The 57,671-nt window shown below is 51.3% G+C and carries 52 protein-coding genes and 1 tRNA gene (1 of these 53 running past the window's edge); 22 read left to right on the top strand and 31 right to left on the bottom strand.

What is annotated here, in order from left to right; translation table 11 throughout:
- Window positions 1-404, top strand: the 3' portion of a protein-coding gene (locus PsB1_RS04300; RefSeq protein WP_284359317.1) for an EF-hand domain-containing protein. The gene continues 91 nt to the left of window position 1, outside the view; 404 of the gene's 495 nt are visible here — the last part of the coding sequence; its start codon lies off the left edge, out of view; the stop codon is at window positions 402-404.
- Between the two features lie 356 nt (window positions 405-760).
- On the opposite strand, the gene secB is transcribed toward PsB1_RS04300, so the two are convergent.
- Window positions 761-1,261 carry a protein-export chaperone SecB gene (gene secB, locus PsB1_RS04295; protein WP_284359316.1) on the bottom strand — a complete coding sequence of 167 codons (501 nt, stop codon included), beginning with the start codon at window positions 1,259-1,261 and terminating at the stop codon, window positions 761-763.
- Between the two features lie 134 nt (window positions 1,262-1,395).
- Here secB and PsB1_RS04290 point away from each other — a divergent pair, with 134 nt between their 5' ends.
- From PsB1_RS04290 to PsB1_RS04275, 4 genes are read left to right on the top strand one after another with little or no spacing between them, the layout of a single operon-like run.
- A complete protein-coding gene (locus PsB1_RS04290) occupies window positions 1,396-2,016 on the top strand; it encodes a Tim44/TimA family putative adaptor protein (protein ID WP_284359315.1) in 621 nt (206 codons plus the stop codon).
- Between the two features lies 1 nt (window position 2,017).
- Window positions 2,018-3,358: a murein transglycosylase A gene (gene mltA / locus PsB1_RS04285; protein WP_284359313.1), complete on the top strand. Its 1,341-nt coding sequence runs from the start codon at window positions 2,018-2,020 to the stop codon at window positions 3,356-3,358.
- Window positions 3,355-3,963 carry a Smr/MutS family protein gene (locus PsB1_RS04280; protein ID WP_284359312.1) on the top strand — a complete coding sequence of 203 codons (609 nt, stop codon included), beginning with the start codon at window positions 3,355-3,357 and terminating at the stop codon, window positions 3,961-3,963. The genes mltA and PsB1_RS04280 overlap by 4 nt, the downstream gene beginning before the upstream one ends.
- Window positions 3,964-5,595, top strand: coding sequence for an alpha-amylase family glycosyl hydrolase (locus PsB1_RS04275; RefSeq protein ID WP_284359311.1), 1,632 nt, complete (start codon window positions 3,964-3,966; stop codon window positions 5,593-5,595).
- A gap of 208 nt (window positions 5,596-5,803) precedes the next feature.
- Here the strand turns inward: PsB1_RS04275 and hemA are convergent, their stop codons facing one another.
- The 8 genes from hemA to PsB1_RS04235 form a co-directional block, all read right to left on the bottom strand.
- Window positions 5,804-7,024 (bottom strand): 5-aminolevulinate synthase, encoded by a 1,221-nt coding sequence (gene hemA, locus PsB1_RS04270; RefSeq protein WP_284359308.1) that lies wholly within the window; start codon window positions 7,022-7,024, stop codon window positions 5,804-5,806.
- A 74-nt stretch (window positions 7,025-7,098) separates the two neighbouring features.
- Window positions 7,099-8,163: a magnesium-protoporphyrin IX monomethyl ester (oxidative) cyclase gene (gene acsF, locus PsB1_RS04265; protein ID WP_284359306.1), complete on the bottom strand. Its 1,065-nt coding sequence runs from the start codon at window positions 8,161-8,163 to the stop codon at window positions 7,099-7,101.
- A complete protein-coding gene (locus tag PsB1_RS04260; protein WP_284359305.1) occupies window positions 8,160-8,510 on the bottom strand; it encodes an O2-dependent cyclase accessory protein in 351 nt (116 codons plus the stop codon). The genes acsF and PsB1_RS04260 overlap by 4 nt, the downstream gene beginning before the upstream one ends.
- The gene (bchM, locus tag PsB1_RS04255) at window positions 8,507-9,208 is read right to left on the bottom strand and encodes a magnesium protoporphyrin IX methyltransferase (RefSeq protein WP_284359304.1); all 702 of its coding nucleotides are present in this window, start codon (window positions 9,206-9,208) and stop codon (window positions 8,507-8,509) included. The genes PsB1_RS04260 and bchM overlap by 4 nt, the downstream gene beginning before the upstream one ends.
- Window positions 9,209-9,221: 13 nt before the next feature.
- Window positions 9,222-10,154, bottom strand: a complete 933-nt coding sequence (gene bchL, locus PsB1_RS04250) for a ferredoxin:protochlorophyllide reductase (ATP-dependent) iron-sulfur ATP-binding protein (RefSeq protein ID WP_284359300.1) — start codon at window positions 10,152-10,154, stop codon at window positions 9,222-9,224.
- 16 nt (window positions 10,155-10,170) lie between these two features.
- Window positions 10,171-13,956 carry a magnesium chelatase subunit H gene (locus PsB1_RS04245; RefSeq protein WP_284359299.1) on the bottom strand — a complete coding sequence of 1,262 codons (3,786 nt, stop codon included), beginning with the start codon at window positions 13,954-13,956 and terminating at the stop codon, window positions 10,171-10,173.
- The gene (gene bchB, locus PsB1_RS04240) at window positions 13,928-15,514 is read right to left on the bottom strand and encodes a ferredoxin:protochlorophyllide reductase (ATP-dependent) subunit B (protein WP_284359298.1); all 1,587 of its coding nucleotides are present in this window, start codon (window positions 15,512-15,514) and stop codon (window positions 13,928-13,930) included. Before bchB ends, PsB1_RS04245 begins: the two co-directional genes overlap by 29 nt.
- 4 nt (window positions 15,515-15,518) lie before the next feature.
- Window positions 15,519-16,799, bottom strand: coding sequence for a ferredoxin:protochlorophyllide reductase (ATP-dependent) subunit N (locus PsB1_RS04235; protein ID WP_284359296.1), 1,281 nt, complete (start codon window positions 16,797-16,799; stop codon window positions 15,519-15,521).
- A 480-nt stretch (window positions 16,800-17,279) separates the two neighbouring features.
- Here PsB1_RS04235 and PsB1_RS04230 point away from each other — a divergent pair, with 480 nt between their 5' ends.
- From PsB1_RS04230 to PsB1_RS04220, 3 genes are read left to right on the top strand one after another with little or no spacing between them, the layout of a single operon-like run.
- Entirely contained in the window at window positions 17,280-18,554 is a 1,275-nt protein-coding gene (locus PsB1_RS04230) for a Coenzyme F420 hydrogenase/dehydrogenase, beta subunit C-terminal domain (RefSeq protein ID WP_284359295.1), read from the top strand.
- Between the two features lie 27 nt (window positions 18,555-18,581).
- Window positions 18,582-19,610 (top strand): magnesium chelatase ATPase subunit I, encoded by a 1,029-nt coding sequence (gene bchI / locus PsB1_RS04225; RefSeq protein ID WP_284359293.1) that lies wholly within the window; start codon window positions 18,582-18,584, stop codon window positions 19,608-19,610.
- The gene (locus tag PsB1_RS04220) at window positions 19,607-21,427 is read left to right on the top strand and encodes a magnesium chelatase subunit D (protein ID WP_284359292.1); all 1,821 of its coding nucleotides are present in this window, start codon (window positions 19,607-19,609) and stop codon (window positions 21,425-21,427) included. The genes bchI and PsB1_RS04220 overlap by 4 nt, the downstream gene beginning before the upstream one ends.
- Window positions 21,428-21,748: 321 nt before the next feature.
- Here the strand turns inward: PsB1_RS04220 and trpS are convergent, their stop codons facing one another.
- Both trpS and murJ read right to left on the bottom strand, forming a co-directional pair.
- Window positions 21,749-22,762, bottom strand: coding sequence for a tryptophan--tRNA ligase (gene trpS, locus PsB1_RS04215; protein WP_284359291.1), 1,014 nt, complete (start codon window positions 22,760-22,762; stop codon window positions 21,749-21,751).
- Window positions 22,763-22,775: 13 nt separating this feature from the next.
- Window positions 22,776-24,380, bottom strand: a complete 1,605-nt coding sequence (gene murJ / locus PsB1_RS04210) for a murein biosynthesis integral membrane protein MurJ (RefSeq protein WP_284359289.1) — start codon at window positions 24,378-24,380, stop codon at window positions 22,776-22,778.
- 139 nt (window positions 24,381-24,519) lie between these two features.
- Here murJ and PsB1_RS04205 point away from each other — a divergent pair, with 139 nt between their 5' ends.
- Together PsB1_RS04205 and PsB1_RS04200 are read left to right on the top strand one after the other, a co-directional pair.
- Window positions 24,520-25,311, top strand: coding sequence for a chorismate mutase (locus PsB1_RS04205; protein WP_284359286.1), 792 nt, complete (start codon window positions 24,520-24,522; stop codon window positions 25,309-25,311).
- A gap of 8 nt (window positions 25,312-25,319) precedes the next feature.
- Complete coding sequence (locus PsB1_RS04200; RefSeq protein ID WP_284359284.1) at window positions 25,320-25,565, top strand: hypothetical protein; 246 nt, start codon at window positions 25,320-25,322, stop codon at window positions 25,563-25,565.
- An 8-nt stretch (window positions 25,566-25,573) separates the two neighbouring features.
- Here PsB1_RS04200 and truA read toward each other — a convergent pair whose 3' ends face one another.
- Complete coding sequence (gene truA, locus PsB1_RS04195) at window positions 25,574-26,326, bottom strand: tRNA pseudouridine(38-40) synthase TruA (protein ID WP_284359283.1); 753 nt, start codon at window positions 26,324-26,326, stop codon at window positions 25,574-25,576.
- Between the two features lie 120 nt (window positions 26,327-26,446).
- Between truA and PsB1_RS04190 the strand changes: the two genes are divergently transcribed.
- Window positions 26,447-27,496, top strand: coding sequence for an HpcH/HpaI aldolase/citrate lyase family protein (locus PsB1_RS04190; protein ID WP_284359282.1), 1,050 nt, complete (start codon window positions 26,447-26,449; stop codon window positions 27,494-27,496).
- 111 nt (window positions 27,497-27,607) lie between these two features.
- Window positions 27,608-30,289, top strand: a complete 2,682-nt coding sequence (gene ppc / locus PsB1_RS04185; protein WP_284359281.1) for a phosphoenolpyruvate carboxylase — start codon at window positions 27,608-27,610, stop codon at window positions 30,287-30,289.
- A gap of 7 nt (window positions 30,290-30,296) precedes the next feature.
- Here the strand turns inward: ppc and PsB1_RS04180 are convergent, their stop codons facing one another.
- Window positions 30,297-31,799, bottom strand: a complete 1,503-nt coding sequence (locus tag PsB1_RS04180) for an ATP-dependent DNA helicase (protein WP_284359280.1) — start codon at window positions 31,797-31,799, stop codon at window positions 30,297-30,299.
- Window positions 31,800-31,952: 153 nt separating this feature from the next.
- Here PsB1_RS04180 and cysK point away from each other — a divergent pair, with 153 nt between their 5' ends.
- Window positions 31,953-32,942 carry a cysteine synthase A gene (gene cysK, locus PsB1_RS04175; RefSeq protein WP_284359279.1) on the top strand — a complete coding sequence of 330 codons (990 nt, stop codon included), beginning with the start codon at window positions 31,953-31,955 and terminating at the stop codon, window positions 32,940-32,942.
- Window positions 32,943-33,225: 283 nt separating this feature from the next.
- Window positions 33,226-34,677, top strand: a complete 1,452-nt coding sequence (locus PsB1_RS04170) for an AMP nucleosidase (RefSeq protein ID WP_284359278.1) — start codon at window positions 33,226-33,228, stop codon at window positions 34,675-34,677.
- 32 nt (window positions 34,678-34,709) lie between these two features.
- Here the strand turns inward: PsB1_RS04170 and PsB1_RS04165 are convergent, their stop codons facing one another.
- Window positions 34,710-35,549, bottom strand: a complete 840-nt coding sequence (locus PsB1_RS04165; RefSeq protein ID WP_284359277.1) for an FkbM family methyltransferase — start codon at window positions 35,547-35,549, stop codon at window positions 34,710-34,712.
- A 144-nt stretch (window positions 35,550-35,693) separates the two neighbouring features.
- On the opposite strand from PsB1_RS04165, the gene PsB1_RS04160 reads away from it, so the two are divergent.
- The 4 genes from PsB1_RS04160 (at window position 35,694) to PsB1_RS04145 (ending at window position 37,754) form a co-directional block, all read left to right on the top strand.
- Window positions 35,694-35,990: an SCP2 sterol-binding domain-containing protein gene (locus PsB1_RS04160; RefSeq protein WP_284359276.1), complete on the top strand. Its 297-nt coding sequence runs from the start codon at window positions 35,694-35,696 to the stop codon at window positions 35,988-35,990.
- Between the two features lie 17 nt (window positions 35,991-36,007).
- Window positions 36,008-36,937 (top strand): alpha/beta fold hydrolase, encoded by a 930-nt coding sequence (locus PsB1_RS04155; protein ID WP_284359275.1) that lies wholly within the window; start codon window positions 36,008-36,010, stop codon window positions 36,935-36,937.
- A gap of 107 nt (window positions 36,938-37,044) precedes the next feature.
- Window positions 37,045-37,134, top strand: a tRNA-Ser gene (locus tag PsB1_RS04150).
- A 152-nt stretch (window positions 37,135-37,286) separates the two neighbouring features.
- Entirely contained in the window at window positions 37,287-37,754 is a 468-nt protein-coding gene (locus tag PsB1_RS04145) for a Dps family protein (RefSeq protein ID WP_284359274.1), read from the top strand.
- Between the two features lie 171 nt (window positions 37,755-37,925).
- On the opposite strand, the gene PsB1_RS04140 is transcribed toward PsB1_RS04145, so the two are convergent.
- The 4 genes from PsB1_RS04140 to PsB1_RS04125 all read right to left on the bottom strand — a co-directional run bounded on the left by PsB1_RS04140 (window position 37,926) and on the right by PsB1_RS04125 (window position 42,637).
- Complete coding sequence (locus PsB1_RS04140; protein ID WP_284359272.1) at window positions 37,926-39,461, bottom strand: cryptochrome/photolyase family protein; 1,536 nt, start codon at window positions 39,459-39,461, stop codon at window positions 37,926-37,928.
- Window positions 39,462-39,579: 118 nt separating this feature from the next.
- The gene (cobA, locus tag PsB1_RS04135) at window positions 39,580-40,338 is read right to left on the bottom strand and encodes a uroporphyrinogen-III C-methyltransferase (RefSeq protein ID WP_284359271.1); all 759 of its coding nucleotides are present in this window, start codon (window positions 40,336-40,338) and stop codon (window positions 39,580-39,582) included.
- Window positions 40,335-40,961, bottom strand: a complete 627-nt coding sequence (locus PsB1_RS04130) for a DUF934 domain-containing protein (RefSeq protein WP_284359270.1) — start codon at window positions 40,959-40,961, stop codon at window positions 40,335-40,337. Before PsB1_RS04130 ends, cobA begins: the two co-directional genes overlap by 4 nt.
- 2 nt (window positions 40,962-40,963) lie before the next feature.
- Window positions 40,964-42,637, bottom strand: a complete 1,674-nt coding sequence (locus tag PsB1_RS04125) for a nitrite/sulfite reductase (RefSeq protein WP_284359269.1) — start codon at window positions 42,635-42,637, stop codon at window positions 40,964-40,966.
- A 263-nt stretch (window positions 42,638-42,900) separates the two neighbouring features.
- Between PsB1_RS04125 and PsB1_RS04120 the strand changes: the two genes are divergently transcribed.
- The 3 genes from PsB1_RS04120 to cysN are packed head-to-tail and all read left to right on the top strand — an operon-like array spanning window position 42,901 to window position 45,847.
- On the top strand, window positions 42,901-43,671 hold the full coding sequence (locus PsB1_RS04120) for a phosphoadenylyl-sulfate reductase (protein WP_284359268.1): 771 nt from the start codon (window positions 42,901-42,903) through the stop codon (window positions 43,669-43,671).
- Window positions 43,671-44,579, top strand: a complete 909-nt coding sequence (cysD, locus tag PsB1_RS04115; RefSeq protein WP_284359267.1) for a sulfate adenylyltransferase subunit CysD — start codon at window positions 43,671-43,673, stop codon at window positions 44,577-44,579. Before PsB1_RS04120 ends, cysD begins: the two co-directional genes overlap by 1 nt.
- A complete protein-coding gene (gene cysN, locus PsB1_RS04110) occupies window positions 44,579-45,847 on the top strand; it encodes a sulfate adenylyltransferase subunit CysN (RefSeq protein ID WP_284359266.1) in 1,269 nt (422 codons plus the stop codon). Before cysD ends, cysN begins: the two co-directional genes overlap by 1 nt.
- Window positions 45,848-45,952: 105 nt before the next feature.
- On the opposite strand, the gene PsB1_RS04105 is transcribed toward cysN, so the two are convergent.
- The 5 genes from PsB1_RS04105 to kefF form a co-directional block, all read right to left on the bottom strand.
- The gene (locus PsB1_RS04105; RefSeq protein WP_284359265.1) at window positions 45,953-46,525 is read right to left on the bottom strand and encodes a hypothetical protein; all 573 of its coding nucleotides are present in this window, start codon (window positions 46,523-46,525) and stop codon (window positions 45,953-45,955) included.
- Window positions 46,526-46,574: 49 nt separating this feature from the next.
- Window positions 46,575-47,243 (bottom strand): glutathione S-transferase, encoded by a 669-nt coding sequence (locus PsB1_RS04100; RefSeq protein ID WP_284359264.1) that lies wholly within the window; start codon window positions 47,241-47,243, stop codon window positions 46,575-46,577.
- A gap of 37 nt (window positions 47,244-47,280) precedes the next feature.
- Window positions 47,281-48,489: a threonine ammonia-lyase gene (locus PsB1_RS04095; protein ID WP_284359262.1), complete on the bottom strand. Its 1,209-nt coding sequence runs from the start codon at window positions 48,487-48,489 to the stop codon at window positions 47,281-47,283.
- Between the two features lie 73 nt (window positions 48,490-48,562).
- A complete protein-coding gene (locus tag PsB1_RS04090; RefSeq protein ID WP_284359261.1) occupies window positions 48,563-50,467 on the bottom strand; it encodes a monovalent cation:proton antiporter-2 (CPA2) family protein in 1,905 nt (634 codons plus the stop codon).
- Window positions 50,460-50,996 (bottom strand): glutathione-regulated potassium-efflux system oxidoreductase KefF, encoded by a 537-nt coding sequence (kefF, locus tag PsB1_RS04085; RefSeq protein WP_284359260.1) that lies wholly within the window; start codon window positions 50,994-50,996, stop codon window positions 50,460-50,462. The genes PsB1_RS04090 and kefF overlap by 8 nt, the downstream gene beginning before the upstream one ends.
- A gap of 258 nt (window positions 50,997-51,254) precedes the next feature.
- Here kefF and PsB1_RS04080 point away from each other — a divergent pair, with 258 nt between their 5' ends.
- Complete coding sequence (locus PsB1_RS04080; RefSeq protein WP_284359259.1) at window positions 51,255-51,812, top strand: DUF2939 domain-containing protein; 558 nt, start codon at window positions 51,255-51,257, stop codon at window positions 51,810-51,812.
- A gap of 190 nt (window positions 51,813-52,002) precedes the next feature.
- On the opposite strand, the gene PsB1_RS04075 is transcribed toward PsB1_RS04080, so the two are convergent.
- From PsB1_RS04075 to PsB1_RS04040, 8 genes are all read right to left on the bottom strand, one after another.
- On the bottom strand, window positions 52,003-52,473 hold the full coding sequence (locus PsB1_RS04075; RefSeq protein WP_284359257.1) for an SRPBCC domain-containing protein: 471 nt from the start codon (window positions 52,471-52,473) through the stop codon (window positions 52,003-52,005).
- Between the two features lie 64 nt (window positions 52,474-52,537).
- On the bottom strand, window positions 52,538-53,065 hold the full coding sequence (gene ahpD / locus PsB1_RS04070; RefSeq protein WP_284359256.1) for an alkylhydroperoxidase, AhpD family: 528 nt from the start codon (window positions 53,063-53,065) through the stop codon (window positions 52,538-52,540).
- A 119-nt stretch (window positions 53,066-53,184) separates the two neighbouring features.
- Window positions 53,185-53,733: a peroxiredoxin gene (locus tag PsB1_RS04065; RefSeq protein ID WP_284359255.1), complete on the bottom strand. Its 549-nt coding sequence runs from the start codon at window positions 53,731-53,733 to the stop codon at window positions 53,185-53,187.
- Window positions 53,734-53,999: 266 nt separating this feature from the next.
- Window positions 54,000-54,734 (bottom strand): DNA polymerase III subunit epsilon, encoded by a 735-nt coding sequence (dnaQ, locus tag PsB1_RS04060; RefSeq protein WP_320412716.1) that lies wholly within the window; start codon window positions 54,732-54,734, stop codon window positions 54,000-54,002.
- On the bottom strand, window positions 54,727-55,347 hold the full coding sequence (coaE, locus tag PsB1_RS04055; RefSeq protein ID WP_284359254.1) for a dephospho-CoA kinase: 621 nt from the start codon (window positions 55,345-55,347) through the stop codon (window positions 54,727-54,729). Before coaE ends, dnaQ begins: the two co-directional genes overlap by 8 nt.
- Complete coding sequence (aroE, locus tag PsB1_RS04050; RefSeq protein ID WP_284359253.1) at window positions 55,344-56,189, bottom strand: shikimate dehydrogenase; 846 nt, start codon at window positions 56,187-56,189, stop codon at window positions 55,344-55,346. The genes coaE and aroE overlap by 4 nt, the downstream gene beginning before the upstream one ends.
- Window positions 56,186-56,773 (bottom strand): Maf family protein, encoded by a 588-nt coding sequence (locus PsB1_RS04045; RefSeq protein WP_284359252.1) that lies wholly within the window; start codon window positions 56,771-56,773, stop codon window positions 56,186-56,188. The genes aroE and PsB1_RS04045 overlap by 4 nt, the downstream gene beginning before the upstream one ends.
- A gap of 2 nt (window positions 56,774-56,775) precedes the next feature.
- Entirely contained in the window at window positions 56,776-57,597 is an 822-nt protein-coding gene (locus tag PsB1_RS04040; protein WP_284359251.1) for a pyruvate, water dikinase regulatory protein, read from the bottom strand.
- Between the last annotated feature and the right edge of the window lie 74 nt (window positions 57,598-57,671).

The raw sequence follows: 57,671 nt of genomic DNA, 5'->3' as shown, positions 1-57,671 counted from the left end.
ATGGCGATGGCCAGTTGTCGTTAAGCGAATTTAAAGCAGCAATAGCGCTTAATGATAGCGCTAAAGCTATCAATGCAGATGCGATTGGTGGCTCAGAAGGGGTAAAAAAAGCTCCCCCAGCGCACGGAAAAATAGATATGACTGTAGAAGATCTGTTTTCATCGATGGATACGGATGGAGATGGTCAGGTCTCCAGCAAAGAACACGAAGCTTTTGAACCCAAAATGGGCCAAGACACCATGAACGCCTTACTTTCTCTTCAAGGCTTCAATCAAAATGTGCAACCGACGCTTGATTCGTCAACAGATGCCGCGATGACTGACATAATCAAGCAGCTCCAGTCCATTTTAGACAAATTCAAAGAACATGAAAAACAAAGCACTCAACATTCGGTGAGGGTTTAATCAACGCAGCACCGCGTTCCTTTTAGGGGCGCGGTGCTAGTTGATGAGGACCTATTGATCGCGCTAAAGAGCAATGAAATCGTCACGAAGTCATGACAGTTTTTGACCTGTTTAAGACCAAACCACTTAACATACATGGCCCCCCATTAACCCATGTCCTGAATTCAGGTTTGGAAGCATGCAGCACGGGCATTATGCCTACAGAGTGGGCATTAAAATGCCAAATCAACTTAACTCTCCCTATTTGGGCAGAGGCTGTGCCAAAGCTTCTTTATGGTATGATCACTGATGCACAGTCTCAGAGACAATCATGTCCAACATCCTTAGACCTTTGAATGAAATGCAAATGCCCCTGATCAGGCAGGCTGGGCGTTTGCGCTCTCTAGTTTTTGACTGGCATAGAGAGCCCCAAAGTCCATTGGGTCCAGCATTAAAGGCGGATAGCCACCCGCTTGGCTGGTGTTGGCGATCAAATGACGCGCAAAGGGGAATAACAGCTTAGGGCACTCGGCCAACAGGAGGGGTTCGAATGCATCAGCTGGAATATTGGCGAATTGGAACAAGCCACTATAGACCAATTCAATGATAAACTGAGATTGGCCGTCGCGTTCACTACGGGCATTAATCTTCAAATCAACTTCAAATACACCAGCCTCTTCCATAGCACGTGCGCTCACATCTAATTGAAGATCAATTTTAGGCTGGCTCCCTTCGCGCAATGAATTTGGCGCGTGGGGATTTTCAAACGAAAAATCCTTTACATATTGAGCTAATACCCGAATGGCTGGGGATGTTGCGTCGGAACCATTAGTTAAAGCACCGTTTTCAACTGGCATTTGTGCCGTTTCATCTGTCATTTTTTGTCTCCACAAGCTGAGGGGCTAGCACCAACAGCCCTTTTCGGCAACCAAGTGGCTGACTTACACCTCATTGCGCTCTATATAGGGACGAAACGTCATACCAAACCCATACGGGACTGGATTGTAACATCATGGAAATACTCTTTTTTGCCGTTGTAGCCGCTCTCATTTTAGGCCGACTATATCAGGTACTTGGACAAAATCGTGGTGCAGAGCCACCACCAATGCGCCAGCCACCTCCTTTTGGCTTGTCAAAATCCGCTACCCAAAGCGTCGATGAAAGTTCGATAGGCGATGAAGAAGCCAAAGTTACTGACTTTCCTGTTCGGGACTATGACGGCCCTACTGAGGCAGGTCTCAAAGCGATACAGTCTGCTGTCCGTGGGTTTGATGTTTCAAGCTTCTTGGCGGGTGCCCGAAATGCTTATGAAATCATTGTTACAGCTTATGGATCAGGGGATGAGGAAACTTTGCGTGATTTGCTCAGTCAGGAGGTTTTTTCAGCTTATCAAGTTGCAATGGATGAACGACGCGCCGCAAACGCCCCTAAGATCGAGGTGATCCGCTTAGGTGACTCCAAAATCCTTGATGCTGAGCTCGACGGGAAAATCGCCCGCATTGATGTCGCATTTTCATCCGATCTTGCCGATGGTGGTGACGGTCTACGCGCAGCAGATGAAATCTGGACGTTTGAAAAATCGGTAGACGCGCGTGATCCCAATTGGCTACTGAGTGCCGTTCGGACTGCATAAAATGCCAAAAGCGGCTTATGCCCTACTTGCTATGCTCGCGGTGAGTGCTTGTGCGACCGTGGCGACGCCATCAAACTCGATTGATTCATCTAAGGCTCAGTCAGGTCCGCCACAAATTCTGCCTGAGAAGCAAGCGACGCCCGTTGAAGTCAAACCGCCAATCAGACCAAGACTTCCTGCACCAATTTCCGCCTTGCCCGTTGGGCCTGTCCCTGGTGCTGCTGATCTGGACCCGCTGACCTTTTCCGCCGCAAGTTTTGAAACTCTTCCCGACTGGTCAACCACGGATGTGGCGGCAGCACGTCGTGCTTTTTTGCGCTCGTGCACCATCATGCAGCAAAGACCCATACAAGACATGTTGTCGAGCGCTGTGGCCTATAGTGGCCGGGTTGGTGATTGGCTGCAAGCTTGCAGCTTAGCCCAAGATTCAAGCATAGATGATCGCACATTCTGGGAAAACAGCTTTCAAGCCTGGCGTGTGGAAACCAAAAGCACCCAAATTGGCCGACTTACGGGCTATTATGAGCCGATCATGACGGTCTCTTGGGCTAAAACACCAGTTTATTCAGAGCCCATTCAAGCCAGGCCCAGTGACTTAATCGAGATTGATTTAGGCAAGTTTGATCCCTCTCTGCGCAACAGAACTATCGTGGCAAGACTCGATAAAGGCATGGTGGTACCTTATTATTCCCGTGCACAGATCACGGAGGCGACTGCGCCTGTTTTAGCATGGGGAGAACCTGCGGAGGTTTTATCGCTCCAAGTTCAAGGCTCCGGCCGATTGCAATTTCAGGATGGGTTACAAATGCGCGCGGCTTTTGCGGCCCATAATGGCCATCGCTTTGGCTCTAATGCACAAGAATTGATAAGGCGTGGGATACTTGCCCCTGGTGGCGCCTCGATGGATGCGATCAAAACTTGGTTTAAATCCGCAGATCCAAAGGTCGCTCGTGAAGTATTAAATGCAAACCCCCGCACTGTTTTCTTTAAGCTGGAGCCGATCCGTGACCCTAGTGACGGACCTAAAGGCGCACAACAAGTGCCCCTAGAACCTGGTGGCTCAGTCGCAATTGACCCCACTTATCATGCCTATGGAGTGCCCATTTTTCTTGCCGCCGACGCGCCAAGGGTAACTTTATCTGCTGATGCAACCCTCCGACGGCTTGTGATTGCTCAAGATACAGGGGGTGCGATCAAGGGTCCTATACGCGGAGATCTTTATTGGGGAACCGGGCCAGAGGCGGGATTAAGTGCAGGCCGGATCAATCATGACGTTCGGTTTTGGGTTTTACTGCCGCGTGGACTAACTCCAAGCCCCCTAACAGTGGCACCCCCATCATGAGCCATCGACGCGACCTTAAGCCTGAAGAGGCGATACTTTGGAACAAGGTGGCACGCACAACCCGCGCTTATCGGGCATTGGCCGAAATGGTTATCCTGCCAAGCAACCCCCAGCCGATTGTAGGGTCTCACCCCAGGACCATGATTCACCAAAAGGAACCCACAACGCCCCGCTTGGTTCGTAAGCATACACCTGCCCAACAGGTCCCAGCTCGTGCGCCTGCTTCGCCTCAAAGGCTGGTGGATCATAACATTGCCGATGCAACTGGGCACCGCAAAATCCGCCGTGGCCAGCTCCATATTGATGGTAGAATCGATTTGCATGGCTTTCGCCAAGCTGAGGCCCAAATCGAATTGACGAACTTTCTGGTGCGTATGCGTCAAGATGGGGCAAGGTGCGTTTTGGTGATAACGGGAAAAGGCAAGATCGCGCAGCAAGGCGATAATGACCTGATGCCTAAGCTAGGGGTTATTCGGCGGCGCTTGCCTGAATGGCTGGCAGGTCCCATGATACGCCAGCATGTCTCTGGCTTTGCCTCCGCACATCCCAAGCATGGCGGTAGTGGGGCTTATTATGTGCTTTTAAAGGCATATAGCGGGGATTAAATGGACGCTAAAGCCACACCTATTGACCGTGATTGGTGGAAGCGCCGCCCCGTCTATCAAATCTATCCTCGATCCTTTCTCGATACCAATGGGGATGGTGTTGGTGATTTAGTGGGCATCACTCAAGGCCTCACCGCGCTTAAAGCGTTAGGCGCGGGAATTGTCTGGTTATCTCCTATTTTCTTCTCCCCCATGGCCGATAATGGTTATGATATGGCCGATTATTGCCGGATTGATCCCCGCTTTGGCACAATGGCAGATTTTGAGGCCCTCTTGGCGCAGGCCGCTCTGCTCGATTTGAAGATAGTTTTAGACATTGCGCTCAACCATACCTCCATAGAGCATCCTTGGTTTGTGGCTGCCGCCCGCGACCCCACGAGCCCCTATCGCGATTTTTACCATTGGCGCGAAAAGCCCAACAATTGGCACTCGATTTTTGGTGGCCCTGCTTGGTCCCAGGTTCCAGACGGCGCCTATTATCTGCATTTGTTTGACAAAACTCAAGCTGATCTTAATTGGGATAATCCAACCGTACGTCAGCACATTTATGAAGCGATGAGGTTTTGGCTCACCAAAGGTGTTTCAGGTTTTCGCTTGGATGTTGTGACCGTTATTTCAAAGCCCGCTGGCTTGCCTGATGTCGCTGACCCAAGTCCGGGGCCACTCTATAAGGCTTTGGCAATTGGACCGAACCTGCATCCGTGGCTACGCGAGATGCGCAGGGAAGTTTTTGATCATTACGATTGTGTCGCGATTGGTGAAGGGCCCGGACTTAATCCGGTGCGTGCTGCCCAATTGGTTGATCCTGCAGATCCAATGCTCGATATGATCTACCACTTTGATTTTGTTGATCCACCTCAGCGCGCCAATCAACCATGGGACCGAGTTTGGTTTAAATCTGTGTTTTCGCGTTGGGATCAAGCTATAGGACCCCGTGGCTGGAACACTTGTGTGCTGGGTAATCATGATCTTCGCAGACTAATTTCCCGTTTTGGTGATCAAAACGTAAATGATGGTCAAGTGGCGAAAGCTCTGGCGGCGGCCTATCTTTTGCAGCGCGCTACCCCTTTTATTTACCAGGGCGATGAGCTTGGGCTGGGCGATACTATCATCACCAGCTTTGAAGATCTAAACGATGTGTGGGCGAAAACCACTTATCGATTGGAGCTTGAGGTGGGTGGCACTGAAGCCCAAGCCCTAGCCAAAGCCGCCGCAATGACGCGTGACCATGCGCGAACACCTTATCCCTGGACGCCACTTGGTGGCTTTACGACTGGCACACCATGGCTTAAACCAACCCTAAACAAAGGTGGGGTCGACCTTGCGACCCAAATGGCTGACCCCAATTCTGTCTGGTCGTTTTATCGGTTCGCGCTAAAGCTGCGCGAAGCTGACCCCGCTACCTGGATTTTTGGGGCGTATGAAGATATCGCTCCTGAACATCCCGATGTGTTCGTGTTTAAGCGCGGCGAGTATGGCCTTGTAAGCATTAATTTTGGCTCACAGCCATATCATTTGTGTGACCTTGATCACAATCTTCTAGAAGGCAGACGCTTACTCGCTGCTTTTGGCGATGTCGAAGGCGATCAATTGGGTCCATGGGCGTGCTGCATATTTGGGCGGGGGAATTAGGTTAGGACGCCAGAGTTAAGGCATTTACCTATCTGGCTTTTTACATGCCGATGACGCACCACATTTCCTTCGATTAAGCCCCAAGAGGGCCAGTTTGGCTCATCGAGTACCAATTTGAAACACGCCAATCATCCTTAAGGATTTTTTCAAACTGTTGAAGCCTCTTCTATAAGAAGGGTCTCAAATGATTTGGTTTTGTCGATTTACCCTAGGCTGCGGCTGAAATCCGGGCCAAAGCGCATTGTTGCCAAAGATCTGACAATGCGGTGACCAAGTGTTCAATATCGGCATTGGTGTGCAAGGGCGATGGCGTAATACGCAATCTCTCTGTACCTCGTGGAACAGTTGGGTAATTGATCGGCTGAATGTAAATGCCCGATCGCTCAAGCAGCCAATCACTGATCATTTTGCATTTAACCGGATCTCCAACCATCACGGGGATGATGTGGCTATCGTTTGCCATACAAGGAATACCGGCGGCCTCTAGGCGGCGGCGCGTCTGGGCCACGCGGTCTTGATGACGTTCCCGCTCTTGAGAGCTTGCCTTCAAATGCCGAATGCTGGCGCAAGCACCCGCCGCAACCGCGGGGGGTAAGGCGGTGGTAAAAATAAAGCCCGAAGCAAAGCTGCGGATAAAGTCACATAAAGCGGTTGAAGCCGCAACATAGCCTCCAAAAACACCAAAAGCCTTACCCAATGTGCCTTCAATGACGGTTAAGCGATGCATCAGGCCTTCGCGCTCTGCCACACCGCCGCCACGCGGGCCATAAAGGCCAACGCCGTGTACTTCATCAAGATAAGTCATCGCGCCATATCTGTCGGCAATATCACAAATGGCCGCGATCGGAGCGATGTCGCCATCCATCGAATAGACAGATTCAAATGCCACCAATTTAGGCTGATCCAAGGGCAGCTCTGACAAAATTCGCTCAAGATCAACGGGATCATTGTGTTTGAAAATGCGGACCTCGGCACGGCTATGGCGGATACCTTCAATCATTGAAGCATGATTGCCTTCATCAGAGACAACAATACAATTTGGGATTTTGCTGGCTAAAGTACTCAGCGCCGCCCAATTGGAGACATATCCTGACGTAAACAACAAAGCGGCTTCTTTAGCATGTAGATCAGCAAGCTCTTGCTCAAGCAAGACATGATAATGATTGGTACCTGATATATTACGTGTTCCACCAGCACCAGCACCGCAACGGTTGATTGCTTCGTGCATCGCTGCCAAAACCTTTGGATTTTGACCCATACCCAAATAATCATTAGAACACCAAACCGTCACTTCTTGAACGCCACCATCATTATGGCGAGAGGCACGGGGGAAGTGCCCGGCATGGCGCTCTAAATCAGCAAACACCCGGTACCGGCCTTCTTGTTTAAGGGCGTCTAGCTGGCTTTTAAAATAGGCTTGGTAGTCCATGGTATTGTCCTTTTCTCCAGCCTTTTGGCCCTGAGTAGCCCAATTGACCGTTTGATATCCTAATAACAAGCTACTTACCAAATTGGTTGCAGCCGCACTGTGCTGGGCAAAGTATTCGACTGGGTTGGTAGCAGATAAAGACTAAGAAAAGTTGCCCCAATCTGCAGCCCTAAACTTATTCTTCTGAACTTATTTATCCACCCACCTGCAGCCTTTGCATCGTCCATTGCGTTGGAGAGCATGCGAAGCCGTTCAAACCCTGCGCGCAACTTGGGATTATCGGTGTCGAGTGTGACTGGAAATACTTGTTTTGAGATTTCAGTCGTGAGCGCAAAAACCTGATAATCATAATCGGTAGGGTTCACACCTAGGGCCTTGTGAAAAGCTGGGCGGGCATGATCGCGCACATACATTGTGGCATATACCGATAGGATGAAGAAGCGGATCCACCATTTATTAGCCCCTTCCAGCAAGTGCGGGTTGGAGCGCAAAATCAAGGCAAATGCCTCTCCATGGCTAAACTCATCATTGCACCATTCCTTGAACCAATTGAATATTGGGTGAAATTTATGCTCAGGATGACGCTCCAGCTGCCGAAAGATCGTAATGTAACGGGCATAGCCAATTTTTTCTGATAGATAGACTGCATAGAAGATAAATTTCGGCTTAAAGAATGTATATTTTTTGGTCTTAGTTAAAAATCCAAGATCAACCCCAATACCGAAATCTTTAAGTGTTTCATTGATAAAGCCGGCATGGCGAGATTCATCGCGCGCCATATACTTAAACAAGGCCTTGATGTCGGGATTGGTGACTCGCTTAACTATCTCCGCATAAAGCACACAACCTGAAAATTCTGACGTGATCGAGCTGACCAAAAAATCGACAAATTCGCGTCGTAATTCTGGGTCCAGATCTTCTAAACGATTATCGAACGAACCATCGCGCTTAAAATGGCCACGGCGGGGATCGGCTGCCATCGCACTGAGCATCTGGTCCCATTCAGCGCGCACAGAACTAATATCAATTTTGTCCATCTCAGCATAATCTGTCGTATAGAAACGCGGGCTCAACAATGTGTCAGTGTTGGCGAGACTGGTGGTGTCAAGATAGTCGGTGGTGAAGGTTGTAGCGTTCATGGCAGTCTCCCTGAGGTGAAGCTGACGTCATAAAGTTCACTGAGTTCAAAGTATGAGGTCAATTGGATCCAAAGTCGTTCTAGCGGGAAAGCACGCTCGATTGATACGGGCCTTGAAATGGTGCATTTTTCGCCAAAACTAAGACGAATGGGCGGACCTTGTACCAACATTTTGTCGCCTGGGCCCAGAATAGATCCATCATCAAGACTAACATGGGCATGCAAGCTATCTTCACTATGCTCAATGTCGATAGTGCAAGTTGTCACATGGCACCGGCGCTTCAACAATTCAGGCCATGCGGGCATCCAAAAATCGGGATGCAAATGATGCAGGTGCATGTCCGTCATTGGGCAACAAGCTCCATGGCTTGGGAGGTATAAAATCCGCTAACCACACGCGCACTTCGGCCAATCTTCCAGCCAGCTAGACGCGGATCCGATCCCAGCGCGCGGCGCAAAAATGTTTCACTGACAGGCTCAATCGCGGGCGCGCGATCCGAGCGGGGAAACAAAAGCCCAATTGTGTGCATCAAGGTTAGGAGCGGTGTTTTAGGTGCAAAAGTGAAGACGATGGATTGCTTAGTCCGCCTGGCCAAGGCCGCAAGCGCTGTGACAATCTCCGCGCGGGGATAATGGATCAGGGAATCCATACAAACCACATGGTCAAACTGGCCATACTCATTGGCAAGCATATCGCCGACCCGAAAATCAATAGTGCCAGGCGCAGGGTCAACAGGTGCCCGCTCACCTGCGACGCCAACAAGGCTAGCGGCCACATCAACCGCCACAACTTCAGCACCCCGGTGCGCGGCAAGAACGGCTAAAGCACCCGTTCCACAACCGGCGTCCATGACGCGTTTGGCTTGCAGATTTTGCGGCAACCAAGACACTAAAATCTCACGCATTTGGTCGCGCCCTGCGCGAACCGTGGCCCGAATGCGACTAACCGGCGCGGTTGAAGTCAGTTGCGCCCAGGTATCAGAAGCGGTTTTGTCAAAATAAGTCTCAAGACGCTGACGTCTCTCAACATAGGTGGTGGAAAACATACGCTCACCCTCCTTAATCAAAGCCAAGAAAATCAAAAATGTCCCGATCTTTCATCGGCTCGGCTTCAAGCTCCTTGGTGCCAACCCACAGCGAAGCCGCCAAGCGCATATATTCTTGCTGAACGGCCTCCAGTTCCGGTGAAGGCTCCATTTCAAACAAGGTCGATTTTTTTAGACGCGAGCGACGAATGACATCGAGATCTGGGAAATGGGCTACCCGCTCAAGCCCGCATGCCGCGTTGAACCGATCGATTTCATCCGTATTTTTGCTGCGGTTGGCGATCACGCCGCCTAAGCGCACGTCGTAATTCTTAGACTTGGCCTTGATCGCGGCCAGAATGCGATTCATCGCAAAGATCGAGTCAAAGTCATTGGCCGTGACGATCAAGGCGCGTTCGGCATGTTGCAAGGGCGCGGCAAAGCCCCCACAGACGACATCGCCCAGTACATCAAAAATCACCACATCGGTATCTTCCAGCAAATGATGTTCTTTGAGGAGCTTGACCGTTTGGCCGACCACATAGCCGCCACAGCCGGTGCCTGCGGGCGGACCACCAGCCTCCACGCACATCACCCCATTATAACCTTCATAGACATAATCTTCTGGGCGCAATTCTTCACTATGGAAATCCACGCTCTCCAACACGTCAATCACGGTGGGGACCAAGCGCTTGGTTAAGGTAAAAGTGCTGTCATGCTTGGGGTCGCAGCCAATTTGCAACACACGCTTGCCCAATTTCGAAAAAGCAGCTGAAAGATTGGACGAAGTGGTGCTTTTACCGATGCCGCCCTTACCGTAAATGGCGAACACCTTTGCTTTGCCGATCTGCACATTAGGATCAAGTTCCACCTGAACACTGCCTTCCCCATCACCCCGCAGGGAGGGCGCGCGCGTTATCGGTGTTGCTCTTGGTTTCAGGCCGCGTGGTAATTCCAACAGGGTCATGGGACGTTCTCCTAGGTCAGGCAGCGGCGGCTGCGATGCCTTCCAAATTGTCTTCTAATTCATCACTGGCATGGCGTAGCGCTTCTAGTGTTGCGCTATCGGGCTGCCAATAATTGCGAGCGTGCGCTTCTAACAGGCGGTTGGCCATACGGGCCGACGCCTTGGGATTAAGGCTTGCCATGCGGGTGCGCATCGCATGGTCCAGCACATAGGTTTCGCTGATTTTTTGATAGACCCAAGGCTGAACCTGGCCAGTTGTGGCCGACCAGCCCATTGTATTGGTTACTTGTGCTTCGATCTGACGCACGCCTTCATAACCGTGGGACAACAGCCCCTCATACCAACGTGGATTGAGCATGCGGGTGTGGGTTTCAAATGTCACTTGTTCAGCCAAGGTGCGGATTTTGCCTTCGCCTTGGGTCTGGTCAGAAATATAAACCGGGACATCCATTCCACGGGCGCGTTTGACTGCCTTGGTAATGCCACCCAATGTATCGACATAATGGTCAATCGTGGTGACGCCCAATTCCACCGAATCCAAGCCTTGATAAGTCAGTTCAACCGTCTTTAAAATACCGCTTAGAACCGCCGATTGGCGCATGGGTGGCCCTTTACGGCCATAAGCAAAGCATTTGCGCGATTGGTAGGCTTCGGCCAATTCATTCTCATCCGACCAACAACTTGCATCGATCATTTGATTGACATTGGCCCCATAAGCACCATCGGCATTGGTAAAGACGCGCAAAGCAGCCGTTTCTAAGTCACATCCCGACCGAGCCTGTTCAGCCAAAGCGTGCTTGCGAATAAAGTTCATGTCTTCGGGCTCGTCCGCGCTGGCACCAAGCCATGCGGCTTCGGCCAACATGCGGGTTTGTAAGGCCAAAAGATCCCGGAAAATGCCCGATAAGGTCATCACTACATCAATGCGTGGTCGACCCAACTCCTCCAGAGGGATCAATTCAGCACCACATAGGCGGCCATAGCTATCAAATCTGGGTCGTGTGCCCATCAGGTGCAACGCTTGGGAAATCGTGCAACCTTCGCTTTTAAGGTTGTCTGAACCCCACAGCACCATGGCGATCGATTCTGGATAAGCACCGGTTTCGTCCATGTGGCGGTCTAGGAGGCGGCGCGCCTGGCGGGCACCGTCATGGGTCGCAAAGGCGCTGGGCAAGCGAAACGGGTCAAAGCCATGCATATTGCGCCCAGTAGGCAAAACAGCAGGCGTACGAACTAAGTCACCCCCGGGAGCTGGATGGATATAACCACCATCCAAAGCATGAACCAAGGCTTTGAGTTCATGATCTTGGGCTAACATCTCATTGCTTTTCACCAGCGCTTCTAAGCGCTCAACTAAGTCGCTGTTTGGCTTTAATGAACAAGCGGCCAGCGCTTCTATGGGGGTGGCACCTTGCACCAAAGCTTCAATCAGCGGGCGCGAAAATCCATTATCTGCATACCCATTGGCCATGGCCATCAATAGGTCGACGCGTTCGGCGGCACTAGGTGCTTGGCCGATAATGTGCAAGCCATCGGGGATCAAAGCGTCGCTCAACTCATCCATGCGCGCTTTTAAGGTTGCGATTTCATCATCGCAGGGCCCAACCCAAGAAGGAGACTGAGGGGCCAAATCCATTGCAGCGGCTTGAGCTTGGATCAGAGCTGCTATGCTATCGCGTTCTGCCGCTTCGCCCGCTTCATATGCCTGCCAGCGGGCTACACTTTCGCGGAGGTCTTGGAGGTCTTTGTAAAGGCCTGCTTGCACGATTGGCGGGGTCAGATAGCTGATCAAGGTTGCCCCACCACGCCGTTTCGCTAAAGCCCCTTCTGAAGGATTATTGGCAGCATAGAGATAAAAATTCGGCGTCACACCAATCAAACGCTCTGGCCAGCAATCCCCGGTCAAGCCCACTTGCTTTCCTGGCATAAACTCCAACGCACCATGGGTGCCAAAATGAACAATAGCAGAGGCACCAAAATCTTCGCGCACATAGCGGTAAAAGGCAGAAAAGGCATGCGTGGGCGCAAAGCCAGCTTCAAATAGCAGGCGCATCGGATCGCCTTCAAAGCCAAAGCCCGGTTGCAATCCAACAAATACGCTGCCAAACTGTGCACCCAAAACAAAGATGGAGCGCCCATCACTCAATTGCCGCCCAGGAGCTGGACCCCATTGCGTTTCAATCGCTCCTAAATGGCGTTCGCGGCGAATGTGATCATCAACGCTGACCACAGCATGAACATTGGCATCGGTGCCATAGCGCGCCGAATTGCCTATCAAAAGCTGATCGCGCAGTGCATCCACATCTGCAGGAACAGTGACATCATATCCTTGGGCTTTTAGAGTTGTTAAGGTGTTGAATAAGGATGCAAAAACCGATAAATATGCCGCCGAACCTACAGAACCAGAATTGGGCGGGAAATTGAAAAGAACCAGTGCAAGCTTACGCTTATTGCGTTGTGTGCGGCGCAGATAAACCAGCTTTGCCACCCGATCGGCCAATGTAGCGGCGCGTTCGGGACATGCGCGCATTCGGGGCGGCCCAACTTCTTCGCCGAACGTGCATCCTCGGCTACACCCGTGACAGGCCTGACCCGAACCGTCTGAGCGACCGCCATAGACAATTGGGCCTGTCGCACCGTCTAATTCAGGAATCGCCACCATAATCGTCGATTCAATCGGATTGAGGCCCATGTGCGATCCACCCCAGCCTTGCAAGGTCTGAAACTCTAGGGGTTGGGCTGAAACATAAGGGACATCCAAGGTACTTAGAATAGTTTCGGCGGCTTCTGCATCATTGTAAGCGGGCCCACCCACTAAGGAAAAGCCTGTCAAAGACACCACCGCATCCACCGTGACAAGACCATCTTCCATAAAGTATTTCTCGATGGCAGGTCGCGAGTCTAAACCACTTGCAAAAGCAGGAATAGCTTGTAGGCCACTTTGCTCCAAAGCTTCAATCACGCCAGCATAATGGCCCGCATCATCTGACAAGATGTAAGAGCGCAACAGCAAAACACCGACACGGCCTTTAATGTCACCAGCGAGCTTGGGCAGCGCGTCTAATGCTTCAAAAATCGGTGTTCTTGCGCGGGGGTGAAACAGACCCACTTCTGGATAATCAACCGGTGGTGGTGCCGCCATCTTCCCACCAAGTGACTTGCGCGCACCATTGGCATATCGATCAATCAGATTACGCACCATAGCGACGATATTCTCTTGCGAGCCCGACATCCAATATTGCATGGTCAAAAAATAATGCCGCAAATCTTGAGCAGGACCTGGAATATATTTCAATAGTTTTGGTAGACGGCGCAACATCGCCATTTGGCCCGCACCTGAACTACCTGATTTGGCCTTGGTGCCACGCATCCGCTTGAGCATGGCCAATGGACCCTTATCTGAACCATCCATGGCAAAAGCACCAAGTTTGGTAAGCTTCACGATTTCACTGGCTGCCATGATGCCAATCATGGCGTCACAATGATCGCGGCGTGCCGCCAAGGCTGGTAAAACTGCCTGAATATGCTCGTCCAAAAACATCATGGTGACGAGGATAATATCGCCAGTCGCGATGTCGGCGAGGCATGATTCTAGTGATCCCGGCCGATCAGCCCAGTCGGTTGCGGCATGCAAAACAATGCTGATGCCTGGATTTTCTTTCGCCAATTCGTGGGAAGCTTTTTGCGCCAAAGTCCGCAAATGGCTATCAAGCGTGATGATGACCACGCGCACCGAAGCACTTGGCGAGACGGCAGCCATATGGAGGCTTTCCTTATCGTGCGAAGTGGCTTTTGGCATCATAAAGAGCCTCGATACTAATGATTTCTAGTCCCTGCTCCGATGCGTAACGTTCGGTATTGCGCTTAGCTTTACCGCGCACAAAAAAGGGTATTTTGGACAATTCCTTGCTGGCCTCAGGCGACCAGATCAAACCGCTTAGGGTGTCGCTTGGCTCTTGGGCGGCCATAGCTGGTGCAACGCTGATCAGAGTTTCGGACTCGCTCTGACGGGTTTGGGCCGATGGGGCGTGGCCTTTGCTGCCCAAATGGGACGGACCCGCCGCATCATTGAATTCAAAATCATCGCGGAACATCGTCAACAGATGCTCCTCCAAACCCATTACCAGGGGGTGGACCCAGGTATCAAACAACACATTGGCCCCTTCAAAGCCCATGACAGGGGCATAGCGCGCTGGAAAATCTTGAACATGGACGGGGGCAGAGATCACAGCACATGGCACGCCAAGGCGTTTAGCGATATGGCGTTCCATTTGGGTTCCCAAAACAAGTTCGGGCTGCAGCGTCGCTATGGTTTGTTCTACCATAAGATAATCATCCGTGATTAAGGCTTCGAGCCCATAATTGGCAGCTGCTGCGCGCATTTCACGGGCGAATTCGCGGTTGTAACAGCCAAGGCCCACAACCTCAAAGCCCATCTCTTCCTTGGCAACTCGCGCTGCGGCGATTGCATGGGAGGCATCACCAAACACAAAAACCCGCTTTCCGGTCAGATAATTAGAATCAACCGAGCGCGCCCACCAAGGCATGCGCGAGCCATGTTGGGTTAAAACAGACGTGGGGTCCACGCCAGCTAATGCGGCCACTTCTTCGATAAAATCGCACGTGGCTTGAAAACCCATAGGAATGGTGTGCACAGCTTTTTGGCCATATTGCTTTTCAAGCCAACGCGCCGCGCTATCGGCAATCTCAGGGTATAAGACCACATTAAAATCAGCCTCAGGCAGGCGGCGGATATCCTCTACCGTGGCACCCATGGGGGCCGCGACATTCACATCAATTCCCAATTGGTCGAGAAGCTTTGTGATTTCAATCACATCATCGCGGTGCCGGAACCCCAAAGCCGTAGCCCCTAAAATATTGCAGCTTGGGCTGGCGGCTTTGGCCTTTGGCTGTGCTGGCGCTGTCGCCAGCGTACGCACCAATTGATAGAAGGTTTCTGAAGCACCCCAGTTTTCCTTCTTCTGATAAGAAGGCAATTCCAGCGCAATGATCGGGACCGGCAGATTAAGCGCGCGCGCCAAACCGCCTGGATCATCTTGGATCAGCTCAGCCGTGCAAGAGGCCCCAACCAACATCACTTCAGGGGCAAAGCGTGCAAAAGCGTCAGAGGCAGCGGTCTTGAAGATCTCTGCCGTATCTGTGCCCAAATCCCGGGCTTGGAATGTCGTAAAAGTGACGGGCGGACGTTCGCCGCGCCGCTCAATCATCGTGAATAACAGGTCGGCATAAGTATCGCCTTGAGGGGCGTGCAATACAAAGTGAACGCCCTTCATCGCAGTAGCAATCCGCATGGCCCCGACATGGGGTGGTCCTTCATAAGTCCAGACAGTCAATTGCATCGCACTAAACCTTTAGAACTGAACGACGAAATAAGGGCCGGGCGAAGAGATTGGCTAAATCGCCAGCACAATCAAATCCGTGGACGGGGGAAAAAACGAGCTCAATCGACCATTTTGTCGAAAGTCCTTCCATTTCCAAAGGATTGGCTAAACCCAGACCACAGACCACCAAATCAGGGCGCGCGGCGCGGCAACGGTCCAATTGACGATCAACATCTTGTCCTTCGCTCAGCGTCACATCCTTGGGCAAATGCTCCAATTCAGCACTTAATAGCTGGCGGTTGAGATAAGGCGTTCCTACCTCTACCAATTTCATATCAAGCTCTTCTGCCAAAAAGCGCGCTAAGCTTGGCTCCAACTGAGAATCCGGAAAGAAAAAGATACTTTTGCCAGCCAAATGAACTTTCTGTGCTTCCAATGCTCGTTTAGCGCGTTCACGCCCCGGTGCGATCACAGCGCGAAACTGCATTTCTGGTATCTTCCAAGCATCTGCTGCGGCTTTCAGCCAATGGGTCGTACCCTCCGCGCCAAAGGGGAAAAGGGCAGGCAAATGATGTGCGCCCCGTTCGATCAAGCTGCGTGCGGTCTCACCCAAAAAAGGCTGCGCCAACAAAAATTTGGTATTGGGCCCAATGCTAGGCATTTTGGAGGACTGGCGTGGTGGGAAAAACTGTACGGGGCAAATGCCAAGCGCCTCAAATAGGCGGTTGAACTGGTCTTCGACAATATCTGGCAGCGTGCCGACCACCAAAAGTGAGGCTTCCCCATCCGGTGCTGACGGTGGCGCTTCAGGCAACATGGCCACCAAGCACGCATCTTCGCCTTGGGTAAAAGTGGCTTCAATACCACTACCCGAATAATTGAGGATACGAACCTTTGGACTGTGCTTGACAGAAAGGCGCTGTGCCGCGCGCGATAAATCGAGCTTGATCACTTCAGAAGGGCATGACCCCACCAAAAACAACAATTTAATGTCGGGTCGGCGGTCTAACAGCCGGTCTACAACGCGGTCCAATTCTTCATTGGCATCTGCTAAGCCGGCCAAATCACGCTCTTCCATAATGGCGGTAGCAAAGCGGGGTTCAGCAAACACCATAACCCCAGCAGCCGACTGAATCAGGTGTGCACAAGTTCTTGAACCGACGACTAGAAAAAATGCATCTTGAATTTTTCTGTGCAACCAAACGATTCCGGTTAGCCCACAAAAGACTTCTCTTTGACCCCGCTCCCGTAGAACTGGCCTTAGCTCGTCTTGCGGCGCGCTTAACATGGCCAACTCACTCATTTTTACAATGCCTCACCTAAATCGCGGCCAGAACGCGTCGCGCTTGGATAGGTGTGCCTATGATGGCTTACCGAGCTGCATCCACTATGAGCTGGCCATGGGCATGCAAATTGCAAAGCACTGTCTATCCAATTTAGTAAATTGAATCTTTTTACTTTTTTGGTCGATTGACTATGACCAACAGAGCGGTCAGAGAGGTCAGAGAGGTCCCAGTCGTAAGAGTTTGAGGGCTGCATCAACATCGGAATTCTCCAGCATAAGCCGAACCCATTATCAGGTCGAATGCCAAGGTATGCCTCTCAATACTCTCTTGTCAATAGAAATAGACGTCCAAATATTTTGACAGTCAGATGGGCAATTGCTCTTGCAATTTAAAACCAGAGTGGGACAGTCATGCTAATGGATAAATTCTTAAGCGATACGCGAGATTCGCATATATCCGGACATATGAGGTCCAAGGTTGGTAGGTCGCAAGACCAAATGCAGATCCAAGAGATGCTGGCAAAAGCCTGCGCCCAGCCTGCGGCCCCGCGTTCCTTATGTACCGACTGCGGCATTTCGCGGACTGAGGACTCCAAGCGATGTGGACGAGCTTGTCAGTTCATCGCCCCCAATTACGGGTCCTTAGAAACCCAAACCCACGGCCGCACGCGCAATCTCGCCAAAGGAGACGAGCTTTTTTTTGGCCCAATCCAGGACATGTATCAGGCCAAACTTAAAACAGGTCTTGAAGGTGCCCAATGGACTGGTCTCACAACCCGCTTGGCAGAGCGCTTACTTGAAACCGGGCGTGTCGATGCGGTTTTGACCATGAAGCCAGACCCATTTGATCGTTGGCGCCCGGTCCCAACCTTGGTGACACAAGCTGCCGATATGGCGCATTGCCGAGGGATGCGCATGGGCTATGCGCCCCTTTTAGCCCTATTAGAACCGGCGCGCGCTCTAGGATATCGACGCCTCGCGATCATTGGCATTCCCTGCCAAGTCTATGCGCTGCGGGCTTTAGAGCAAGAATTAGGATTTGATACGCTTTATGTAATCGGGACGCCCTGTTCTGATAATACGACGACAGAAAAATTCCATCAGTTTCTGAGCCTGCTCTCAGACGAACCCAATACCATCAAATACCTAGAGTTTCGCGCCGATTATCACGTCGAGTTGCGCTTTGATGATGGGCGCAGCAAGCTTATCCCCTTCCTGCAATTGCCGATCTCAAAATTACCGGGGGACTTTTTTCCGCTCACGTGTCGAACCTGTGTCGATTATACCAATGCCTTGGCCGATATTACGATTGGCTATATGGGTGGGCAGGGCGAGCAATGGATGATCGTACGTAATGATCGCGGACGCGACTTATTGTCGCTTTTGGGCGAGGAAGTGGTGCTCAAAGAACCTTTCAGTAAAGGCAAGCGCGCCGGTGCAGTGCAAGGATTTAAGACCAATGTTGAACGCGCTGCAGGCGGCCTTCCAGTGCGCGCTATGCCCAATTGGGTGCGGCCCTTAGTGGGCTGGTTGATGCCCAAGATTGGACCGCGTGGCTTAGAATTTGCGCGCACCCGGGTTGAAATGAAAGCGATAGAGACGATTGTGCATTTAAGACGCGAACAACCCCAGCGCATGAAGTCGATGATTCCAAACTATATCTGGGCACTGGTCGCACCTTTGGGTTTATCACCGGACGTTAATGAGCGCATAAGCGCGCTGCCCGCTTCCTTGCCGACAGCGGATGTGGCAAGCAGGCCTAACCAGCTTTGAGTTCAAATCCCCCCTGGAGCCCCCTATATGCGCATTGCCTTTCCATTTTCTGCCATCGTTGGTCAAGACGACATGAAGTTGGCGATGCTGATCGCTGCAATAGATCCAGGCATTAGCGGGGTTATGGTTTTTGGGGATCGCGGCACAGGGAAATCCACAGCTGTACGTGGTCTCGCCGCACTCTTGCCACCTTTGGAAGCGGTCAAGTCCTGCCTTTATCATTGCGATCCCCTGGCCGACAAAAGCGCCTGCGCGACAGATTGTACGCATCGAGGCGCAGGTAAAGTCACCCAAGTTGAAACCATTGCCACACCCGTTGTGGATTTCCCGCTGGGTGCGACAGAGGACAGGGTGGTTGGCGCACTCGATCTCGAACGCGCGTTAACTCAAGGCGAAAAGCATTTTGAGCCAGGTCTTCTCGCGCGCGCCCACCGTGGCTTCCTCTATATCGATGAGATCAATCTACTGGAAGATCATCTGGTTGATTTATTGCTGGATGTGGCAGCATCAGGTGAAAATGTGGTGGAGCGTGAGGGCTTAAGCGTACGCCATCCGGCGCGCTTTGTTCTGATCGGTAGCGGCAACCCCGAAGAAGGTGAACTTCGACCCCAATTACTCGATCGGTTTGGACTCTCCGTTGATGTTAAAACCCCCGATACCTTGGCGCTTCGGGTCGAAGTGGTACGCCGCCGCGATGCTTTTGACCGCGATGCTGCTGGCTTTGCAAAACGTCAGGCCAGGGAGGAAGCGAAGGTGCGCGACCAAATCATTGCAGCCCGGGCTAGATTGATGGATATTGAAACCCCAGATACGGCTTTAGAATGGGCGTCTAAACTATGCATGGCTGTGGGTGTTGATGGTTTGCGCGGTGAATTGACCTTAATCCGCGCCGCGCGCGCCGTTGCTGCCCTTAAAGGGGGCACAAAGGTCGAAGAACGTCATTTAAGGGGCGTTGCGGTTATGGCGCTGCGCCATCGCTTACGGCGCAATCCCCTTGATGAGACAGGCTCATCAACAAGGATTGAGCGGGCGATTGCGGATTTGTTTGGTGCATGAGGCAAGTTGCAACACCTAAAGGTAAACCCTGCGCAACTTGGCCCGATGCACTCCTTATTGCTGCCATTTTTGCTATCGATCCCCACATTTTTGGCGGCGTAGTCCTGCGCGGTCGCCACGGCCCGTTGAGTGACGCTTGGCTTGAAATCCTAACAGATCTTTTGCCGGAAGCGACACCGATACGCCGGTGCCCCTTGCATATTGGCGATGATCGCCTGCTAGGCGGGCTTGATTTGGCAACCAGTCTGGCACTGGGTCGCCCTGTGGTTCAGCGTGGCTTATTGAGTGAGGCCGATGGCGGTGTGCTGGTTTTGCCGATGGCTGAACGCATGCAAGCTTCAACGGCTTCGCGCATTACGAGCGCCTTAGATAGCGGGCAATTTCAGCTTGAACGCGACGGTCTCACCTCGGTTTTGCCAGCACGGTTTGGCGTCCTCCTCTTCGATGAAAGCTTTGGGCCAGAAGAGGCCCCGCCTGCTGCCCTGTTAGAGCGATGCAGCTTATGCATAGATACCGACGTCTTGAAGTTTAGCGACTTATCTGACGACGGGCCAAGTTTGGAACTTATCTTAAAGGCGCGTGTGCAGTGTAACCAGATCACCTTATCGGACCCCGCTTTAATAGATGCTATCTGTGATGCTGTGACTGCATTTGGTTTAGAATCTGCGCGTCCCGCATTGGCCTGTTTGAACGTGGCACGCGCGGTAACAGCATTGGACGGGCGCTCAATGGCTGGGTTGGCGGATATCACATTGGCGGCACGTCTTGTCCTTGCTCCCCAAGCCTTACAACTGCCCCAAGATACGCATGAGGTCCAGCCCCAAGCTGAACCAGAAATACAAAGCGAGCAAGAAAATCCGCCTGCAGAACCCACGAACCCAGATCAAGCCGAAGCAAGCGACCCGCAAACCGATACGACACCCCCTCCAGAGGGCCAAGATTTGAGTGAGCAATTGATCGAGGCGGTTAAATCGGCGCTGCCCAGCGAAGTGATTGCCGCCCTTTCTACCAAAGCCAAGTGCCCCACGCCGAGAGGGGCCATAGGTGCGGGTTCAGGTCAGCATACTAAGTCACCCTTACGCGGGCGCCCGATCCGATCGCGTGCTGGCACTCTAAAGCCTGGTGAGCGCCTTAACCTGATTGATACCCTGCGCGCGGCCGCTCCGTGGCAAAAAATCCGCAAAAGTACGATGAAAGCCTCCAGATCAGTAGCTGGTCCCAAACGGATTGAGGTTCGCAAAAGCGACTTTCGCATCCGCTGCTTTGCCCAGCCCAGAGAAGCGACCACCATTTTGGTCGTTGATGCATCGGGTTCATCGGCGTTTCAACGCCTTGCTGAGGCCAAAGGGGCGGTGGAGCTTTTGTTGGCGCAAGCCTATGTCGATCGTAACAGGGTGGCGATGGTCTCCTTTCGCAATGAGGGTGCCCAAATCTTGCTGCCGCCAACAAGGTCGCTCGCCCGTGCACGGCGGCAATTGGCCGATTTAGCAGGCGGCGGGGGTACACCCTTGGCCGCTGGCATGGATACTGCCTTGACCTTGGCTTTAAGTGAAAAAGCCAAAGGGCGCACTCCACGATTGCTCTTCCTAACCGATGGGCGCGCTAATATTGACCGCGATGGGAAGGCGGGGCGCAAGACTGCGATGGCCCATGCGTTTTCAGCTGCCCGCGCCATAGCGCATTCAGGGATTGCCACGATCCATCTTGATACCTCTCCCATTCCGAGGCCAGAAGCCAAAGATCTGGCCAAAGCCATGGGTGCAACCTATGCGCCTTTACCCTATCTCAATGCACAAGCGATCAGCGCTATGGGGTAGCGTGTTGCGGCCGTGGGCCAATTATCTTTCCAGATCGGGTGAGTGAGCTAGCTAACTTTCGTCTGGGACGGCTTTGGTGCAGGCCCTGCCTGCCCCAAAGGCCTAAATTCATTGTTCTTGGGCGATTTTGACGGGTCAAGTCCGCTTCGCGCCGCAACGCGGCAGATTTCTGCAAGAAATCTGGATTTGACGCGACAAAACGCCCGTTCATGCTTGAAACGCGGTTTTGTGACCAGAAAGGGCAGCAAAACCGCATCCCAGACCCTTAATCTTTTGCCTACGCCGGGGGCAAAGCTGAGGTGTTCTGGCGAAATAGAAAAACTACCCCCAAAAGCCAACCGCTTCTTTAGTCTGAGCCAAGATCGGCTGCGCAATGGCGTGCGCACGGACGGCACCATCACGTAAGATAGCATCAATCTGCGCCGGATCATTCATATAGCGCATCATCTTGTCCATCACTGGGCCCAGCGTTTCAACTGCAAGCTCTGCAAGACGCGGCTTAAATAAGCCAAATCCTGCTCCACTAAACTCAGTCACCACTTGCTCTTTAGTTTGGCCGGCTAGTGCCGCATAAATGCCGATGAGATTATCAACCTCCGGCCGCGACTTTAACTCATCAATGTGGCTGGGCATCGCCAGAGTGTCGGTTTTGGCTTTTTTGATTTTTCTAACCAGATCATCCTTAGAATCGGTCAAATTGATCCTTGAATTGTCTGCAGGCTCTGATTTTGACATTTTCTTTGAGCCATCTTGCAAATTCATCACCCGCGCGGCTGGGCCGCCAATGATAGGCTCTGGCAGCGGGAAAAAACCTTCAACTTTGAAATCGGCGTTGAAACGCGTGGCAATATCGCGCGAAAGCTCTAAATGCTGCTTTTGATCCTCACCTACAGGTACATGGGTGGCTCTATAGGCGAGAATGTCAGCGGCCATGAGAACTGGATAATTAAACAAGCCGACTGAGCTGCGCTCCGCATTTTTGCCGGCCTTATCCTTAAACTGGGTCATGCGTTCCAGCCACCCCATGCGGGCAACGCAATTTAAAATCCACGCCAGTTCAGCATGGGCTGAAACACACGATTGCACAAACATGATGGAGCGCGCGGGATCAACACCAGCGGCCAGATAGGCAGCAGCCACTTCGCGGGTTTGCGCGGCCAGCATTTTGGGGTCCTGAGGCACGGTGATGGCGTGCAGATCGACGACACAATAAATGCATTCTCCACTATTTTGCAATTCGACGAAACGCTTAATCGCGCCCAGATAATTGCCCAAATGAAGGTTCGCGGTTGGCTGAACACCAGAGAAAACGCGCATAGGTGGTTTGGTCGTCATCGATTGATCTGCCTTAGAGCGTATCATCCGGGCCAATAGGCCCAGCGTTAGTTGGCCTTTGCATGGCCAGCTTGATGTCTGAAACCGTTACCGCTTTGACCAGAAATGCCGTGGCTGCATAGACGATAGCACCGACAAAGCAAACCAATAATGTTGCTAGCTCCTTGCCGAAAAAAAAACGTGCTTCAAATGCTGCTTCAATTGGTACCCGGTTTAACCCGGCAAAACCCAACACAAGCGCCATAGTCCCGGTTGCCACCATGATGCGCGCCAATTTACCCAGAACGAGAGGCTTAGGATGCCAGATTTTCTCGCGTAACAATGTTGTGGCCAACAATAAAGCATTCACCCATCCCGCAACACTGGCGGCAATAGCCAACCCGACATAGCCTTGGTTACCCAAAGCCCTTAGCCCAAAAAACAGTCCGGCACCTAGGGCCACATTAACCATAACCCCCGTAATCGCAAAATTCATCGGCCGCTTGGAATCGCCCCTTGCGAAAAATGGCGGGGCAAGGATGCGGATCAAGACAAAGGCCGGTACGCCCCAGCCATAATGAAACAAAGCATCTGCTGTTGCACGGGCATCGCTTGACCTAAAGTCTCCACCCGTCCAAAAGCCTTGCATTAAAAAAAATGGTACAACCACCAAAGCGGCAGCAGCAGGTAAACAAAAAGCCATGGAAAGCACAAAAGCTTCATCCAATGCCTTAGTCGCACCCCCTTTTTCAGGTTCTGCAACCGCCCGCGCCAGTCGGGGCAACAGGGCAACCCCAATAGCAACACCAATTAAGCCCAAAGGCAATTGAAACAGTCGATCCGCTGCATAAAGCCAGGATTTCGCACCAATCTCATAACTCGATAGGGCTTGGCTAACCACAACATTAATATGTGTCGCGCTGCCCGCAATCACCGATGGCCCCATCACCGCCATGATTGCTTTGACTTCAGGTGTGAGGCGCGGCAGGCGAAACCCGATGCGCACGCCAAGCCGCCGACAGCCGATATAAAGCGCGCCAGCCTGCAACATGCCTGCGACCGTAATCGCCACCGCCGCGTTCACAGCGACTTGGGTTGGCTCGCGTTCCCAAATGATAAAGGCCAAAATCGTAACATTCAAAAGCGTGGGAGCCGCCGCCGACAGGGCAAATTTCCCAGCCGTATTTAAAACACCAGAGAACAGAGAACTCATAGCCATGCCCACCAAATAGGGCATGGTGATTTGGGTTAATACAATAGCAAAGTGAAATGCTTTGGGTATATCCGCATAGCCACCGTGTAGGACCAACATGATCCATGGCATGGCAAGTTGTGCCAAAATCGTCACGGTGGCCGCCGCCAAAGTCAAAACTGAAAAGGCCTGACTGGCGATTTCAGCTGCTTGATCGTTGCCAGATTCAGCTTGGGTTTTAGCATAAAATGGGACAAAGGCCTGGCTGAATGCACCTTCAGCCAGAATGCGGCGAAACAGGTTAGGAAAACTCTGCGCTGTCGCAAATGCATCGCCAACCCAACCAGCCCCAAGAAGATTTGAGATCGCCCTATCGCGCGCATAGCCAAAAAGTCGGCTCAGTAGGGTAAAGCCAGCCTGTACCAAAGTGTTACGCGCCAGTGACATCAAATGATTTGCTCCTGCTGGACGCACTTCTAGCTCGCGCCGCGCCTTTCGGGGAGTGTTGGCGCTGATATTATCGAGATCGTGCTAAGCTCTGGCAAATATCTTGCACAATTAAGGTTTTTTCCTCATGGTCTAAGCCATGAATAACCCCAATGCTGATAAAAGCCCTGCTAGCTTGATCACCATGTCTCAACACTCAGTAGATAGTGGTGCCGATACAGTAGCCGCATTGCGCGGGGAAATTGATGCCATCGATGGTGAACTTGCTCGTTTGATTGCCAAGCGTTCTAGCCTTGCACACACGATGTCTATGGCCAAACATATGGCTGGCGATACAGGGTTTGGCTGGCACCCCGCACGCGAAGTTGAGATCCTTCGATCTATCCTAGCGCGTGAACCTGATTTGGACCCCTATCTTGTAACAACCATTTGGCGGGCCTTGATCGCCGCGAATTTAGCCGCCCAAGGTGGACTTGAGATTATCACCACATTGGAAGCGGCTCCTTGGGCGCGGCTGGCCTTTTCCATCTCCGACGAGACCCATCAATTGATCAAAACCGATCACGCGCTTTTAGAAGCATTAACCCAAGGTGAACGCAGGATCGGCTGTTTGCCTTGGCCAGATGGTGCGCACAATTGGTGGCACGATATGATGCACGCCGCTTTCGCGGATCTTTTTGTGTGTGCGGCAAGCCCACCTGTTCAAAAACGAGGCGCGCCAGAGGCTTTATTGGTGGCGCGCCATCTGCCTGAATCTTCGGGCGATGACTTCACCCTTTTGGCCGGTTCGGTGCATGACTTACAAGCTTTTGACGGCCAAATCGTCGCCACAATGGATGGGATATGCCTTACTCAGGTGCCCCGCTTTATCGGCGAGGAAATTGTGCTGCCAAGCGGGGTTCGGCGGATTGGCTGTTTTGCCTTGGCTTAGGGCCAAGCATGCTTGAGCTTTCTTCTGTCTGGGGCGGCTTTGGTGCAGGCAGTGCCTCCACCAAAGTCCTAACTTTATTGTTCGTGGGCGATTTTGACGAGTCAAGTCCGCCTTGCGCCGCACCGCGGCAGATTTCTTTAAGAAATCTGGACTTGACGCGACAAAACGCCCGGTCATCATCGAAAAGCGGTTTTGTGCCAGAATGGGCACCAAAAGCGCGTCCCAGACCTTTTGAGTTCAAAAAGCGCCAATAAACCCACCCTCAATAATAGACGTCGGTCAAATACAAGCCGTCGCTGGGCGCGACTGGGCCGCATTTTGTTCTGTCGCGCGCTTCAAGTGCAGCCTTCACATCGGCGGGTTGCCAACGACCACGCCCAACCTCGGACAATGTACCCATCATAGAGCGCACCTGACGATGTAGGAAGGATTTGGCCTGCACAAAGGCTTGAATCTCATCGCCAAAAACACCCTGTACTCGGGTCAAGCTTAACTGACTGAGTGTCTTGATCGGACTTTTGGCTTGGCAATCGGAGTGACGAAACGTGGTGAAATCATGCGTCCCAATCAAGAAGTGGGCGGCTTCTTGCATGGCCCCCACATCATGGTGATGGGGCACACGCCACACACGACCAAGATTTAGGGTTAGGGGTGTCCGCCGTTCAACCATGCGGTACACATAACAACGCGCCTGTGCTGAAAATCGAGCATGAAACGTATCGGGCACTGGTTCTGCGAGCACAATCGCAACGGGGCCAGAAAATCGCAACCAAGCATTGAGGGCTTCGCACAATCGAAACCCATCCCAACTTTTTTCCAAATCAACATGAATGACCTGCCCAGTCGCGTGGACACCGCGGTCTGTACGTCCAGCAGCATGGGTCCGTCGCGCTTGCCCTTCAATTGCGGCGATTGCGCGCTCCACGACATCTTGAATACCCTTTCCGTCAGCCTGACTTTGCCAACCCGAAAAGTTTGTGCCGTCATATTCAAGGGTTAGTTTCCAGCGTTGCATGCAACGCGTTTAGCGCAGCATTTAACCCAGTGCCTACCCCATTGCTGCGTTGACCCTGCAACAGGGGCCGCTTATAGCGCGACCGGTTCACCATTATGATGAGACCTAAAGGGATTGGTCATGAAAACCCCGCGCTCTTTCTTCAAACCACTCGCCCTTGGTGCTCCTGCCCCATTCCGGGAATTGCCGGTGAATGTCGAGCGCATGATCCATTTTGTGCCACCACATCTCGAAAAAGTACGCGCTAAAGTTCAAGAAATGGCTGCAGGAATAGATGTGATTTTGGGCAATCTGGAAGACGCGATCCCATCAGATGCCAAATTAGCAGCCCGTCACGGCTTTATTGATATGGCCAAAGCCACTGATTTTAAAAGTCTTGGTACCGGTCTTTGGGTGAGGATCAATGGATTAAATAGCCCATGGATGTTGGACGATGTGGTCGAGATCGTCACCGCGGTGGGAGACAAGCTGGATGTCATCATGGTTCCCAAGGTCGAAGGCGTGTGGGACATTCATTATCTTGATCAATTACTGGCCCAACTGGAAGCCAAAGCGGGGGTGATCCGGCCGATTCAGCTTCACGCGATTTTGGAAACCGCAGAAGGTGTCGCTCATGTTGATGCGATTGCTTTGGCCAGCCCAAGGATGCAAGGGATCAGCTTAGGCCCTGCCGATTTAGCAGCCAGCCGCGCGATGAAGACTACCCGCGTCGGTGGTGGGCATCCAGGCTATCGTGTGTTAGAAGACGCCCACTCAGACGGACGCGCCCGCGCCAGCGTTCAGCAAGATTTATGGCATTATACGTTCGCAAAGATGGTTGACGCTTGCCAAGCTGCCGGGATCAAGCCATTTTACGGCCCATTCGGCGATATCAAAGACCTTGAGGGGTGTGAGCAGCAGTTTCGCAACGCTTTTATCATGGGCTGTGCGGGCGCTTGGACCTTGCACCCTGACCAAATTGAGATCGCCAAGCGTGTATTCAGCCCCGATCCCACAGAAATTGCCTTTGCACGGCGTATTTTAGAAGCCATGCCAAATGGTAGTGGTGTGGCAATACTGGACGGGAAGATGCAAGACGATGCTACTTGGAAACAGGCCAAAGTGATGGTCGATCAAGCGCGTTTAATTGCCAACAAAGATCCCGACATGGCCAAGGTCTATGGCTTCTAAAGACCCTTCACTCTTATCTTAGACTGGATTGTCTCCTTCTTGCCAAGGTCCCCAAATACTCGATCGCAGTCAAGTCCTTGTCTTAAAGTTAGGCATGAGGCCAAATAAAGTATGACTTATCGAAGTTCAGACACCGCGCGCAAGCTGATCAAAGATCTTGGCACATATTTAGGTGATATCATCAGAGACCAGCATGGCGAGATACTATTTGACGCCATTGAATCTATCCGCTCAGCTTCTGTGCGCGAGCACATAGGGAAATTACCCCATGGTGTCACCCTTAAACTGCTCGATCAACTTAGCCTAGACGAAACCTTAATTTTTATCCATGGGTTTTGCGTCTTTTCACAATTGGCCAATCTTGCCGATGATTATGTTAACCGTGTCCAGAATGTTCATAGAGATCCTTTAGAAGTCCTGACCTCAGATGCCGATCTGAGCAAGAATAGGGTGCATGCGATTTTGGCACAAATGGTTATTGCCCCCGTTTTAACCGCTCATCCCACAGAAGTTCGACGTAAAAGCGTACTTGACCGCGAAGTGGCCATCTCTGACACTTTAGATTTGCCCATTGATCCAATTGAAGGCGACAACCTACAGAAAGATAGGTTACGTCGAGAAATCCGACTCCTGTGGCAAACAAGGGTTTTACGCAGCGAACGGATTGGGGTTAACGATGAAATTACCAATGTCGCGAGCGTTTTAGGTCGGTCATTTTTAAAGGAAATGCCGAAACTGGTTCGAAGATTAGAGCGTCGCTTGGGAAAACCGCTTCCCGATCTATTGCGTGTAGGATCTTGGGTTGGGGGTGACCGCGATGGCAATCCATTCGTCGATGCGCAAACCTTAAGCACCGCCATAATGACCCATGCCAGCCTTTTGCTGGGTTCATTCTTGGAAGAGCTGCATCAATTAGGTAGTGAATTATCCATCTCCGTAGAGTTAACACAGGTCAGTCAGGCATTGATCGACTTAGCTCAGTCTGGCCAAGATTCATCACCCCATCGCCGCGACGAGCCCTATCGGCAAGCAATTCGCGGCATTTATGCCCGACTGGCCGCAACTTACACGTCAATAACTGGGCAATCGGCCCCGCGTTCGACTGAACTCAAGGCAAGCACATACCAGTGCCCATCCCAATTGATCGAAGCACTCAATATTATCGGAGAATCCTTACGTGCCAATGGTGCAAGCGATGTAGCCGATGGGCGACTGGCCCGTTTGAAGACCGCGGTACATCTATTTGGTTTCCACTTTGCCCAGATGGAGTTGCGACAAAATTCAGAAGTCCACGAACGCACCATTGGTGAGCTCGTTAAAAAGGCGGGGATTGAAGCGAATTATGCGGCCCTACATGAAACTGAGCGCGTTGAACTTTTGCGCGAGATCTGGCGATCTCCGCGCCAGCTCAAAACATTATTTGCCACCTATAGCGAAGAAACCCAAAAGGAATTGGCGATCTTTGACTGTGCGGCCTCGATGCGTGCCAAAGTAGGTCCTGAAGTTTTGCGCCGCGTCATTGTATCTAAAACCGGTAATGTTTCTGATTTGTTGGAGGTTGCCCTCCTGCTTAAGGAAGGCGGTTTGTTTACCCTGAGGCCCAACAAAGCACCTATGATCGCCATCGCACCTTTATTTGAAACGATTGCCGATCTTCAAGCGAGTGAAGCGATTATGCGCCATTGGTTAATGCTGCCAGAGATCCAAGTGGTGCGTGCCAATGCGGATTTTGTCCAAGAAATCATGATCGGCTATTCCGATAGCAATAAGGATGGAGGCTATTTGACTGCCAATTGGGAAGTAAGGCGCGCCATTGAACGATTGGTAGCTTTAGGGCATGAATTGGGCGTGACCATGCGCTTTTTCCACGGCCGTGGTGGCTCAATTGGGCGGGGTGGCGGGTCAAGTCGCGACGCCATCAGGGCCCTGCCTTCAGGCAGTATGGTAGCGGGGCTTTCGGTTACCGAGCAAGGCGAGGTGATTTTTTCAAAATATGGTCACCCCGAAAGTGCGCGAGCTTCTCTTGAAACCTTGGTGGGGGCCAGTTTGGAAGCAGCCTTAATGCCTGCTGACCCTGCTCAAGACGAATTATTGGCCACAACTATGCCCCAGCTGAGTGATCATGCTTTTAAGGCCTATCGACAACTCATTTATGAAACAGAAGGCTTCGCCCAGTATTTCCTTCAATCCACACCCCTGAAAGAAATTGTCGAGCTAAAGATTGGTAGTAGGCCCGCCGCGCGCTCGGCTTCCGGGCGTATAGAGGATTTGCGCGCCATCCCATGGGTATTTAGCTGGTCGCAGGCACGTGTGAATCTCCCCGGCTGGTATGGGTTTGGAAGTGCCATCCATAGCTATTGCGCCGTGGCGGGCAAAAAGGGGCAAGAAGATCTCCGCAAACTCTATCACATTAGTCCCTATTTTGCGACGTTGGTGTCCAATGTTGAGATGGTCATGGCAAAAGCCGATCTCGAGATTGCACGGCTTTATAGCGAACTTGTTGAGGATCAAGTGATGGCACGGGCGATTTTTGCCAAGATTGAGGTCGAGTGGGGTCTTACCCGAACCGCTATAAGCCAGGTCACAGGACGATATGACTTGATCAGCAATAATCCAAGCCTAGCCCAATCCATTAGCTTGCGCATGCCCTATCTTGATCCGCTCAATCTATTGCAAGTTCGCTTGATCCGAAAGTTACGCGCCAAGCCTTCAGACGCGTCGGCCGCCACAATCATCAAGGGTATACAGCTCACCATCAATGGGATTTCTGCCGGTTTACGCAATACCGGCTGATGCAAACTCAAGTCTGGTCGATCCGGCCCACACGAAATGCCCCTAAATCAGCATAAACCGCCTTGTCCGCAAAGGCAAAGGCCGCATCATCAACGCGAACATCAGCGCGGCGTAAATGGCGCGATAAAGTCAGCCCTTCAATTGTGCGGCAACGAGATAGTGCCACATAGGTTTGGCCATGGGCAAATGACCCGCTGCCGAAATCGACATGAACCTGATCAAAGGTCAGGCCTTGCGCCTTATGGACAGTTAAGGCCCAGGCGGGACGTAGAGGCAATTGCCGAAATAGACCAACGGGCTTACGCTGGGGCACACCTTCTGCATCGGGCTCATAGATATAACGCTCCCAATCGGTTGGTTCGATCTCATATGTGCGCGCGCCAATCCGCACAAAGGCGGTGGTTTTACCTAAATCAACCACTGTGCAGAGTGTACCATTAACCCAGCGCTTGTCTGCATCATTGCGCAACAGCATGACCCGCGCACCCACCCGCAGTATTAGCTCATGATCTGTTGGAAAAAGGCGGTCGTCGAACTGACCTTCGACTTTGGCTGTAAAACTGGCCTTCGGACCCACCAGTTTGGTCATTTGCACATCATTGATGCGGCGCGCCGCATCATTGGTTGTGGTTAATACAATAGCACCACCGCCCTCACCTTCAAAAGCTGGCGTGGATGAAACGACGCGGGAATCTAACAGCGCCGCATCCTCGATACTGGGCCGACCACGCCGCACGCGGTCTAACAATCCCAGAAAAACGGCTTCGGATTGGCGAAAAACTTGACGTAATTCAATCGCCGTCCAATCAAGCGATCTAACCACTGGCGCATCAAAAAAGTAAGGACCCCCGAACCATTGCATCAAGTAAGGCTCTTCTTCTCGGCTTACAACAGGGGGCAATTGGGCGCTATCACCCACACATAAAAGCCGGACCCCCCCAAAAGGCTTAGCAACACCTCGGTGTAGCCGCATCGACCGATCAATGGCATCCATTAAGTCCGAACGCACCATAGAAATCTCATCAATCACCAATAAATCAAGGGATTTGAGCATGCGCCCCCCGCGAACCCGCTTTACGTCATGGGGTTGAATGATGGCGGGTGGAAATTTGAACAAGGAATGGATGGTTTGGCCACCAGCATTGAGCGCTGCGATCCCTGATGGGGCAATAATCGCCGCTTTAAGCTGAGTTGTGTCTAAAAAAGCCTTTAAAAACGTCGTCTTCCCGGTCCCTGCCCGCCCGGTTAAAAAAACCCCTCCCTCAGCTGCTTCAATGCGCTCCGCGACTTCACCATAAGGGCCATCATCTAGAGAAGGCGCTGTAGGTGCGGCCGATGCCATCAAGCGACCTTCCCCCCTTTTTAGTCGCCATAGCGCTGTGGCGGCGTCTGGGTCGTTGACCTGCGCGACGATGGTTCCCTGACGTATGAATAGCGCGCAATAGCCTTTGCCAGTTTCCACCAACCGCGCAATCCCGTCCCGCAGAGGTATTTCTTTTAAAGTTTTCACGCGGCACCCTCTTACCTCTGTCTTGTGGGGCTACGCTATTTTCGTCAAGCATAGTGTTGGGGTAGATGCATGGATTAGAAATTCTAACTTGTTTGTCACGCATCTAAGGCGCACCTAATGTGATATAAGCACTGGCTTATGGAGGAAACCCGCATGTCTCACGCATTGTTTGCCCAAGCTCCACGGGCTCTGACGACCCGTGCACAGGGCCGCATCTTTTCCAACATAACCGAAACCGTCGGGGCGACCCCGCTTGTTCGGCTTTCCAAAATAGCCAACAAATACAACATTCAAGCTGAGTTATTAGGCAAACTTGAGTTTTTTAACCCAATCGCCTCAGTCAAAGACCGCATTGGCTTTTCAATGATTGAAGAGCTTGAAAAGCGCGGCCTGATCCAAGCTGGTAGCGTTTTGATCGAGCCGACATCGGGCAATACAGGTATTGCTTTAGCCTTTGTTGCGGCCCAACGTGGCTATCGCTTGATCTTGGTGATGCCTGAAACCATGTCCATAGAGCGACGGAAGATGCTGGTCTTTTTAGGCGCAGAATTGGTCTTAACCCCCGGTGCCGAGGGTATGAAGGGGGCAGTTGCGCGCGCCAATCTTTTGGTCAGTGAAACACCAAACGCACTTATCCCAGGCCAGTTTGTTAACCCCGCCAATCCCGCCATCCACCGCAAGACCACTGCCGAAGAAATTTGGATCGATACAGATGGTAAAGTGGATGCATTTGTTGCGGGCGTAGGAACCGGGGGCACGATCACAGGGGTTGGCCAGGTACTTAAGGAGCGGAGCCCTCAAACCCGCATTGTTGCCGTAGAACCATCAGGCAGCCCAGTATTGTCAGGCGGGGCACCTGGCTCCCACAAAATTCAAGGGATTGGTGCAGGTTTTGTACCCGAAGTGCTTGACCGCTCGGTCATTGATGAAGTGATCACCGTCACCAATGAAGAAGCGTTTGAGTTTAGCCGTGATCTTGCTCGTACCGAGGGAATACCAGGAGGTATTTCAACCGGTGCCAATCTTGCTGCCGCGATCAAGCTTGGTCAGCGCACAGAATTTGCCGGCAAGCGCATTGTGTTCATCGTGCCAAGCTTTGCTGAACGCTATATTTCTTCGGCGCTCTTTGACGGCATTGGCTAGTTGGTCTTCGATCGGCTTTACAACGAAACTGGTCATATCAATCAGCACCTTTTGTCTGGGACGGCTTTGGTGCAGGCCCTATCTGCATCAAAGGCCTTACTCAATAGGTTGTGGGCGATTTGACGCGACACACAGCCCGAACAACATAGAAAAGGGTTGTGCCAGAATTGGCCCTAAAAGCACGTCCCAAACCCTTAAGGTCGCAGATATGACCGCTAGATTTATGGCCATCATGTCACACCGAGGCGATTGACAAGTGCGATACGACCAGTTTGATGCGGTCATGATTCCATGCAAATCTCCCCAAGAAGCCATAGATCGGCTTCAAGACATCCATGCCGCTTCGGTGCAAGCATTGCGTGATGCCTTGGCCCGCTTTGTTCAAGCCCGCACACCACCAACAGCTGAAGAACGGCTTAGGTTTCGCTATCCTGAGATCCGGGTGATTTATGCGCCAGATGGCCCGCCCCCGGTGTCTCAGCGCGCTTATGCCAAGTTCAATGCACCGGGTATCTATGCCACAACTGTGACCCAGCCGGCTGAGTTTCAGAACTATTTGTTGGAGAATCTAACTCCCTTGGTGGAGGAATATGGCGCGCAGGTTGAGGTCGGATTATCGGAAGATGAAATGCCCTATTCTTACATTGTCGATGGGGCCACCGACATTGGTCTTGGCGATGTGCCGCCACAAGAATTAGCGCGTTGGTTTCCAACCCCGCAACTAACTTCCGTCGGCGATGAGATTGTGGATGGTGAGTTTGAATTTATAACAGGACAATCACGGCCGCTAGCCCTCTATACCGGCTTGCGTGTTGATTATTCCCTAAAGCGCCTCACCCATTATTCGGGCACCGAGTGGCGCGCGTTTCAGCCTTGGATCTTGTTCACCAATTACGCCCGCTATGTCGACGAGTTTGTGCGCTGGGCTATTGAGCAAATCCGCATAGGCGGACGCTATATTCGTTTGATTTGTTCAGGTGGTATCACCATTGATGCTTCTAACTTAAATGATGATCTAGAGGCCATAGTGGCCGCAAGCCCTTGGCGTAAGTTTCAGATGCCAGCCTATCACCTCATCTCTGCCGACGGCCAAGGCATAACCTTAGTCAATATCGGGGTTGGTCCTTCCAATGCTAAAAATATCACGGACCATTTGGCAGTTTTGAGGCCCCATTGCTGGCTGATGGTTGGCCATTGTGGCGGGCTTCGCCAAAGCCAACGCATTGGCGACTATGTGCTGGCACATGCCTATTTACGTAAAGACGAAGTCCTGGATCGTATCTTGCCTGCCGATGTACCCATACCGCCGATTGCCGAAGTCCAAATGTCCATCCAACAGGCGGCAATGGAAGTCACAGGAGAAAGTAGAGAAGCGCTCAAGCGACGGTTGCGGACCGGAACCGTGGTTAGCTTCTCGGATCGAAATTGGGAACTTTATTGGGGTAGGGAGCGGCGCCTCATCAATATTTCACGCGCGATCGGGGTCGATATGGAAAGCTGCATGATCGCAGCGCAAGGTTTTCGCCACCGAGTACCTTATGGCACGCTTTTGTGCGTTTCTGACAAGCCCCTGCATGGCGAGATCAAATTGCCAGGTTCCGCTAATGTCTTCTACGCGCGCGCCATAGGGGAGCATTTGAAAATCGGTATCGCCGCGATTGAAAAAATGCGCCTTGACGGTGTTGTGCTTCATTCGCGCAAATTACGCAGTTTCGACGAGCCGCCGTTTCGCTAAGGGCATACTGGATTGATCTGCCCTTAAACCCTTTAATCGCTGCGGGTGCCCAATTCAAAAACATGATTGCGTTTAGTGGAGACTAGCAGTCGATATCCAATTTTTTCTATAACACCCATCAAATCTTGGACCCAATCTTTTTCACCCCGCTCGATAATCAATAATCGCGGGTGCAGCGCACTTGGGGCCTCGGCATAGAAAGGTATCATTGCACGATCCTCAAACCCTTCAATATCAATTTTAAGCGCGTCGATGCGATAGAGTCTTGCTTCTTCAACAATGCTTAAGAGTGGACGGACAATTACCTCAATTTCATCCCTCCCCCCACTAATGGTAGCCAGCGATGCACCCCCTTCATTATTGCTGCCAATTGATAAATACATAAGTCCATGCGCAGCGCCTGCACCACAGGCAAAGACCTGCGTATTCATATGCGGGTTTAAGGCAAAATTCGCTCTTAATCGTCCAAGTACGCCAGGTTGGGGTTCAATTGCGACTATGCGGCCAGATTGGCCAATAAATTGACCCGCCCACAATGAATACGCCCCAACATTAGCCCCCACATCAACAAAAACATCACCTTTTTTAAGCCATGTGGCCAAGATTTCCCGCTCTTCCAATTCAAACCTTGACGGTGAAAACATCAACCGTTTTTCGGTTATATTTTTCCGTGGATCAATCCTGGTTTTAAGTCCCCACGTTTCTATATCGAGCGGTCCAGAAAGACTTGGAAATAAAAGCCGCTTGCAGAAGGAAGCGGCAAGCTTACTCAATGGGCCCGGGTCAAACGATCGTGACCAGCGGATGAAGCGTGCTTGGTTGGGGGTAGGAGCATAGACCCCGTAAGGTGGCATATCATAGAACATATTCATGGGTTGCCATGCGTCATCTGCATTTACAAGGAGCTCAAGACAGAGTTTGACGCTACGAAGCGCTTCCTATCTTGTCAATCACAGTCTAGAACAGATTATACTTGTGTTCCGCATCAGATTTGGGGCGCACTTAGGGAGAAAACCATGGATCTTGCAACCATTACTGCTGGCATGAAAGAACGCGTCGAAGCTAAACCCGCATTTGGCAATACTGTAAAATTTGATTTTGGCGATGCCGGAACAATTCACATCGATGGCAAGAACAACAACCATGTGACCAATACCGATGGTCCTGCGGATTGTACCTTGAAGATCGCTTTAAGCGACTTTGTGGATATGGTCGAAGGTCGCCTCAACGGTATGAATGCTTTCATGAGCGGCAAGTTAAAAGTTGATGGCGATATGTCGATTGCCATGAAGTTACAATCGATTATCGGTTAAAGCATGGATTTAACTTCATGCAATTGGTTCGGGATGCATTCATTGACGCCCTAACAAAATTGGAGGTCTTTCGTGTAAAAGGGCCTGATGATCTAACAATCCGTGCAGCTTTTCTGCCTTATCTAGGCAAGCAGCCGCGCGGATCGATCATTTTGGCACCAGGTAGATCCGAATATATTGAAAAATATGCCGAAACCCTTGCAGCTTTGCAAACACGAGGGTTCAATGTTCTCGTTGTGGATCATCGCGGCCAAGGTTGGTCGGATCGACTGGGTGCCAACCAGTACGCCGGGCATATGGATAGTTTCGCTAAGGCTGGTATCCACCTCAATTGTGCGATTGAGGCTGTGAGCGACCGTTTGACTGGCAAAAAGATTGTGCTGAGTCACTCCATGGGGGGCTGCATTAGCTTAGAAGCGCTATTGAGTGGCACAATCTCCAATATTGTGGGTGCTGCCTTTTGTGCACCGATGTGGGGACTGATCGGTCCACCGGTAATGGGCGTAATCGCTCAAACTCTGGTCGCTTTAGGACTTGGAAAACACGTTGCGCCGACTTTGCCAAAAGTCTGGCATCCAGAGCCGTTTGAAGCCAACCCATTAACCCATGATCAAAAGCGTTTTGCCCGCAATAATGCTCTATTTCTGGCTGAACCCTGTTTACAATTGGCTGGCCCAACCAATGGCTGGATCAACCAAGCCCTCAAAACTTTGGCAAGCTTCACACCTGAACGATTGGCGACCTTAGCTATCCCTATCTTGGTGGTGAGTGCGCAAGCAGAAGCTTTAGTCGATAATCATGCCCATGTGCGGGTTGTAAGCCAGCTGCCCCATGCGCAATTGCACATTGTGCCAGGTGCCAAGCATGAGTTAATGCAAGAAATCGATGCCTTGCAACAGCAATTTTGGGGGCATTTCGACACGTGGGTTGAAACGGTTTTAACCTAACGCCTAAGCTGTAAGACCAACTGCCTCATAAATACTAATCCATCTTGGCCTAAATGCATTGATGGCTTGCTTCGTGCGCTACGATGTTTATACCCGCGCCTTCGGATGGGCAGGTGGCCGAGTGGTTGAAGGCGCACGCCTGGAACGCGTGTATGGGTGCAAGCCCATCGAGGGTTCGAATCCCTCTCTGTCCGCCATTATTTTCGTATAAACATGGTGCTTACTGCTTTTTCTGACTAACAAATCGCTATCCAATCCAACTATCCTTTATATATTCCCTTAAAATGCCTTCTTTTTTGCCGGTCACCCCCTACGTATGAATAGCGATAATTTACTGGAAAAGACGATAATGGAACCAAATACTGGTATTGCAGGAGAGGGGCGGCATGCGATTGCAGATGCGCTGGCGCAAGTATTAGCTGATTCCTATAGTCTTTATCAAAAGACCCACTTGTATCATTGGAATGTGCAAGGCCCCCGCTTTAGCGCGTTGCATCAGCTGTTTTCGGACCAATATTTAGAGCTTTGGAATGCTTTAGATGAGATGGCAGAGCGTATACGTGCCCTAGGCGTCTTCGCGCCGAGCCATGGGCAATTGGCCGCCCGTACAAAGATCCCAACACCCAATGATATCAGCGTCAGTGAAGACGCCATGCTCAAAGCACTGTTAGAAGGCCAAGAAATAGTGGTGCGCTCTGCCCGCTCGGCTTTGAAATTGTCCGCCGAGCTCGGGGATGATGCAACAGCTGATTTGATGACGCAAAGATGTGCAGCAGGCGAGAAAGCGGCTTGGATGCTACGTGCGCATCTTAGCTAGAGCCAACTAACTTGAGCATGTTATAAGTGCGGCACTCTTCAAAGTGCTTAGCCATTCGGGCAACGCGATGAAAAGCGTGGCCCAAGCCAGAGATCTGTTCAAAATTGAGATTATCACGCTAAGCCTTGACGATGAAGTAACACAAAGATTTAGGGTGCGAGATGCATACCCCTATAAGGTCCCCGCAGTCATCGCAGCTATGATTTGTTCTGTATCCTGACTGATGTGCCCCTTGCGCGCGCTATCCATCTTCCGCCACGTAGCATAAACTGGGCCCATACGCGGATTTCGGCCAAGTTGATCTTGGTGCCGGCCTATAAAGTCCCAATACAGTGGGTTAAAGGGGCAAGCATGCGGCCCGGACTTTATCTTGGGATCATAGACGCAAGTGGCGCAATAATTCCCCATTTTATGAATGTAAGATCCACTGGCCGCATAAGGCTTTGTCGCCAAGATGCCGCCATCGGCAAACAGGGCCATGCCGATTGTATTGGGTGCTTCCACCCACTCAAACGCATCCGCATAGACACTCAAATACCATAAATGAACTTCATGAGGGTCAAGCCCTGCCAACAAAGCAAAATTTCCCGTCACCATCAGCCTTTGAATATGATGAGCATAAGCATGGATCTTGGTTTGCCCAATGACAGCCCGCATGCAGGCCATTTTGGTTTCACCGCTCCAATAAAAAGACGGCAGAGGGCGCGAGGCACCAAAATGGTTGAGCTTTGTATAGTTTGGCATGTTCAGCCAATAAATACCGCGAACAAACTCACGCCAGCCAATGATCTGGCGGATAAAGCCTTCCACTGCCGCAAGTGGGGCGCGGCCGCAAATCCATTCTTGCTCAGCTCTGCGGCACAAATCGAGAGGGTCCAACAGCCCGACATTGAGATATAAAGCCAAAACCGCGTGGTTCATAAATGGTTGATCTCGCTGCATCGCATCTTGGGTCGAGCCAAACTGGGGCAGATTGTTCTTTAAAAAGTGGTCGCGAGCTTGCTCTGCCTCTTTTGCCGTGGTGGCAAACCAAAACGGCGCATTATCGCCAAAATGATCGCCAAATCTTGCATCCACCAGTTTCAGCACTTCTTCTGTCCGAGCACTTGGGGGAAACCGCAAAGGTGCCGTCATCCATAAATCGGGCTTAGCTGGCCGCCGATTTTCCGCATCAAAATTCCAACGCCCTCCAGCAGGCTGATCACCGTCCATTAAAAGGCCGGTTAAGCGGCGCATATCGCGATAAAAATACTCCATCACCAAGCTCTTGCGACCCTGCGCCCACGCGACAAATCGTGGCCGATCACAGATGAAGCGGTTATCGGGTAAAAGTCGGATCGGAACGTCGCACGTTTCCAGCCACCCGCGCTGCATCTCCAATACTCGCCATTCGGACGCCTCGGTCAGCACGACATGATCAGGCTTGTGGCGTTCTAAGGCGCGCATCAACTCGCCCGTGAAAGTGCCACAATTACCCAGTTTATCAAGCTTCACATAATCAACGAAGAAGCCACGGGCCGCCAATTCATCGCCGAAAGCACGCATCGCCGAGAGAATGAATGAAATCTTCTTTTTGTGATGGCGGACGCTTTGCGTCTCAGAATCAACCTCAACCATCAAAATGACATCTGTCTCTGGATCAGCACCCGCAAGCACAGATATCTTATGCGTGAGTTGATCGCCCAAAACGAAGCGCAGGTTTTTCATCACAGGGGGGACCGCTGCATCATCTAGAATGATGTAGAGCCCATTTTAGCTTTTGGGAATCCAAAAAACAGTATCAGGACAAATGTCCGCACTGGGATCTTAGCTCAACAGGAATACATTATTTAGTCTGGTGGCGTTGAAGTGGTGCCGATACATAAGCGACATCCCTTTGCGCAAAGACATCTCCCAACAGGACTAATATCGGTCCTTCACCCAAGCCTTCGCGGAGGTCAGGCATATCCTGTAAGCATCCAAACACCTGCACGCTATCAGGCCTTGAAACATCTTGGGCCAATGCGACTGGGCAATTGGCATTGAGGCCATGGGCCAGCAAAGTATCGCGAACCGCTACTGCGTCCCCTGCACCCATATAAAGAACTGCAGTATCAGCCGCTGCTGCGGCCTTCGCCCAATCACTGGTAGCCCTGCCACCGCGAGCCACGCTAGGGGTCACAAAGGTGACCGAACGGGAAAGCCCCCTTTGGGTTAAGGATATGCCCAGTTCTGATGCCGCTCCAAATACAGCAGAAATACCAGGTACGATTGACAGCGAAATGCCAGCTTTCTGGCAGGCTTGTATTTCCTCATACGCGCGACCAAACAACATTGGGTCGCCGCCCTTAAGTCTGACAACGATGCGATGCTTAGCAGCTGAAGTAACCAATAAACGATTAATCAAGGCCTGATCCATCGAGACCTGCCCGCCACGCTTGCCGACATTAAGCTTTTTTGCGTGTGGAGCTAGGTCCAAAATCTCTGCACCCACCAAAGCGTCATAGACAATAAGGTCAGCCTGTTCGAGTAAGCGTGCGGCACGCAGGGTAAGGAGGTCGGCGGCACCAGGGCCAGCGCCCACCAGATAGACATGACCCGTCACGCTGCCACCCTATGAGGCAACACCCCATCGGCCAGCACAAAGGCGCGACCATCCGCCCCCCATTGATAAACAGCAGGGAAGCATTTTAACGCCGTTTTCGCCCACACACCATCCTGATCGCCGCGCAAGGCAAAGCCATCAAACCCACACCGCGCCATGGCAAAGATTTGATCGATCAGCACATCTCCAACCGCGCGCACTTCACCGCTAAAGCCCAAGCGGGTGCGCAGAAGCGTGGCGATTGAATAGCCGCGACCATCGCTAAACTTTGCAAACTCAACCGCGATCATTGCTACTCCTGCTAGTGCTCCTTTTAAGCGCATGGGGTCATCTGTCGGCATCAAGTTCAAACCAATCGGACCCAGGGTCAAACGCTGATCACGCTCAAAGGGGCTAAACTCAAGCCATTGGTCTAAACATATTAATGGCCCATGTTCCCAAATCGAGACGCTGGGCGCTTCGGGTTGTTTGACATTAGGGCGAATGAAACTGCGCACATCGCCCTGCCCCGCATTTACAATCGCCATATCCGGTAATGGGTTGGGAGGTGGCGCAGACCGAAATGCCCCTTTGGGAAGCGGTAAAATGTGCGCCTCTTGGCCTTTTACGATCTTCAGTAACATGTTCATATCACCTGTTGCTCATGGTCTAGGTCATGATTGAAAGCGGCATCGTGAAAGGCAGATTTGCCGAGGCGCTCAACGGCATCGATAAAAGTCTCGCCATTTTGACGTTTGTTCAGATAAAAATCGGTGAGGCGCTCTAGGGTTGGTGCCACTTGTTCACGGGGAATGGCTTTGCCGATGATTTGGCCAAGAGACGTTTTGGTATCCGTGCGGCCACCCAATAAAATCTGGTACCATTCTTCGTCATTTTTATCGACGCCAAGGATGCCTATATGGCCAACATGATGGTGGCCGCATGCATTGATGCAGCCTGAAATTTTGATGGCAAGTGTACCAATATCGCGCTCTTTGGCGGCAAGTCTATCTTGCACAGCCGCAGCAACAGGGATGGATTTCGCATTGGCTAAGGCACAATAATCACCACCTGGACAACAGATGATATCGGTTGCAAGACCGACATTTGCTTCGGCTAAACCCAACTCGCCCAATGCTTGCCAGAGGGCCCAAAGGTCGGCGCGCGCGACATCGGCTAAAATCAGATTTTGGTGGTGTGAGACCCTAATTTGTCCGAAGGAATAAAGATCGGCCAGCTGTGCAATCGCGTCCATCTGATCGCTTGTAGCGTCGCCAGGCGCTTGGCCTTGTGGTTTAAGGCTAATGGTGACAGCGCCATAATGGGGGTGTTTGTGCTTGGCAACATTGCGCTTGACCCAAGCATTGAACCGGGGATCGGCAATCCTTTGGCTGGCTTCATCGTGGTCTGAGGCCGCGTGGCTTTGATAAGGTGGCGGCGCGAAAAAGGCCGTCATCCGATCTAATTCTGCGGCAGGCAGGGTCGCAGGACCACCTTGGAGGTGGATAAACTCCGCCTCTACTTCTTCACCAAATGTTTTTGCACCAAGAGCGTCCACCAAAATCTTGATACGTGCTTTATAGATGTTATCGCGCCGACCCCAGCGATTATAAGTTCTCAAAATAGCTTCGGTGTAGGTCAACATGTCACGCCAATGCAGACCAGACTTGATCACTTGGGCGATGCGGGGGGTGCGGCCTTGACCACCGCCGACCTTGACCGTTAAGCGAACTTCGCCTGCTTCATCGCGATACACATCAAAGGCTAAGTCATGGACTTCACTGGCGGCCCGATCTTCAGCTGCGCCATTAAAGGCGACTTTGAATTTGCGGGGTAGAAAGGCAAATTCCGGATTAAGCGTCGACCATTGACGCATCAGCTCGGCCAAAGGGCGTGGGTCCACCCGTTCATCGGGGGCAACACCTGCAAAATGATCAGTGGTCACATTGCGAATGCAGCTGCCACTGGTTTGAATGGCATGCATGTGAACGCGCGCCAAATCGGCTAAAATCTCTGGTATCTGTTCCAGCTTTACCCAATTGAATTGGATGTTTTGTCGTGTGGTAAAGTGACCGAACCCACGATCATATCTGCGGCCAATGGTGGCAAGCATGCGCAATTGCTGTGAGGATAACAGGCCGTAAGGAATTGCAACCCTCAACAAGGGGGAATGGCGTTCAATATAAACACCATTTTGTAATCGTAGTGGCTTAAACTCATCTTCCGATAAGTAACCCTGCACGTAACGCCCAGTTTGATCCGCGAACTGGCGTACCCTAGCATCGACGATGCTTTGGTCGATCGCATTATATAGATACATGTGATCCCTTAAAAGTCACAATCTATCTGGTTTGGTGCAGGCATGAACAATGCCAATCGTCTTAAGATATTTATTAGTTCTTCTGAAGAACGTCCGAAGCTTTGGCAATTCAGAGGGGAAATATAGATTTGCTAATAGCAAACCTCAGCTACAATCCGTCGCATTAAATCCCAAGTCCTTGTAGGGGCAAGCCCCGAAAGCATTGTCTTTAGCGTCTCATCTATAGCAACTTGATGATTGGCGTATTGCATAGGGGTTAATTGGTGGTACAGCAGTCAATCACTCGTGCGCCATCACACCACGACAGAGTGCGCCATCACGTTGAATTGCCCGAAATACTTGCAAGCAAAATTACAAAGCTTGAGGCAAGTTTGCGTTCCATATGTGAATATGATGGTGGCAATGTGGTCTTGGCAACTTCTTTTTCCGCCGAAGACATGGTGCTGACAGACGCCTTGGTGCGCTGGGATTTGCCAATTGGATTAATCTCGCTTGAAACCAAACGACTTCACCCTGAAACCCAGACCATGATCGCGCGCACACAGGAACATTATGGTATTAAAGTCGATGTTTATGAGCCTGAGCCTAATGCTGTGGATGAATATGTCACAACCTACGGTCTAAATGGCTTTTATGACAGTTTGGAGGCGCGGCGCGCGTGTTGCGATTTTCGCAAATCTCAGCCCCTTAGACGCGCTTTAATTGGTCGTTCAGCCTGGATAACCGGGCAGCGCCGCGAACAATCCCTAACACGACGCCAACTGGCTGAACGCGAAATCGATGCCACCCATAACATGATCAAATACAACCCCTTAGTAGAATGGCTTTGGACGGATGTTTTAGATTATGTTGAACTATATCGCCTGCCCATCAATCCACTTTATGCCCGTGGCTATGTCTCCATCGGTTGTGAGCCGTGCACGAGAGCGCTGCGTCCCGGCGAGCACCCACGCGCTGGTCGCTGGTGGTGGGAAAGCGCGACCACCAAAGAATGTGGCCTTCATCAAAATCTTAGCCCGGTGGACACTGAATAATGACCCATGCTTGGCGTTTATCGCATTTAGACCGCTTAGAATCAGAAGCCATTTATATCTTGCGTGAGGCTGCAGCCCAAAGCGAGCGTCCTGCGTTATTGTTTTCAGGTGGCAAGGACAGTGCGGTCTTGGTGCATTTAGCCAGGAAGGCCTTTTATCCTGAGAAATTGTCCATCCCGCTTTTACACATTGATACAGGCCATAACTTTGAAGAGGTCATCAGCTTTAGGGATAAAGTGGCACGCTCGTTCCAAGATCAGCTGATTATTGCTTATGTTGAGGAGTCAATTGCCTGTGGCAGCGTCAGATTGCCATCCCCAATGGCGAGTCGCAATGGGGCGCAAGCCGTTACCTTGCTTGAAGCGATTAAACAATATGGATTTGACATGCTTTTAGGCGGGGCGCGGCGGGATGAAGATAAAGCCCGGGCCAAGGAACGTGTTTTTAGTCACCGTGATACCTTTGGGGCTTGGACACCCAAATCCCAAAGGCCTGAATTGTGGGACATCTATAATGGTCGGCTCCATGCTGGCGAGAATTTTCGCGTATTTCCTCTCTCTAATTGGACAGAAATAGATATTTGGTCCTATATAGTTTGCGAACAAATTGCCTTGCCCGATTTGTACTTTGCCCACAAGCGAGCCGTGTTCAAGGATGGTCCGCTCTGGCGCCCTGTAACACCGCTAACCCCTCTTCCATTGGGCAAAAAGGCTGAAACACTCAGCGTGCGCTTTCGCACTGTTGGAGACATGACCTGCACCTGCCCGGTAGAGAGCGAAGCAAGCGATGCCGCCGCCATTTTGGCTGAAACGCGACTTTGCACACTCTCGGAGCGCGGAGCCACAAGGATGGATGATAAAGTGAATGATGCCGCTATGGAGCGTCGCAAAAAAGAGGGGTATTTTTAATGTCAATGAGCCAATCCAAACTTGTTCGCTTCGTAACGGCAGGGAATGTCGATGATGGAAAATCGACTTTGATTGGCAGGATTTTGCATGATTCCAAAGCACTCTTGTCTGATCAAGTCCAATCCATCGTTAATGCGCGCTTCGGGCGCGCGGATGCGGGAGAAATGGACCTAGCCTTCTTGACGGATGGGCTGGAAAGTGAGCGCGAACAAGGCATTACCATTGATGTTGCTTACCGCTATTTCACCACGCAACGGGCGTCTTTCATTGTCATTGATGCGCCGGGGCATGAGCAATACACACGCAATATGGTCACAGGGGCCAGTAATGCGGATATAGCCGTGGTTTTGGTTGATGCCTCCCGGATTCATCAAGGGCATTTAAAGGTACAAACCCGCCGCCACGCCACGATTGCTCACATTTTAGGCCTAAAAATTGTTTTTGCCGTCAACAAAATGGATTTGATTGATTGGTCCCATAGTCATTATCAGCAAGTTGAAGCCAGCCTCATCCGCCTATCCAGGACGTTGGGAATTGAAGATATTGATATCGTTCCTATCAACGCGCGTTCTGGTGACAATGTGGTGCATCAAAGCGCTGTCCCATCTTGGTATCAGGGCCCTTGCTTACTTCAAATTCTTGAACAGCAAGATAAAGCAACCGACTTTGCTGATCTACCGTTTCGCTTTCCGGTACAAAGGGTTGTGCGAACCAATGGCCACACCTTGGCCGCCAAGCGCGGTTATGCTGGACGCATTGCTTCAGGCCAAATTAGACTGGGAGATGAAGTATGTGTTGCGACCAGTCAACAATGCTCCCGCATCGCAAAGATCGAAACCTATGATCAGATCCTGACGCATGCGCAAGCCGGCCAATCGATCACGCTTTACACTCAAGATGATTTGGATATTGCGCGCGGTGATTGCTTGACCTCATCTGATGCGCGGGTCACCAATCTTGTCGTTGCAGACTTATGCTGGCTGGATGATCAAGCTTGGCAGGATCAGCAACGCTATATTCTGCGACAAGGTACAGCGTCCACACCTGTGCGTATCCAAACTGTTCTGCACGTGCGAGATATGCACGATCTCTCACAAGTTCGAGGTGAGCAGGCCTTGGCGCAAAATGACATCGCTTTGGTTAAGTTACAAACCCAGAGCCCAATTATAGCAGACGAATTTGCCACCAATCCTAAACTTGGGGCCTTTATTCTGATTAATGTCGATACCAATCAAACCGTTGCAGCAGGTATGATACGAAACAGTTGACCTAGGCTGTTTTCGGGTAAACCTGACGGCAATGGGTCATCAATCGGCATTCTAATGTATGGGCTGGCTGCATATCAAACCAAAACCGAGCCTGAAAGGTGCTAACTATATCTCCTCCATTAAACGCCATTGATTGAACACATCCTGCTGTCGGTCATCAAGGCGGGGCGGGGGTGTGATACCTCCACTTAAAATCCAAATATAACGGTCAGAAATCGCAATGATATTGGCCTGATTTTTGGCCAAACGGCTTGATTCAACACCATTTTCTACTCCTAAGTGGGTAAACTCGCGTTCCAACCACATGCCTGATGGATCAAGCCGTTTGGTGCGCAGAACAAGAGTTCTTGAAGGCCCGCTCTTTGGATATTGTGACCCGATCTGCCAAATATCGAAGATTTTTACCCCTAATTGGGGAAGTTCAACTGGTTCGACCCCTTTGGCGGGTAAAGCGATAGCCCGGTAAAGCTGGGCTGGCCGCACAACAGCCAAGTCATTGCTGGTGCGCACACAACCTTCTAACCGCAGCCAAACCACATCCTCACCTGCCGAAAAAAGAGGCGCTAAAGCCGATGTGGAGACCCCACCCAAATCACCGGAAGCAGCAGGCGTTTTGGCCTTCGCGCAAGCGGACAGGAGAGCGAAGGGTAACGCAAAAACCAGGGTGCGTCTTTTCATCATCCCCTTGATACGCAGGCCATCACTGATTGGTTGCAAGCGCTAATCATCAGGCTTCGTCGGTTTCTGTGATTATCCAAGTCTCTTTGCGCGCCGCAGCTTCCCACGCGCGAAAGGCAGAGTCGCTGAAAACCGTTTGGCACCAAGCTTCAACCGGGGCGGAAACCTTGACATTATAGGTGCGCACACGCGTGGCTATTGGAGCAAAAAATGCGTCCACAATCGTGGGATGGCCAAAGATCCAAGACGCTTGCCCGCCGCCAAATCGAGTAATCAGACTTTGGAGCAGGGCGTCGAACCGGTCGATTTGGACTTGGGTTTCCGCGCTAATGCTATGATCGCGCTTCACCCTTTTGATATTCATCGGCAAGGCTTTTCGAAGGGCACTAAAGCCTGAATGCATTTCCGCGACCGCAGAGCGCGCTAAAGCGCGTGCGATGCTAACTTCTGGCCAAAGCTTGGCCTCTGGCGCTTGTTCATGGGCCCATTCACAAATGGACACGGAGTCCCAAATCCGCTCACCTGACGCCAATTCCAAAACTGGCACAGTGCCTGTTGGGCTGACCGCTAGAATGTCAGGATTTGGCCCAAGCCCACGCGGGCCTAAAGGAATGATTTGTTCCTCAAAGCGAATATCGGCCCAGCGCAAGGCAAGCCATGGGCGCATCGACCAACTTGAATAATTCTTGTTCCCGATGGTTAAAGTCGGCAATGTCATGATTGAGTTCCAATGAAAAAATGCGCCTCGGATGATGCTAAATTGACCTTGGCGGATAGCCAGAGGCAATCAGCGCATCAATGATTTCTTGGGTATGACGCAGGTCGCGTGTCTCCATCAAAATATCAAACTCAGCACCTTTTGCAGGCACATCCAACGCCAAACGATTATGGGCCACTTCTAATATATTCCCACCCAAATCCCCAATGATTTTGGACACCAACGCCAACAGGCCCGGCCGATCATCGCCAACGATGCGCAAACTCACGATACGCTTCTCGCGCACCAAGGCCCGGGTGAGCACCGAGGCGAGAAGGCGTGAGTCAATATTGCCACCACAGAGCACGATTCCGACTTTTTTACCGCTAAAGCGTTCCGGATACGCTAACAATGCGGCTAGGCCAGCGGCTCCCGCCCCTTCAGCTACGGTCTTTTCAACATTACAAAAAAGGGTGATGGCTTGCTCTAGATCATCTTCATCTACCAAGAGAACATCGCGGACCAATTCCTTGGCAATCTCAAGACCCAAGCGGCCAGCCTGTTTAACCGCTATACCTTCAGCGATGGTTTGCCCACCACACAGCGGGCCAGGCTCTTTGCCCGCAAGCTCTGCCTGCATAGACGGAAACATCCGGGTTTGAACGCCAACAAGCTCTATGTCATTTTTCATGGCGCGTGCAGCAACGGCAATTCCGCCGATCAAGCCACCACCGCCAATGGGCACCACCAAGGTTTCCAAATGCGGCGCATCTTGGAGCATTTCTATCCCAATCGTGCCTTGGCCTGAAATCACATCCGCATCGTCATAAGGATGCACGAAAGTTAGGCCTTCGCGATCCTTCAATTGATAGGCAAAGGTGGTGGCTTCAGACAGGCTTTCCCCATGCAGGATCACCCGTGCGCCATGCTTTCTGGTATGTTCCACCTTGGTAAATGGTGTACCCAAAGGCATCACGATGGTGGCAGGAATGTTTAAACGTGCCGCGTGATAAGCGACCCCTTGAGCGTGGTTGCCTGCAGACATGGCGATTACGCCATTGCGTTGTTCCGTCTCGGTTAGAAGCAAAAGCTTATTGAGGGCACCGCGCTCTTTAAAGGCTGCGGTAAATTGAAAATTCTCGAATTTAACCCACACCTCCGCGCCGGTTATTTCGGACAATGTTTTCGACATTAAAAGCGGTGTACGAACAATTCGGCCTTCTATGCGGGCGGCAGCAGCGGTGATGGTATCTAATGTGACCAGCATGAGGATATAAGACCTTTAAGAAATGTACCGCCAAATTGGGGTGCAGCGTCTTTAGGCTGGAGATGGCTTAGGATCAATCAGACTTTGCTTTAGCAGCTAAGGCACGTTCAAAGGCTTCACGCTCCAACGTTTCTTCACCCCATTCATCGCCATCGCTTTTTCCCAGCAAAGCAACCATATCCCGCTTGAGTAATTCTTCCTCCAGCGCTGTTCGATCGCGAACGATGCGCTGATAATCGGCAAACTCAACCCGTTGCCAGTCTTCAAACATCAATTTCAAGACGCGCTCATCATAGCGGGTGAAAATTTGGCCCGCGCGCTCTGCCGCAAAGGCGGATTTGCCCATCATCATTAAGGATTTCACACCTAGGCGTACAGCGGCCGCAAATGTCTCACGCTCCAACCCATCAACTTTTTTGGCCATCAATTGAAAGGCGTGACGTCGATCAATCGCGCGCGCTAAGATTTTTAAATTGGGAAAAGCTTGGCGCGCCGTTTCAACAAGCTCTAAAGCCTTTTCATCTTGATCAATGGCAATAATCAGGAGCTTGGCATCGTGAGCGCCGGCTAAGCGCAGGAGGTCAAGACGTGTGGCATCGCCAAAATTCACCTTTCGGCCAAAACCGCGTAATACATCAACTTGATCGGCATCATGTTCCAACACGCTGATTTTATAGCCATAAGCACTGAGCATACGCCCTACAATTTGGCCAAATCGGCCATAACCAGCGACAATAATATCGGGATGGCCTTCTTCAATTTCAGGCACACGCGGCTCATGCGTTCCTGCCTCCACGTGCGTCATCGCCCAATCACCGGCTATCAACAACAGTGGTGTCAGCGCCATAGAAAGCGCAACTACTAATATTAGGGGCGCACTCACCGATGCTGGAATAACCCCTACCCCTTGCGCAAAAGCAAAGAGCACAAAGGCAAACTCACCCCCTTGCGCCAAACCCAACCCTATCAGCGCAGCATCACCAAATTTATGCCGAAAAATGCGTGCGACTCCAAACATCACCATGGCCTTGACCACAATCAAGGCCGCCACCAAACCTAAAATCAATAGGGGTTTGGCTAATAAGAGGGCGAAATTGATCCCGGCCCCGACCGAAATGAAAAAAAGGCCCAAGAGTAAGCCGCGAAACGGGTCGATATCGCTTTCAATTTGGTGGCGAAACTCACTATCCGCGAGGACAACGCCCGCGACAAAAGCCCCTAGAGCTGGCGAGATACCGACCAATTGCATCAAGAGCGCGACACCCACGACCAACAAAAGCGCAAATGCTGTCAGAATTTCATGCATGCCAGACGTGGCAACCCAACGAAACATTGGCCGCAACAACAATCGACCTGCCACAACAATCGCGCCAACCGCCAACACAACAGCCAATCCTTGAACCCAGTTTGGATAGGCCGCCAATGCGCCTTTTGCTCCAACTTGGTTCCCATCAAGAGCGAAAGTTGCCAACAGTGGAAAGAGTGCCAACATCGGAATGATGGCAATGTCTTGAAACAAAAGGACTGAGAAACTAGCTCGTCCGGCTTGGGTTCCAGCAATGCCTTTTTCACGTAATGACTGGAGAACAATCGCGGTGGAAGAAAGCGAAAGCGTTAAACCAATAGCAAAGGCGACTTGCCACTTAAGCCCAATTGCTATGCCAAGACCTGTGATCGCGGTCGCAGTCGCCACAACTTGTAAACCGCCCATGCCCAAAATCGCGATACGCAATCGCCATAACAAGCTTGGCTGCAATTCCAGCCCGATCAAAAACAACATGATCACCACGCCAAACTCGGCGGTATGCATCATGTTTTCAGGATCTCCCACCAGATTTAGGACATAAGGTCCAATCACCGCGCCTGCGATGAGATATCCCAACACCGAACCTAACCCAATCCGCTTAGCAATCGGAACCGATACCACCGTCGCAGTCAAATAGACAAAGGCTGATTGCAAAACATGAGCATCAGCCATGGGTGAGCCCCTTTAATCGATCGCAAAACCTGGTCGCCGCCTCTTCCAAGGTCTGTTCGGACGCTTGCCTACTGGCATGAAAAACGAAAGGTGGCTGCCATACACAATGACATAAAAGGGCGGTGGCTTGGAACGGGCGTAACAATTCATCCATGGAAAATCTATTGCGACCATCAGAACAATAAGAAGTCGCTGGCCCGCCAGTGGTGATCGCTTGCGTCCAGGTTTTGCCTGCTAAAGCCTTACCCCCTTCGCCATAGGCCCAACCATAATCCAACACAACATCAAGCCATTCTTTGACCAAGGAAGGGGCCGAATACCAAAAAAACGGGTGCATCATCACAATATGATCATGGGTCACCAATAAATCTTGCTCTGCCTCCACATCGATCAAAAAGTTTGGATATGCTTCGTAAAGATCGTGCAGGGTTACTTGTTCCATACTTTCTGCGACTGTACGTAACGCTCGGTTCGCGCGGGATCGCGCATAAGATGGATGAGCAAAAAGGATCAAAATAGTATCTAGCACTCATTCCCTCTATCATCGCTGATCGGCAGCAGGATAAGTCATGTGAATACCTAGCCCATTAGACAAGATAAACAACCAAGTAAGCTTGCCATGACTAGTTTGGCGTGTTTGAACAGTAGAGAATGGATATAGCTAGCCCGCTGTGGTTAGGTGCTTTACATTCTCATTTGACCCTAGTTCGGGCACGCACAAAGGTCTAGTTGTCTTTTCGTGGTATGAGAGACATCAAAAGGCTTATCGTGAGAAAGGGACTTTGACATGCGGCTTTTTGCAAGAATGGGACTTGGGCTTTTGTTGGGATCATGTGCCAGCATTTCTGATCCCACTGGCGCTGGAGCAGATGTGCTCGCCTTAACCACTGCGCTACGCGATCGCGATCTTCCAGCCATAGAAGCTCGTATTGACCGACCCGCCCTTAAGGCACAGATCACCGGAATCGTGCGGGCAATGGCCGCGAAGGAAATCTCTGAACGAACCGGCGGTGGTGCTGCTGGAAATGTGTTAGGACTTATGGGTGCAGATCTAGCCAATCCGCTCTTAGAAAACATAGCCAATCAGGCTTTAGAGCCGGCTGTTCTGGCTGACCTTGCGCGCCGCACAGGCTTAACCCCAGAAACCGTTTTACCTAGCCGCACAGCGACCGCTTTAGGGATCAAGAAATTGGCGGATGGTCGCGTCTGCGCTCCAGACCGTAAAACAAACGTCTGTATTCTGTTTTTTGGCCGTTATCCCACGGGTTGGAAACTCAATGCAATCAATGAAAGTGCCATGCGCGCACGTTTGAGTGCACCAAAGCCACCCAGTATCGTCAAGTGATAGCTGAATTGGGACTTTGATTTCTCGTCTATGCCTAAGCAATAAAGCTGTGGTGTCTAGATCACGCTTAGATCAATCCATGAAGTTGACTTGCACTCAATGCCTAGACTGGTTTCCTTCAGGCTTGCAGGCCAATTTTGCAAGAAAGACCCAAATGAATTTAGCCGTCGCAAGACAAGTGCTTAGGGTGTTACGAACCAAGACTGGCGGCCAAACCGTCGAGTTGATCGGCCGCAGCATTCCAGCCTGCTTCAAACCCCATGGCGCGATGTTGCTGTGCGGCCTCCACACTCCAATGCCTTGCACCCCATTCCATTAATGTGCCCCCATCCGGCGCATCGCTTAACAGGACATAGCCCGTCATAAAGGGTGGTTTTGAGCTTGGAATCCAATCACCCACATAGGCATCGCTAAAGACTTGAGATACTCCGTCTCTAACTTCTAAATATTGGCCGTGGATTTGGTTTTCCTCCCCATTGGGGCCATTCATGACAATAGTCGATTTACCACCTGGCCGCACATCAATGGTAGCCAAACTTACCCACCAAGGCTTAGGACAATACCATTGCTTCAACAAGTCACCCTCACTCCAACAGCGCCAAACCTTGTCACGGCTGGCCTTTAGCTGGCGGTATATGGTGAGGGTTGTGGTATCAGACATAGCGCAATTTTAATCAATTTTGTCCGACAACACAACCAGCATGCCTTGCGGCTCATCCATGCATTTATGCCCCCGCTTGAGCGCGCAGGATGGCACTAGCAGCTGCCACAACCGCAGCGATCCGCAAGGCCGCTTGAATAGAGAGGGCTGGAACCGCGTGTTTTTTCAGTTCAACTTCATGGCTATCCAAACACATGCCACAGCCGTTGATCGCGGAGACCGCTAAGCTCCATAGCTCAAAGTCGGCTTTATCAACACCGGGGTTGGCGAGCACATTCATGCGCAGGCCCGCGCGAAGCGTCTGATATTCTGAATTTGTCAACAGATGCAGCGCACGATAATAGACATTATTCATCGCCATAATCGCTGCGGCTGAGCGAGCTGCGCTGATCGCCGCGTCGCTCAGATGTATTGTAGCCTCTGCTTCAAACGCTTTGACGACGGAAGGTTCGCCGACAGCCAGCGCACTGGCTAAAAAGCAGCCCCACTTTTGTTGGTCGTTCAAGGTGGTTTCATTGGCAAGTGAGCCCAGATTGAGGCGGATATCTTTGGCGAATTCTGGAATTTGTTCGCGCAAGGCTTCAAGTGACATCACAATTTCCTTTTATCATTCATAAGCTTCGATGGAAACTAACGGTCCATAACATATTTGTCTGTCATGATAGTCATGGGTGGCGCGCCACAGAAATGGCCTATAGCGCGCCATAATTCTTAAAGGACCGCGCCACCTGCAGGGCGGTTGCAGGGGCATAATTCATCGGTTTGAAAACCATCTAACAAGCGCAAAATCTCATCAGGATTACGCCCGACATTTAGATTATTCACTGAAGCATGTTGGATCACATTATTGGGATCAACCAAGAAAGTCGCGCGCAATGCAACGCCAGCAACTTTGTCGCGTACACCAAGACCATCTACCAATGCGCCAGTAGTATCCGCAAATGCATATTGCTTCATGTTGGACAAATCAGCATGTTCACGCCGCCAAGCGAGCTTACAAAACTCATTGTCGGTAGAACCGCCCATGACAACACAATCGCGGTCGCTAAATTCGTTGACCAATCTGTCAAAACCCACAATTTCTGTTGGACAAACGAAAGTGAAGTCTTTTGGATAAAAATAAATCAGCTTCCACTTACCTTCAAAGCTCTTGTCGGTAATGTCAAAGAAAGCGCTATCGCCATTTTCTTCATGGGTTCTAAAACCTGGTTTTACTCCGGTTACAGTGAATTCAGGAAGTGTATCGCCAACGGTGAGCATGATGATCTCCATAACTGCAAGAACCATTTCTGCAGATTCAGACTAAATAGAGTGCGAAATTCAAAATGGCTAATTGATTTACAGATTATTTTCTATAGGTTTAATCTATAGATATCTGGCCAAAGGTACAGATTCCCCAAGCTCACCATCACCCCCTATTTGCCAGTGAAAGCGTAATTTGGGGGTGCCATTCTAAACAATATCGTGATTTGGTCTTGATTTATCAAACCATTTGTCACGCTGGGCATATAATCATCTATCCTGGCCTAATCAGGTGTTACACGAAGTCTGCTCCATACAGTCTCTGGGCCAATGCTGAGTAGGAAAGCGGCATGGGCTTGGTGCTCTTCAGGCGTCGATAGCGGTTCTAGCGGTTTGGGCCGCACCCGGGTCTGGCGGGGTTGGGGGGCTTCCAGCGGGCTGTTTTGGCGCGTCTGCGACGGCTTTGCTGCTTCGATGGGATCGAGAAAGTTGAGACGCCGCTCGCGGCCCCCCTTTAATTCCAAATAGACAGCGGCCAATAATTGGGCATCGAGTAAAGCGCCATGCTTGTCGCGACTGGATAGATCGATGTTTAAACGCCGACATAAAGCGTCCAAAGAGGCGGGCGCGCCAGGATATTTTTTGCGTGCAATTAAAAGCGTATCAACACAGCGCTCTTTGGCAATGGTCGGACGACCCAAGCGCGCTAGCTCACCGTTTAAAAACCGACGGTCAAATTCAGCATTGTGAGCAACCAAGGGCGCATCACCAATAAAATCTAACAATTCATCGACGACTTCTGGTGCCCCAAACACTGGTTTATCGGCCAGAAGCTCAGCCGTCAGACCATGCACACGCACAACTTCGGCCGGGATATCGCGTTCAGGATTAACATAACGGTGAAACGTAAGCCCGGTTGGCACCAGATCTATTAATTCAACGCATCCGATTTCAACGATGCGATCACCACGCTCTGGATCTGTTCCGGTGGTTTCGGTATCAAAAACGATTTCACGCATGATCGGGCTCAGAATTGGTTTGCGGGCTTTGCACCAAAGCTTGATAGACTTTGCCAACTTGTTTGCGCGCTTCTTCAAGACCTACACTGGTATCGATGACAAAATCTGCGCGCGCAACCTTCTCTGAGTCGGGCATCTGGCGCGCCACTATAAAATTAAATGTCTGATGACTCATGCTCTGGCGGGCCAAGACACGCGCTTTTTGAACATCTGGCGGGCAGGTGACAACGACAATCGCGTCCATTTGCTGATCCTGACCCGTTTCAAACAAGAGGGGAATATCTAACAGAACCATTGGGACACCATTTTGGCGGGCTTGATCTAGAAACTGCGCGCGATCCTCCCCCACTAAGGGATGTACAATTGATTCAAGCTTTTTCAGTCTATCAGGGTGCTTGGAAAGCGTATTCGCAAGGAGGACGCGATTGACGCCGTTTTCATCGATCACATCTGGAAACAAGGCTTTAAGCGGCGATATGGCCGCGCCACCAGGACTATAGAGCTTGTGGACCACTTCATCGGCATCCCAAACAGGCACCCCTAGTGCTTTAAACATTAAAGCCGTTGATGACTTACCCATGCCGATTGAGCCAGTAAGCGCGACGATTTTCATAACTTCATCGCCCCTTCGAGCGTCGTTAGTCCCGAATGAAGATCGGGCCGCACTCCAAACCAAATCTCAAACGACAATGCACCTTGTCCCACCAACATGCCAATGCCGTTAAAGCTGCGTCTTTTAACGGCTTCTGCAGCTTCTATAAACGCAGTCTTTGCTGGCGCATAAATCGTATCATAAATGATGGCCTCTGGCGCAAGCTGAGCAAAATCAGGGCTGAAGGGCGAGAGCCCATTCAGGCCTTGGCTGGTGGCATTAATTACAAGACTTGCCCCAGCCAAAAAACTCGGAAGGTCGGCCCACGACCCGATTTGGATCGGATAGGGCTGAAATGCCTGAGCAGTCTCTTCAGCGCGCACCTGATCGCGGTTGATCACAATGATGGGGCGCTTGAGTATTGTTGTCAGGGCAGAAAGGATGGACCGCGCGGCACCACCCGAACCTAACACGATCACAGGGCCATCAAGATCGCGCCAATCTGGGGCTCGGGCGTCTAAATCCGCGACCAAGCCTGCGCCATCGGTATTATCCCCATGCACTTGGCCTGTTTTTAAAGTCAAGCAATTGGCGGCTTTGATGCGCGCAACAATTTCCGATTGAGTCGAAGAAGCGGCAGCCGCGCGCTCCTTAAAGGGGGTGGTGACATTAAGACCGCGAAAATCGCTAGCGGCAAGGCCTGCTAAAGCTACCTCAAAGCGCTCTGGTGCAATTTCAAGTGCCACATAGGCAGCATCAAAACCGTGGCTCTCGATCCAAGCATTGTGCAAAATCGGCGATAAGGAATGGCGGACAGGGTGGCCCAAAACCCCATATAGCGCGGTGGATGCTTTGATCATCATGTTTCAATTTCGCCATGTTGACGTAAAAAATCCATGATTTCCAATAATGGTAGACCTAAAATTGAAAAATAATCCCCTTCAACTTGAGAAAAGAGTTGTGCACCCGCCCCCTCAAACTGATAACAGCCTACACTTGATAGCACTTGTTCGCCGTGTTCCTTAAGATAAGATTCTAAAAAAGCATCCGAAAATGAGCGCATGCTGAGTTTTGGGCTCTTGACCAACCGCCAAATGGGCTTTCCATCTTTTGCAATAACCGCAGCACATTCCAACGTGTGGGTTTTCCCGCGAAGCAAATTTAACCGAGCATAGGCTTCTTCAAGCGTTTCCGCCTTGTCAATAGATTGATGGTTTAAAGCGAGGATCTGATCACATCCCAATACAAAGCCTTTGTGTTGTTGAGAGACTTTGGTGGCCTTGAGTTCAGCCAATTTACCGGCTTGTTGCCGGGGGCTTGCCCCCTCTGCCCGCAGGGCAAGCTTGACCGCTTCTTCATCCACGCCAGCACCGATGACTTCAAAGCGAATGCCGGCCTGGGCTAAAAGCTGGCGGCGTATCGCACTGGTGGAGGCAAGGATCAGCATAGCTATTTAGCCGCCCGCTCTGCCAACAGGTTTAAAATCGCAGCTGAGGTTTCTTCAATCGAGCGGCGTGTGACATCGATCACGGGCCAGTTTTGTCGCTCAAATAGGCGGTTAGCATCGGTAATTTCTTCACGTACTGCATCCTCATCCACATAATCGCTTTCTGCATCCGCATGTAAGGATAGGAGGCGATTGCGGCGAATGGCGATTAGGCGATCAGGAGAAATGCGCAGTCCCACCACCAAAGGCTTTGTAAGATCTAATAAGGCCTGCGAAATGGGTGCTTTGGGGACCAGAGGAAAATTAGCTGTACGTATTCCCCGATTAGCCAGATAAATTGAGGTGGGTGTTTTGGAGGTCCGGCTAACACCAACCAGTATAACCTCGGCTTGATTAAACTCATGGGTCATTTGGCCATCATCATGGGCCATAGTAAAATTAAGGGCATCGATCCGGCGAAAATAATTCTCATCCAGTGTTTGTTTGGAGCCCGTTTTTTCACCTGCGCGTATTTTTAAATGATGTTCCCACATTGTTAACACCTGATCGAGCACTGGCAAAGTGGGTATGCCCAATAACTTACAATGATCCTCCAAAACATCACGTAATTCATGAGCTGCAATGGTGAAAAGCACCACACCTGGAAAGGATTCAATCTCAGCCAAAACCCGATCTAATTGGCGCCGTGACCGCACCAAATAATAGGAATGTTCTAAAGGCGTTACGCCCTCAAACAAGGGTGCGACCGCGCGAACAATCGCATTTAAAGTCTCACCCGTTGAGTCTGAGACCAAATGCACATTAAGAAAAGTTGAAGGGCGCATGCTTATCGTGTGACTGAGCGTGCGTGTAGGATCAAGAACTTCAAGCAGGGATCAAAATCATGGGCGGCTTGGCC

It is taken from the genome of Candidatus Phycosocius spiralis (genome assembly GCF_030158815.1).
In the GTDB taxonomy this organism is placed as follows: Bacteria; Pseudomonadota; Alphaproteobacteria; order Caulobacterales; family Aquidulcibacteraceae; genus Aquidulcibacter; species Aquidulcibacter spiralis.
This window is presented reverse-complemented; position numbering and strand designations above follow the sequence as displayed.

Bases quoted from the DNA above. Each gene is read 5' to 3' on its own strand.
- secB (WP_284359316.1), bottom strand. From the start codon at position 1,261: ATGACAGATGAAACGGCACAAATGCCAGTTGAAAACGGTGCTTTAACT.
- PsB1_RS04290 (WP_284359315.1), top strand. From the start codon at position 1,396: ATGGAAATACTCTTTTTTGCCGTTGTAGCCGCTCTCATTTTAGGCCGA.
- mltA (WP_284359313.1), top strand. From the start codon at position 2,018: ATGCCAAAAGCGGCTTATGCCCTACTTGCTATGCTCGCGGTGAGTGCT.
- PsB1_RS04280 (WP_284359312.1), top strand. From the start codon at position 3,355: ATGAGCCATCGACGCGACCTTAAGCCTGAAGAGGCGATACTTTGGAAC.
- PsB1_RS04275 (WP_284359311.1), top strand. From the start codon at position 3,964: ATGGACGCTAAAGCCACACCTATTGACCGTGATTGGTGGAAGCGCCGC.
- hemA (WP_284359308.1), bottom strand. From the start codon at position 7,024: ATGGACTACCAAGCCTATTTTAAAAGCCAGCTAGACGCCCTTAAACAA.
- acsF (WP_284359306.1), bottom strand. From the start codon at position 8,163: ATGAACGCTACAACCTTCACCACCGACTATCTTGACACCACCAGTCTC.
- PsB1_RS04260 (WP_284359305.1), bottom strand. From the start codon at position 8,510: ATGACGGACATGCACCTGCATCATTTGCATCCCGATTTTTGGATGCCC.
- bchM (WP_284359304.1), bottom strand. From the start codon at position 9,208: ATGTTTTCCACCACCTATGTTGAGAGACGTCAGCGTCTTGAGACTTAT.
- bchL (WP_284359300.1), bottom strand. From the start codon at position 10,154: ATGACCCTGTTGGAATTACCACGCGGCCTGAAACCAAGAGCAACACCG.
- PsB1_RS04245 (WP_284359299.1), bottom strand. From the start codon at position 13,956: ATGATGCCAAAAGCCACTTCGCACGATAAGGAAAGCCTCCATATGGCT.
- bchB (WP_284359298.1), bottom strand. From the start codon at position 15,514: ATGCAATTGACTGTCTGGACTTATGAAGGACCACCCCATGTCGGGGCC.
- PsB1_RS04235 (WP_284359296.1), bottom strand. From the start codon at position 16,799: ATGAGTGAGTTGGCCATGTTAAGCGCGCCGCAAGACGAGCTAAGGCCA.
- PsB1_RS04230 (WP_284359295.1), top strand. From the start codon at position 17,280: ATGCAGATCCAAGAGATGCTGGCAAAAGCCTGCGCCCAGCCTGCGGCC.
- bchI (WP_284359293.1), top strand. From the start codon at position 18,582: ATGCGCATTGCCTTTCCATTTTCTGCCATCGTTGGTCAAGACGACATG.
- PsB1_RS04220 (WP_284359292.1), top strand. From the start codon at position 19,607: ATGAGGCAAGTTGCAACACCTAAAGGTAAACCCTGCGCAACTTGGCCC.
- trpS (WP_284359291.1), bottom strand. From the start codon at position 22,762: ATGACGACCAAACCACCTATGCGCGTTTTCTCTGGTGTTCAGCCAACC.
- murJ (WP_284359289.1), bottom strand. From the start codon at position 24,380: ATGTCACTGGCGCGTAACACTTTGGTACAGGCTGGCTTTACCCTACTG.
- PsB1_RS04205 (WP_284359286.1), top strand. From the start codon at position 24,520: ATGAATAACCCCAATGCTGATAAAAGCCCTGCTAGCTTGATCACCATG.
- PsB1_RS04200 (WP_284359284.1), top strand. From the start codon at position 25,320: ATGCTTGAGCTTTCTTCTGTCTGGGGCGGCTTTGGTGCAGGCAGTGCC.
- truA (WP_284359283.1), bottom strand. From the start codon at position 26,326: ATGCAACGCTGGAAACTAACCCTTGAATATGACGGCACAAACTTTTCG.
- PsB1_RS04190 (WP_284359282.1), top strand. From the start codon at position 26,447: ATGAAAACCCCGCGCTCTTTCTTCAAACCACTCGCCCTTGGTGCTCCT.
- ppc (WP_284359281.1), top strand. From the start codon at position 27,608: ATGACTTATCGAAGTTCAGACACCGCGCGCAAGCTGATCAAAGATCTT.
- cysK (WP_284359279.1), top strand. From the start codon at position 31,953: ATGTCTCACGCATTGTTTGCCCAAGCTCCACGGGCTCTGACGACCCGT.
- PsB1_RS04170 (WP_284359278.1), top strand. From the start codon at position 33,226: ATGATTCCATGCAAATCTCCCCAAGAAGCCATAGATCGGCTTCAAGAC.
- PsB1_RS04165 (WP_284359277.1), bottom strand. From the start codon at position 35,549: ATGAATATGTTCTATGATATGCCACCTTACGGGGTCTATGCTCCTACC.
- PsB1_RS04160 (WP_284359276.1), top strand. From the start codon at position 35,694: ATGGATCTTGCAACCATTACTGCTGGCATGAAAGAACGCGTCGAAGCT.
- PsB1_RS04155 (WP_284359275.1), top strand. From the start codon at position 36,008: ATGCAATTGGTTCGGGATGCATTCATTGACGCCCTAACAAAATTGGAG.
- PsB1_RS04145 (WP_284359274.1), top strand. From the start codon at position 37,287: ATGGAACCAAATACTGGTATTGCAGGAGAGGGGCGGCATGCGATTGCA.
- PsB1_RS04140 (WP_284359272.1), bottom strand. From the start codon at position 39,461: ATGAAAAACCTGCGCTTCGTTTTGGGCGATCAACTCACGCATAAGATA.
- PsB1_RS04130 (WP_284359270.1), bottom strand. From the start codon at position 40,961: ATGTTACTGAAGATCGTAAAAGGCCAAGAGGCGCACATTTTACCGCTT.
- PsB1_RS04125 (WP_284359269.1), bottom strand. From the start codon at position 42,637: ATGTATCTATATAATGCGATCGACCAAAGCATCGTCGATGCTAGGGTA.
- cysD (WP_284359267.1), top strand. From the start codon at position 43,671: ATGACCCATGCTTGGCGTTTATCGCATTTAGACCGCTTAGAATCAGAA.
- cysN (WP_284359266.1), top strand. From the start codon at position 44,579: ATGTCAATGAGCCAATCCAAACTTGTTCGCTTCGTAACGGCAGGGAAT.
- PsB1_RS04105 (WP_284359265.1), bottom strand. From the start codon at position 46,525: ATGAAAAGACGCACCCTGGTTTTTGCGTTACCCTTCGCTCTCCTGTCC.
- PsB1_RS04100 (WP_284359264.1), bottom strand. From the start codon at position 47,243: ATGACATTGCCGACTTTAACCATCGGGAACAAGAATTATTCAAGTTGG.
- PsB1_RS04095 (WP_284359262.1), bottom strand. From the start codon at position 48,489: ATGCTGGTCACATTAGATACCATCACCGCTGCTGCCGCCCGCATAGAA.
- PsB1_RS04090 (WP_284359261.1), bottom strand. From the start codon at position 50,467: ATGGCTGATGCTCATGTTTTGCAATCAGCCTTTGTCTATTTGACTGCG.
- PsB1_RS04080 (WP_284359259.1), top strand. From the start codon at position 51,255: ATGCGGCTTTTTGCAAGAATGGGACTTGGGCTTTTGTTGGGATCATGT.
- PsB1_RS04075 (WP_284359257.1), bottom strand. From the start codon at position 52,473: ATGTCTGATACCACAACCCTCACCATATACCGCCAGCTAAAGGCCAGC.
- ahpD (WP_284359256.1), bottom strand. From the start codon at position 53,065: ATGTCACTTGAAGCCTTGCGCGAACAAATTCCAGAATTCGCCAAAGAT.
- PsB1_RS04065 (WP_284359255.1), bottom strand. From the start codon at position 53,733: ATGCTCACCGTTGGCGATACACTTCCTGAATTCACTGTAACCGGAGTA.
- dnaQ (WP_320412716.1), bottom strand. From the start codon at position 54,734: ATGCGTGAAATCGTTTTTGATACCGAAACCACCGGAACAGATCCAGAG.
- coaE (WP_284359254.1), bottom strand. From the start codon at position 55,347: ATGAAAATCGTCGCGCTTACTGGCTCAATCGGCATGGGTAAGTCATCA.
- aroE (WP_284359253.1), bottom strand. From the start codon at position 56,189: ATGATGATCAAAGCATCCACCGCGCTATATGGGGTTTTGGGCCACCCT.
- PsB1_RS04045 (WP_284359252.1), bottom strand. From the start codon at position 56,773: ATGCTGATCCTTGCCTCCACCAGTGCGATACGCCGCCAGCTTTTAGCC.
- PsB1_RS04040 (WP_284359251.1), bottom strand. From the start codon at position 57,597: ATGCGCCCTTCAACTTTTCTTAATGTGCATTTGGTCTCAGACTCAACG.